Annotated in this window: 35 protein-coding genes and 1 pseudogene; 14 read left to right on the top strand and 22 right to left on the bottom strand. The window is 44.9% G+C overall.

Going from position 1 to position 42,727, the window contains the following annotated elements:
* Positions 1 to 227 (bottom strand): biliverdin-producing heme oxygenase (locus AAFP11_RS20995; RefSeq protein WP_341738818.1); only part of this gene is annotated, 227 nt, incomplete at its 3' end.
* A 291-nt stretch (positions 228 to 518) separates the two neighbouring features.
* On the bottom strand, positions 519 to 5,339 hold the full coding sequence (locus AAFP11_RS20990) for an ATP-binding protein (protein ID WP_341738817.1): 4,821 nt from the start codon (positions 5,337 to 5,339) through the stop codon (positions 519 to 521).
* 301 nt (positions 5,340 to 5,640) lie between these two features.
* On the opposite strand from AAFP11_RS20990, the gene miaA reads away from it, so the two are divergent.
* Positions 5,641 to 6,552 (top strand): tRNA (adenosine(37)-N6)-dimethylallyltransferase MiaA, encoded by a 912-nt coding sequence (miaA, locus tag AAFP11_RS20985; protein ID WP_341738816.1) that lies wholly within the window; start codon positions 5,641 to 5,643, stop codon positions 6,550 to 6,552.
* 174 nt (positions 6,553 to 6,726) lie between these two features.
* Here the strand turns inward: miaA and AAFP11_RS20980 are convergent, their stop codons facing one another.
* From AAFP11_RS20980 to msrP, 7 genes are all read right to left on the bottom strand, one after another.
* On the bottom strand, positions 6,727 to 8,841 hold the full coding sequence (locus tag AAFP11_RS20980; protein ID WP_341738815.1) for a DEAD/DEAH box helicase: 2,115 nt from the start codon (positions 8,839 to 8,841) through the stop codon (positions 6,727 to 6,729).
* On the bottom strand, positions 8,838 to 10,037 hold the full coding sequence (locus tag AAFP11_RS20975; protein WP_341738814.1) for a BREX system ATP-binding domain-containing protein: 1,200 nt from the start codon (positions 10,035 to 10,037) through the stop codon (positions 8,838 to 8,840). The genes AAFP11_RS20980 and AAFP11_RS20975 overlap by 4 nt, the downstream gene beginning before the upstream one ends.
* Before the next feature lie 3 nt (positions 10,038 to 10,040).
* On the bottom strand, positions 10,041 to 11,294 hold the full coding sequence (locus tag AAFP11_RS20970; protein WP_341738813.1) for a BREX system ATP-binding domain-containing protein: 1,254 nt from the start codon (positions 11,292 to 11,294) through the stop codon (positions 10,041 to 10,043).
* A gap of 2 nt (positions 11,295 to 11,296) precedes the next feature.
* A complete protein-coding gene (locus tag AAFP11_RS20965; RefSeq protein ID WP_341738812.1) occupies positions 11,297 to 12,136 on the bottom strand; it encodes a hypothetical protein in 840 nt (279 codons plus the stop codon).
* Positions 12,137 to 12,188: 52 nt separating this feature from the next.
* Complete coding sequence (locus AAFP11_RS20960; protein WP_341738811.1) at positions 12,189 to 12,851, bottom strand: Uma2 family endonuclease; 663 nt, start codon at positions 12,849 to 12,851, stop codon at positions 12,189 to 12,191.
* 22 nt (positions 12,852 to 12,873) lie between these two features.
* Positions 12,874 to 13,533 (bottom strand): Uma2 family endonuclease, encoded by a 660-nt coding sequence (locus AAFP11_RS20955; protein WP_341738810.1) that lies wholly within the window; start codon positions 13,531 to 13,533, stop codon positions 12,874 to 12,876.
* A 168-nt stretch (positions 13,534 to 13,701) separates the two neighbouring features.
* On the bottom strand, positions 13,702 to 14,685 hold the full coding sequence (gene msrP / locus AAFP11_RS20950) for a protein-methionine-sulfoxide reductase catalytic subunit MsrP (RefSeq protein WP_341738809.1): 984 nt from the start codon (positions 14,683 to 14,685) through the stop codon (positions 13,702 to 13,704).
* Positions 14,686 to 15,133: 448 nt separating this feature from the next.
* Between msrP and AAFP11_RS20945 the strand changes: the two genes are divergently transcribed.
* Positions 15,134 to 17,260, top strand: coding sequence for a serine/threonine-protein kinase (locus AAFP11_RS20945; protein WP_341738808.1), 2,127 nt, complete (start codon positions 15,134 to 15,136; stop codon positions 17,258 to 17,260).
* On the opposite strand, the gene AAFP11_RS20940 is transcribed toward AAFP11_RS20945, so the two are convergent.
* Positions 17,235 to 17,360, bottom strand: coding sequence for a hypothetical protein (locus AAFP11_RS20940; RefSeq protein ID WP_341738807.1), 126 nt, complete (start codon positions 17,358 to 17,360; stop codon positions 17,235 to 17,237). The two genes, AAFP11_RS20945 and AAFP11_RS20940, sit on opposite strands and share 26 nt — an antisense overlap.
* A gap of 22 nt (positions 17,361 to 17,382) precedes the next feature.
* On the opposite strand from AAFP11_RS20940, the gene AAFP11_RS20935 reads away from it, so the two are divergent.
* From AAFP11_RS20935 to AAFP11_RS20925, 3 genes are all read left to right on the top strand, one after another.
* Positions 17,383 to 18,291: a hypothetical protein gene (locus tag AAFP11_RS20935; protein WP_341738806.1), complete on the top strand. Its 909-nt coding sequence runs from the start codon at positions 17,383 to 17,385 to the stop codon at positions 18,289 to 18,291.
* 93 nt (positions 18,292 to 18,384) lie between these two features.
* Positions 18,385 to 18,678, top strand: a complete 294-nt coding sequence (locus AAFP11_RS20930; RefSeq protein ID WP_341738805.1) for a DUF3288 family protein — start codon at positions 18,385 to 18,387, stop codon at positions 18,676 to 18,678.
* A gap of 360 nt (positions 18,679 to 19,038) precedes the next feature.
* On the top strand, positions 19,039 to 19,680 hold the full coding sequence (locus AAFP11_RS20925; protein ID WP_341738804.1) for an LON peptidase substrate-binding domain-containing protein: 642 nt from the start codon (positions 19,039 to 19,041) through the stop codon (positions 19,678 to 19,680).
* A gap of 164 nt (positions 19,681 to 19,844) precedes the next feature.
* Here AAFP11_RS20925 and AAFP11_RS20920 read toward each other — a convergent pair whose 3' ends face one another.
* Both AAFP11_RS20920 and pheA read right to left on the bottom strand, forming a co-directional pair.
* Positions 19,845 to 20,486, bottom strand: coding sequence for a pentapeptide repeat-containing protein (locus tag AAFP11_RS20920; RefSeq protein ID WP_341738803.1), 642 nt, complete (start codon positions 20,484 to 20,486; stop codon positions 19,845 to 19,847).
* Positions 20,487 to 20,539: 53 nt separating this feature from the next.
* Entirely contained in the window at positions 20,540 to 21,460 is a 921-nt protein-coding gene (pheA, locus tag AAFP11_RS20915) for a prephenate dehydratase (protein WP_341738802.1), read from the bottom strand.
* Between the two features lie 219 nt (positions 21,461 to 21,679).
* On the opposite strand from pheA, the gene AAFP11_RS20910 reads away from it, so the two are divergent.
* Positions 21,680 to 22,258 carry a DUF1997 domain-containing protein gene (locus AAFP11_RS20910; protein WP_341738801.1) on the top strand — a complete coding sequence of 193 codons (579 nt, stop codon included), beginning with the start codon at positions 21,680 to 21,682 and terminating at the stop codon, positions 22,256 to 22,258.
* Positions 22,259 to 22,320: 62 nt separating this feature from the next.
* Here AAFP11_RS20910 and AAFP11_RS20905 read toward each other — a convergent pair whose 3' ends face one another.
* From AAFP11_RS20905 to AAFP11_RS20885, 5 genes are all read right to left on the bottom strand, one after another.
* Entirely contained in the window at positions 22,321 to 22,758 is a 438-nt protein-coding gene (locus AAFP11_RS20905) for an FHA domain-containing protein (RefSeq protein ID WP_341738800.1), read from the bottom strand.
* 230 nt (positions 22,759 to 22,988) lie between these two features.
* Positions 22,989 to 23,474, bottom strand: a complete 486-nt coding sequence (locus tag AAFP11_RS20900; protein WP_341738799.1) for an FHA domain-containing protein — start codon at positions 23,472 to 23,474, stop codon at positions 22,989 to 22,991.
* 82 nt (positions 23,475 to 23,556) lie between these two features.
* Positions 23,557 to 24,348 carry an FHA domain-containing protein gene (locus AAFP11_RS20895; protein WP_341738798.1) on the bottom strand — a complete coding sequence of 264 codons (792 nt, stop codon included), beginning with the start codon at positions 24,346 to 24,348 and terminating at the stop codon, positions 23,557 to 23,559.
* Positions 24,349 to 24,644: 296 nt separating this feature from the next.
* The gene (pgl, locus tag AAFP11_RS20890) at positions 24,645 to 25,373 is read right to left on the bottom strand and encodes a 6-phosphogluconolactonase (RefSeq protein ID WP_341738797.1); all 729 of its coding nucleotides are present in this window, start codon (positions 25,371 to 25,373) and stop codon (positions 24,645 to 24,647) included.
* A 20-nt stretch (positions 25,374 to 25,393) separates the two neighbouring features.
* Positions 25,394 to 25,531, bottom strand: coding sequence for a hypothetical protein (locus AAFP11_RS20885; protein ID WP_341738796.1), 138 nt, complete (start codon positions 25,529 to 25,531; stop codon positions 25,394 to 25,396).
* A gap of 196 nt (positions 25,532 to 25,727) precedes the next feature.
* Between AAFP11_RS20885 and AAFP11_RS20880 the strand changes: the two genes are divergently transcribed.
* Entirely contained in the window at positions 25,728 to 27,083 is a 1,356-nt protein-coding gene (locus AAFP11_RS20880) for a hypothetical protein (RefSeq protein WP_341738795.1), read from the top strand.
* A gap of 575 nt (positions 27,084 to 27,658) precedes the next feature.
* Here AAFP11_RS20880 and AAFP11_RS20875 read toward each other — a convergent pair.
* From AAFP11_RS20875 to AAFP11_RS20860, 4 genes and pseudogenes are all read right to left on the bottom strand, one after another.
* A pseudogene (locus tag AAFP11_RS20875) lies at positions 27,659 to 29,024 on the bottom strand (IS5 family transposase); the annotation flags it as partial.
* Positions 29,025 to 29,145: 121 nt separating this feature from the next.
* Positions 29,146 to 30,312, bottom strand: coding sequence for an LptF/LptG family permease (locus AAFP11_RS20870; protein WP_341738794.1), 1,167 nt, complete (start codon positions 30,310 to 30,312; stop codon positions 29,146 to 29,148).
* 81 nt (positions 30,313 to 30,393) lie between these two features.
* A complete protein-coding gene (lptB, locus tag AAFP11_RS20865; protein WP_341738793.1) occupies positions 30,394 to 31,122 on the bottom strand; it encodes an LPS export ABC transporter ATP-binding protein in 729 nt (242 codons plus the stop codon).
* 182 nt (positions 31,123 to 31,304) lie between these two features.
* Complete coding sequence (locus AAFP11_RS20860) at positions 31,305 to 31,775, bottom strand: LptA/OstA family protein (protein ID WP_341738792.1); 471 nt, start codon at positions 31,773 to 31,775, stop codon at positions 31,305 to 31,307.
* A gap of 674 nt (positions 31,776 to 32,449) precedes the next feature.
* Here AAFP11_RS20860 and msrB point away from each other — a divergent pair.
* The 6 genes from msrB to AAFP11_RS20830 all read left to right on the top strand — a co-directional run bounded on the left by msrB (position 32,450) and on the right by AAFP11_RS20830 (position 39,626).
* Positions 32,450 to 32,848 (top strand): peptide-methionine (R)-S-oxide reductase MsrB, encoded by a 399-nt coding sequence (msrB, locus tag AAFP11_RS20855; protein ID WP_341738791.1) that lies wholly within the window; start codon positions 32,450 to 32,452, stop codon positions 32,846 to 32,848.
* A gap of 135 nt (positions 32,849 to 32,983) precedes the next feature.
* The gene (gene pyrH / locus AAFP11_RS20850; RefSeq protein WP_340520084.1) at positions 32,984 to 33,712 is read left to right on the top strand and encodes a UMP kinase; all 729 of its coding nucleotides are present in this window, start codon (positions 32,984 to 32,986) and stop codon (positions 33,710 to 33,712) included.
* Positions 33,699 to 34,247: a ribosome recycling factor gene (gene frr, locus AAFP11_RS20845; protein ID WP_340520040.1), complete on the top strand. Its 549-nt coding sequence runs from the start codon at positions 33,699 to 33,701 to the stop codon at positions 34,245 to 34,247. The genes pyrH and frr overlap by 14 nt, the downstream gene beginning before the upstream one ends.
* An 86-nt stretch (positions 34,248 to 34,333) precedes the next feature.
* Positions 34,334 to 35,428, top strand: coding sequence for a geranylgeranyl reductase family protein (locus AAFP11_RS20840; protein WP_341738819.1), 1,095 nt, complete (start codon positions 34,334 to 34,336; stop codon positions 35,426 to 35,428).
* 382 nt (positions 35,429 to 35,810) lie between these two features.
* Positions 35,811 to 36,278 carry an NADAR family protein gene (locus AAFP11_RS20835; protein WP_341738790.1) on the top strand — a complete coding sequence of 156 codons (468 nt, stop codon included), beginning with the start codon at positions 35,811 to 35,813 and terminating at the stop codon, positions 36,276 to 36,278.
* Between the two features lie 279 nt (positions 36,279 to 36,557).
* Entirely contained in the window at positions 36,558 to 39,626 is a 3,069-nt protein-coding gene (locus tag AAFP11_RS20830) for a GAF domain-containing protein (protein WP_341738789.1), read from the top strand.
* 79 nt (positions 39,627 to 39,705) lie between these two features.
* Here the strand turns inward: AAFP11_RS20830 and AAFP11_RS20825 are convergent, their stop codons facing one another.
* Positions 39,706 to 40,482 carry a pentapeptide repeat-containing protein gene (locus AAFP11_RS20825; RefSeq protein WP_341738788.1) on the bottom strand — a complete coding sequence of 259 codons (777 nt, stop codon included), beginning with the start codon at positions 40,480 to 40,482 and terminating at the stop codon, positions 39,706 to 39,708.
* A 1,088-nt stretch (positions 40,483 to 41,570) separates the two neighbouring features.
* Here AAFP11_RS20825 and AAFP11_RS20820 point away from each other — a divergent pair.
* A complete protein-coding gene (locus AAFP11_RS20820; protein WP_341731233.1) occupies positions 41,571 to 42,008 on the top strand; it encodes a helix-turn-helix domain-containing protein in 438 nt (145 codons plus the stop codon).
* Positions 42,009 to 42,727 lie beyond the last annotated feature (719 nt).

The raw sequence follows: 42,727 nt of genomic DNA, 5'->3' as shown, positions 1-42,727 counted from the left end.
CGATTCAACTCAGAAAAGTAAATTTTTGAAATCACCGGATGCTGTTTTTGGCGTTCCATTTCCTCTTCTATGGCGGAGTATACAAAGTAGAGGTTGCCTACTAATTTCCGGTAAGATGTCTTTTCTACAACGCCTTTTAAAAAGCACTTGACAAAACCGACATTTTCTGCCATTGTGTGAGATTTTTTCGTTCCTTCACGCAATTTGGTCGCTAAATTGATGCTCATAATATATTGTCCAACTTTCTATTTTCGTGGTTGTCGATGGATGCGCCAACAATCTAAAAAATACCTAAGTTATTACCTTAGACTGATTTAATGAGAGATTGTATTAATTTTTATAACAAAACCTATACTGGGCAGAAGGCACAAGGCATAACGCAGAAAATCAAGGGTTTGGGCCAATGAAAACGTCCTCAGCATCTTGGCGGTTGCTATAAAATACACAAACAGTTTAGTCAGTAGTCGTCAGTCATTGGTTGTTAGCTACTGACTACTGACTACTGACTACTGAGCAACTTAGATGTCTAAGTCCAGCAGGTTGAGTTTGGGACCGTAGGTTTCGATGAATTCGCGCCGGGGTGCGACTCGATCGCCCATTAAGATGGTAAAGATGCGATCGGCCTCGGCAGCGTCATCGATTTCCACTCGTTTCAGTGTCCGAGTTTCCGGGTTCATCGTGGTATCCCACAACTGTGTCGGCATCATTTCGCCCAAACCTTTGAACCGCTGAATCGTGTAGTTCGCATTCGCCGGGAATTCATTCCGAATCAAATTGTTCATTTCGCGATCGCTATAACAGTAGTAATGATTCCGTCCCCGTTCCACTTTATACAGAGGAGGACAAGCAATGTAGATGTAACCTTGTTCTACAAGTGCTCGCTGATAGCGATAGAAGAAAGTAAGCAACAGCGTGCGGATGTGGGCTCCATCAACGTCAGCGTCAGTGTTATGGGCGCACAAACCACCAGTACCGCAGACAAAGTTTTCATCATCTTCGACGGAGAAATCATAAACATAGTCGCCTACTAATTCAATCTCCTCAGCCGAAATCACTTTCAGTCCCATCAAATCATCGCTAATTGGCACGTAGTCCGATGATTTGCGACTAGGGCGTGCTAGATGTGCTTCAATCAGATCGGCATTGGCGTGTCGCTGCCAAATTTGGCGGCACAGTTCGAGCTGATTTTTGCTACAAATTGCGATCGAATAATAGGGATGTCGCGTTTGAATTTCCGCATCTACAGCAGTAGAGGGTTCGTGACGAGTTGGACTGGCAATCATCCCCAACTGTCCTAACAAATAAAGCAACCCATCTTTCAGCTTGGGAGAATTAGTTGTCAGGGATAAATGACTGCCTCCTGTTGTACCATCGCCGAGGAAATAGCCTTCGAGAAAAGCCATTTGCAGTTCTTCTGTCAAGCTAAACACAATATCTGGCAGTTGCTTCAAATGTGCCTGTTTCCCTAAACCCCAAGCTTGGATTAATCGCGCCGCTGCAACGCTGTGGAAGTAGAGCTTAATTCCGTCACTGTCTGGGTCGTTATATTGGCGAGGTGTTTCGTTAAATACCGACTCAATGACAGCAATTATTTCCGGAATAAACCGCAGATCTTTCTTGCCTAAGTTAAGGCTAACTTGATGTTTGCTGAGAGTTCCCTCCGCTACATACCAGCCCATAAACCACATCAATTCCCGACTAATAGGTAGGTAGCGGGCAAACGCTTTGTCGCCGTGTGCTTGTGGCACAATTTGCACATCTTCGCCCAGTTGTGCTATTTCGCTGGCTGTGAAGTCATCGAGCGGTTTGTAACAGCTAACTTCGCGCCAACGGGCATTTTTGCTGGTATCATCTTGAGCGAGGCGATCGTCAATTTTCGACGGCAGCATTTCGTAGACAACATTGTCACTGTTACCAATTGCTTCAAGATAAGTCAAGAAGTGAGATAAAATTGGGCGACTGATTCCACGTTCCCACTGGCTAACTGTGACTGGCTGTTTTACTCCCACGGAAGCCGCAACTTGCTTTTGGGTAATGCCGATTGCTTCGCGCTGTGCGATTAATTTTTGCCACGCTTCCGCATCTATTTGTACTCGCGGTTCACTCCATTGATCGGGGACAGAAACTTTTGCCAAGACACGCTGACTTGCAACTTTTCGCACGTCCTCACCTTTGAGATAAAGTGATTTGGTTAACTCAGCACTATAGAAAGTTTCCAACAAATCTATCTGCGTTGGGCTTGCTGCTGGACGAGGTAAACGCCGACTGGCAACTAGGAGGTCTCCTGGCTTAACTTCGTTACCTTTTTTGAGAATAACTTCGTTATTTTCAAAGACAAAAACGCTGTGAGATGATGTCACTTTGATCGATCGATTGTAGCGCGTTGTTAGTTTATACATCCCTTCCTCATGTCCGTGACGAATCACGGCTTTCAGAGGGCGAAAACGAGTAGCATGAGTAGTTTGATCGAAAGACATCACTTGATATCGATCGGCAGCGCGGCGGCCTTCTACGCAGTCATCGATAAACCCACCAATGGTGACGAATTCAGTGCGTCCTGTATCGTCCATCACCAGTGTTGGTTCGTCCCCTGCTACGCTCATAATCACTATATGGTGATACCGCAATTGTGCCGGATCGAATTCTTCGCCTTTAATCCCTAAACCAAGGGCTGTAATTAACGATTGAATTTCGTTATTTTTGTAGATTTTGGCATCGTCTGTTTTCTCAATGTTGAGGATTTTACCCCGCAATGGGAGAATGGCTTGGAATTGGCGATCGCGCCCTTGTTTAGCACTGTTATGAACAAAGACTCCCGCAGCTAATGCAAAGTTGTGGCTGTTGGGAACTTCGATGTCATAAACATCATAGCGTTCTGCTACGGCTTCGATCTTGACCACGCGGTGATTGTAGTTCCGAACTGCTTGACGAGCATAGAGTGCGTCTCCACCAAAATAGCGATCGCAAAAAGTCTCATACTTCAACAAACACTTATCTTTTTTGGTTCGGCGATAGAGATTGTAATAATCAACATCAACCCAGCCCATTTTCATCTCAACAGCCTTCAAAGCTTCCAGAGTTTTGCGGTAATAAGTTTCATCCAAAGCAGCTTTGCGTTTGCGGCGAAACTCTGGTGTCCACTGTTCCTTCGTTTTTTCACGCCTCCACTCTAATAAATTCTCATCTTGCCATTGTTCTTTAGCAAGTTGTGAATGAGCAGCCCGCGCTTGAGGATTGTTAGCAAAATGATTCCGAACCCGTTCCGACTGAGCTAAACGGTTTTCTTCGCAACTCCAATATTCTTGTTGCGCTCGATCCAACAGTTCATTATTGCGGTGGCGATAAGTTTCATTAGTTTCGTAAAACTCCCGCCACTTGCTAACCATGTAGGCCTTATAATCTTCATCTTCCCACTGAGCTATAGCCTGCTGGCGGGTCTTCTCCATTACATCAGGTCGGTGCAACGTTTTCTCAAGATGCGCGCGATGAAGAGCCAAATGTTCTTCAGCAGGAAGGCGGAGAATATTTGTCGGGTTGTTGTTGAGTTTGTTGAAATCAACATGATGTCGGTGATTGCCATCAGCTTCCTGATAAACACCATGTTTGAGGTTGTGAAAATCCGCTAAAAGATGAGTGTAAATCCACTTATCATTCTCAGGATTCCAAACCATTTCATAACCGTCTAATCCCCACCCATGTTTGTTTTTTTGAGAAAACTTGCGGTAAAGCGGCATTAATGAATCTTCTGGACGCAGTAACTCTGCTGCTTTATAAGAGCCATCTCGCAACATAAATCGGTGGTCTGGAGTGCAAACAATTATTTCTCCGTTATCCAAGGTAAGTTTGATTACTTCAGCGTTTTCCTTGGTCATTCGAGCGTTAACAATCTGCTCGACACAGATGTTTCCACTGTCTTTAATAGTGTAGCAAAAGTGTTCTTTACCTTCTGCTTGTTCATCAACTATCTCTTTGATAGTTTTTGTGGTGCCATCAGCCAATACTATTTCCTGCGACGAGAGAAAACACCCGCCGGCTGAATCCCCCTCGACCAGGTATATCTCAGACAGGGCGGGGTCTCTGGAGCTACAGTCCGCTAATTTTCCGGGCAATGGAGACGATTCTAAGACCGATTTACGGCGGACTAAATCGCGGGCACGACGGGCTGCTTCCGCCGCTTTAAATGCCTGAATTGCTTTTTCCAAAATAGCATCCGCTACCTGGGGGCGAAACTCTAAATATTCGGTCAATACTTCGCCAACCAAGGAATCGACAATTCCCCGAACTTCAGTATTGCCTAGCTTAGTTTTAGTTTGTCCTTCAAATTCTGGATCGGGAACTTTGACGGAAATAACGGCTGTTAAACCTTCCCGCACGTTTTCACCGGCGAGGTTGGGTTCGTTTTCTTTGATTTTGTTGCGCTTACGGGCGATCGAATTCATCGTCCGCGTCAACACGGCCTTCAAACCTTCTAAGTGTGTGCCACCGTCGATCGTCCGAATGTTGTTAGCAAAACCGAGAACATTATCGCTAAAAGCATCAACACACCACTGCAAAGCCACTTCTATTTGCACGTTATTGCGTTCGCCTTGCACGTAAATCACTTCTTCATGCAAAGGCTGCTTTTCCCGGTTCATGTAGGCGATGTATTCCTTGATGCCGCCCTCGTAACAGTAAGTTTCGATGCGAGGTTCGCCACTTTTGAGTAGTTCCAAACGGTGGTCGCCAAAAGTAATTTTAACGCCCGCATTCAAGTAGGCTAGTTCTCGCAAACGCGCGGAAAGTATAGTGTAATCAAATTCAATGCCTGTGCTAAAAATTTGAGTGTCTGGCAAGAAAGAAACTGAAGTGCCGGTGCGATCGCCTTTGTTGGGCTTGGCATTAAGTTCGGTGACAGGATTGCCTCTTTCGTAGCGCTGTAAATGTTCTTTTTGGTCGCGCCAAACTGTGACTTCTACCCACTCCGACAGCGCGTTCACCACCGAAATACCTACACCGTGCAATCCTCCCGAAACCTTGTAGCCACCACCCCCAAACTTACCACCGGCGTGGAGTACAGTCATTACTGTTTCTATTCCCGATTTGCCAGTCTTGGCAACAATGCCGGTCGGAATCCCCCGCCCGTCGTCTGTAACGGTAACGGAACCGTCGGCGTTGATCTCAACTTCGATGTGAGTGCAGTGGCCAGCCAGCGCCTCATCGATCGAGTTGTCAACTACCTCGTAAACTAGATGGTGGAGTCCTCGCGGGCCGGTGGTACCGATGTACATCCCCGGTCGTTTGCGGACTGCTTCGAGACCTTCGAGAACTTGAATTTGGTCGGCGCTGTAGCTGCTGGTCATACAAAAATAGCTCCAATAATGAGGCTAAAGCCCCAAAAGCTTCTAAAATGGGAAAACTTCTAAAATTATAGCACAAAACCCTTAATGGCGATGCTAGGGCATTCTGAAGGGAAATTTATTGAGGGGATGGATAGCTGGGAGCGGGGCGGACTTTTTGTGGTCAGCTAGGAGAGTTGAGTGCGATCGCCCGCCAGCAAGTAAGCTATGGAAGAAGCAACAAGCAACAAGGAATCAGGGAAATTAAATCAAATCAATGGTTTCAGCAATTGAACAAGTCGGAGTGCACCCAGAAGGTTGCTCTATGTCTAAATTAATTACGATTTGTGGTGCGACGGCGACGGGGAAGTCGGGAGTGGCTGTGGCTGTGGCTTCGCGGTTGCGATCGCCCATTTTGAGTGCAGACTCTCGTCAAGTGTACCGCGAATTTGACATCGGCACTGCCAAACCCACAAAGGTCGATCGCACTTCGGTACCGCATCACTTAATTGACATCTGCGATCCGAGGGAAACGCTAACACTGGCAGAGTACCAGGAACAAGCTCAAAAGTTAATAATGGCTTACGATGTTCCGCTGTTGTTGGTGGGAGGGACAGGTTTATATATTAAGTCGATCGTGCGCGGTTTGAAAATTCCCAGAGTTGCACCCATGCCAGAATTGCGATCGCAACTGATCGAACTCGGTCAACCCCAATGTTACCAGATGCTCAAGCAAGTCGATCCATCTGCTGCTGAGAAAATTCACCTCAACGATCCAGTCAGAACGTTAAGAGCACTAGAAGTATTTTATGTGACTGGGCGATCTATTTCCGAACAGCAGGGAGAAAATCCTCCAAGTTATCCTATCTTGCAAATTGGCTTGGATTGCGACATGGAAATTTTGACCAAACGAATAGAACAGCGTACTAATCAAATGTTAGAATCCGGTTGGATTGGGGAAGTTGAATATTTGTGTCAAAAATATGGGTGCGATTTGCCCTTACTAAATACTCTGGGATATCAAGAAATCAAACAATATTTGGCTGGTGATATTAAACTGGAAGAAGCTAAAAAATTAACAATTTTGCACACACGACAATTTGCGAAGCGTCAGCGGACATGGTTTCGAGCTTATCCTGAAATTGAATGGTTTGATGTTAGTAAGCCGGATTTGTTGGAGCGAGTTTGGCGGAGAGTACAGGAATTTGTGAAAGATGATTTTGGCGATCGCAAATAATCATGTTAATAAGTTCGTAGTCACGACGACAGTCCTCTCAGAAGGCTGTGATCTCAAATCCGGCTGCACCGGAATGATTAAACCACAGAGGGCGCAGAGGACACAGAGTCAGAGAATAGAGAGATGAATAATTCCGATGAAGAGAGGATTTGATCTGAGATCATATTGAACCTTTCAACGATAAGTAGCAGGAAATAAAACTTCTATTTGAGGAAAGGCGAGCACCGGATCAGAATGAGCCAATCTCACCAATACTCTGCGGAATGTCTCATTTCTTAACCAATCTTGCAGGAATTCGCGCAATTGAAGCTCAGCAGGTAGCAATGTTTGATAAATAGATCGTTCCGAAGATGTCTCTAAAAGCCGATAAAAAACTGATTCGTAGGCTTGTGCTTCTGTGGGAATAGATGCCCAGTTAATGGGTGATATTACCAGCAGCGAAACATCATCAGCTTTGTAATCTAGTTGCTTATGAATCAGAGCTACAGCCTTATTTACCAAGTAGCCTCCAAATGTAAAATAGCGGATACCTTTGGATGAACGAATATAGGGAATCTGGTCAATCCTACAAATCCTTCGCAGGTTGTCTCTCGCTTTTTCCAAACTTTCGTGTAGGCTCCGGGTTAAAACCTCACTCGGCAATTCCTGATTGTGGATGATTTGCCAGACGCGATCGCAAACAAAAGCATCTGTGCTAATTCCTCTACCCCCATAGGTAAAATCAATGGCACTACCTTTTTCAGATGATGGTTCAACAAGGATACCAGCCATCGAAGCCTTGCGTACCCGCCAAATTTTACCTGCAAAACGTACCAGAATTCCTAGTCTAACTCTGAGCAAGTTCTCAGCAGGAACCTCACCTAAAACTTTAGATGTGTAACGTAATTCTATGGTTTGGGAACTCCGGCCAAAGTTACCGTAGATCATTCGATAATCGACAAGTTTGTGTAGGTTTGCATCAGCACCATATTGATTTTTAAAACCGTGACGCTGAAGATAACTATTATTAGCTAATTCACCAAGTATTGTTTCGATAGATGAGCGTTCTAGATAGTCTTGGTGATCGAATAGCTTGCACAATTCTGCAATTCTAGTGAAACGACCACCATCCGATGCAATGATACTGAGACATTGTTGCCCAACCGCTCCAAATAATTCCTGGGGAGAGCGAATGGGTAACTCACCTTTTTTTGCTGCATCGACAAGAGCAATAAAACGCAACGAGTCAAAGATTACATTATCAGAATTATCCGGTACTAGGCAGATAACATTTGTTTTATTGGCGCGTCGATTACTGCGACCAATTCGCTGTAGGAATGATTCAACCCCACTGGGTAATCCCCAAAGAATCACAGCATCAATGTCACCGATGTCAATACCAAGTTCTAATGTACTGGTAGCAATACAGATCGCAGTTCTTGCAGCAGTAAATTTTTGCTCAGTTTCAACTCTAACTTCTGGGGAGAGAGATGAGTAATGAGTAAAAATGAGGGAATTCAAGCTTTTTTCATGCTGCAAAATTCCTGCTAATCGTTCACATTCTCGCCGCGAATTAGTAAATATCAATAGTTTAGTCGGTCTCCCTTCTGTCAACTTGCAAATGAGCTTCAGAAAGCTGGCTTCATCAGCAATATGCCGCACATGGGCATCAATAGAACGATGAGCAGGAAATTGAAGGAATTCAGCACTAGCTGCTGATCCAAACAAGAAATCGCGCACGTCTGAAAGTCTCCCCACTGTTGCAGATAAGGCAGCCCATTGCAACTCTTGTCCTAAGCTTTTTTGGAGTCTTTGAAATAGGATAGATAGTTGCAATCCTCTCTGCGTGTTGTAGAGAAGATGCACCTCGTCAATAACTACAGCGCAAACTGTTTGTAAAGTTGCATCTTTGCGGAAAAGTAGCACTTCCAGGGATTCTGGCGTTGTTACTAGAACGTGAGGTGTTTGCCCAGATACTAAATCATCGCGATCGCCATGACGTATGCCAACACGAAGTCCCAATTTATCCAATGGGGGATACAGCCGCTTTTCTAAATCGTTCACCAGTGCCTTCGTAGGGGCAATATAAATCAGAATCAAGGCTTCAGTTGTGACAGCTTTTCGCCAATAACGACTTAGCAAGGGAGCCAAAACAGCCTCAGTTTTCCCAGAACCAGTACCAGAAGATAGGACAATATTTTGACCCTTTACTAGCGGTTCTATAGCAGCTTCTTGTACCGGACGCAAACTTGTAAAACTTCCATAAAATGCTGAAGCAACACGGCGCTCTAACAATTCAATGCTACTCATTCTATTTCCTCAAGCTGTCGGTCTAAAAACTTCACAACTTCCTTAATCGTTTGACGAGTACGGTCTTGAACTGCAATAGTGCCAGTTTTTTTGACAATTGCAGTCAGACCTAGTTCAATAGCCGATGAATTAGTATCCCATCCATAAGCAATTCCATGAAAGTCCTTAATTTTTATGGTTAACTCTTGTAACTGACTGAGTTCTAGGGGACTCATTTCAAAGGTAGAAAGCGCATCCAATTGAGCATAGTCATAATCCCACCGACCCTTACTAATCAGACGATTCCTGCACTTGCTGACAAATTCTGGTGTCACAGCAAAAAAACTCATGCCCTGAAATTGCTGACCTGCAAAAAACTGGAATAGATTTTGAAATGCCATTTCTTGATGGGCTATATTTGTAATGTTAGATAAAACATCCTCAAATTCATCGAAAAGTATGATAATTCCCCTCATTCCCGAAGCACAGGCAAGGGTATGAATATCTCTAATTGCTGCCCAAGACTGAGCGTAACCTTGAGCTTTAAAATCAAACAGAAGTGCTTTTGTTGTATAGTTTTGCCACTTTATTGTGCGAGTTAATTCTAGTTCTTCTCGGTAGCACATCCGGCTTTTATGTATCAACTCCTGATAAAGCTCCTGTGTCTTATAATTACTTTTATGAAATAGCAAATCCTCTACTAAATCTTTATTAACTCTTCCGCTCATCCAAGCGCGCAAGGCAATAAAAATAGCTGGAGATTCAAGGGATTGAGAAAAATCCCATTGCCCGTTATTCGTTATTTTTTGCCATTGCTTACCTGCTGTTCCTTTACTCTCACGTGCTTGTTCGCAAACCCAGTCAAAGAAAGGGCGGACACCTCTATATTCAGAGTTGTTTGGAATCTCTAAACCACGCCAGATTGCACCCAACATCTGATCCATGCGATTGAAACGGACAGCAGATTTAGCATCCAGGGTTACGGAACTAACAGCAAAATTTGCTTTTAAAGCTGTTTCACGGATAAATCGCAACAAGTGACTTTTGCCAGAACCGTAGTTAGCTTTTAGCAATAGCGCATCCGTTTTTCCTTGTTGAAGCCTAGCGGTCAGCTCCGTAATCTCTGACAGTCTACCTACTGTGAAGTAGCGTACTTGACCATCAGGGGGAATTCCAAGGCGAAGAGATTCAATAACTCGCTGCACTTCTACATTCACCGATTATTCCTCCCTCGCACGAGCCATTGCGTCATCGTATATGATCTCCGCTGGCCTGATTTCTCCTTCAAGATGGTCATCAAAATGTATAATCAAAGCTATTACTAGGACGCGCCAAAAGCGAACAGGACCAAATTGCGAATACTCTTTATAAAGTTCTTTTACAAAAAATTCAACTTGTACTTCAGAAGGTAATTCTCGTGCCGCTTCTGGATAAGCAGTTGCATAAATACTCAGGATTTTCTTAGCCGCAGTCTGATAGTCTGATAGCTCTGTTACTACCTGATCAAAATTCCAGATAGTATCTAATGCTCTCGGTTGACCTTCTTTTTTTGGCTCGCCGATTCGTCCTGACAAAGCTCCATAAGTTAGGATTCCGTGTTTGGGGTGGCTGAAAAAGTCAGGCGTGGTTGCATAGATGAGAAACAGACCCTTCAGGGCTTCAATATTATTGATCAGAGATAACAAATTGTTGTGAGCATCCCGTAGAGAGGATTTACGCATAATAGAGTAAGACTGTTCAGCCTCATCAAACAGAATGAGTAATCCTTTGTAGCCGGAAAGACGCACAAATCCGGCCAGGGATTGTAGCATTAGTTTTGCATTATCTTTGTTGACAATTTTATTAACTTCAAATCGCCTGCGATACATCACCACGCTACCTTCTCCACTAAACCATTGGAGAATTTCAGCTCTATTTTGTTCTTGAAGAGCTAGATCGGGAGAGTCAGGCAGAAAAGTTTCCCAGTATTTTTGAATCATCTTTTTAAAATCAATATCAATGCTCCTATCGAGAATCAGAGCTTCTCTAGCTTTAACGTAATCCTCGTAGGAAACTTCGTTACTAACTTCACAATTGCCTGTAGATAAATAAGCTAAAGATTCTTTTAAAACTTGCCCAAAGGGTGCTGCTTCAGTTTCAGTTAAGTAAGATGCCGTTGAAATATTCCGCAAAATAGAATAAAAAACGCTCTCAAACTTATTTAAAGCTGCTGCTTGATCCAACTGTACATTAGAGACTAGGCAGTTATTTTGAAAGGCGACTTCCCGAAGCCTCCTAAAGAAGTGGGTTTTTCCGGCTCCCCACGAACCGTTGAGAAAACGGATGATTCCCTTTTCTTCTATGCCGCTTAAATGAAATTTTTTAATCCCTGCGATTAATTTTTCATTTCCTACTGAATATAAATCAACACCACGCTGGGGTGGAGTACCTTTGCGAAGTGACTCAACAACCTGACTAGCAATGCGCTGATCCATAATTACACCTTTTTAAAGAACATGAAACCGATATAGCGTTTTTGCTCTATGTGAAGAAGCATTCCTTGATTAGTTTCTTTCGTCTGTTGTAATTCCAGACGGCAGCCATCAATCTCTATTGGCCCTTGCTCAACCAGCCGTGAAAGGTCGATGAGGAATTCATCTGTACGAAATCCACTTTCGTTCTTTCCGAGACGTTGCGTGATATTGCGAATAGGAATCGTTGCTCCATCTGATAGTTTATCTTTCTTGAGTATTGCCAAATATTGGGATAGGAGCTTTTTAAGAAATTTTTTCCCATCAAAAGTTCGCCCAAAAATCCTCTTGTGTTCTCGTTGTACAACCTCAACTATAGCTCCTATGTCAGCAGGGAATTCAACCATTTTTGATGATTCATAGTTAGACAAGCTTGCTGTTTTTTTCTGGTCATCTATATCAAGCTGAAAGAATCCCTGATCAAACTTGTAGCGGGGATGACGACTGTCTTGATCTAACTGTAAGCTAGTCGCCTGACAAGCTTTTTCTAAATAGGCTGGAAACCGATGTGGCTTAAGCTCTTGGGCCCGCTCTTTGGCTACCCGATAAATATCATCCATTAGGGAAACTTCCGAGGACTGATCAACCCTCATCTTCTCTATAAGGTGCTTGTGCTTATCCAATAAATCCAGGCAGTGCAGCGGCCACTGTTTGTGGAGGAACCGGTTAAGGTTGTCCCAGAGCTTGCAAAGGCGTTCTACTTCCTCAGCCTGCGCTTTGATGTCTTTTTCTCTCTGGGTGGTGGAGGCTGCTTGTTCTCTGGCTTGCTCTAAAATTTTTTCAGGGAAAGGATTTATTTCAACCATAGGTAAATTTTACAAAATAGACGTGCAATATGCTGTATTATATAACTTGAGGCTAACTTTGACTCTGCAAAATCTCTCTAATTCTTTGCCGAAACAAACGCACAGCCGAACGCTGTCCGATTGTTCTGCTTTGTTCGATGAAACCGGGAATTTCGGCAACGGGTAGAAAGGGGAAAGCTAAACTGCGATCGCACTTTTGATATTTCCCCTCCACAAGTTGATAAACTTGCAGAGATTGCCGCCGATATCTCCAAAGTTCGGGAACGCCAAGAGCAGCATATATGGCATCTTTATTAACAGAAGAATTCGTGTAATCTGATTCTATTACTAAATCAGGTGGCAAATCCTCTGGCAATTTGATATCTCTTTTACCTCTGACGCTGGCTTCATTTTGAATGTAGAAACAACTATCTGGTTCGACAGCGCGAGTTAAATCTTCCCGTTCAAGAGTCAGAGAACCAGCTTTCATCACTTCGATTTCTAGCTCGTCTGCTGTCGCTTCAATCAAACTTTCTATCAGTCCTTTCGGAACTTCATGTTCTAGATACGGCATTCTGATTTCTAATACTCCTCTATCGTAAGCAATTCTCCAAGCTCTATCGTCCCCAACATCTGCCAGCAATGCTTTAAAAGTTGACCAACTGACACCTTTTAAAACAACTCGGTTTTCTGGGGTAATTTCCTGCTCGACGGGAGTTGATGTTGTTGTTACCATTAAAGTAGGTCTGATTTGAAGGTTAACTTTGACTTAGTAAAATCTCTTTAATTCTTTGCCGAAACAAACGCACAGCCGCACGCTGTCCGATTGTTCTGCTTTGTTCGATGAAAACCGGAATTTCGGCAACAGGTAAAAACGGAAAAGCTAAACTGCGATCGCACTTTTGATATTTCCCCTCCACAAGTTGATAAACTTGCAGAGATTGCCGCCGATACCTCCAAAGTTCTGGAACCCCAAGAGCAGCATATATGGCATCTTTATTAACAGAAGAATTCGTGTAATCCGACTCTATTGCTAAATCAGGTGGCGGGTCATTTGGTAAATTGATATTTCGGCCTCTAACTAAATATTCATTTTGAATATAGAAACAGGAATCTGGTTCCACAGCGCGAGTTAAATCTTCTCGTTCGATAGTCAAAGAACCGAGACTTCTAAGTTCAATTTCCAGCTCATCTACAATAGCTTCCACAAAGCTTTCTATCAGTCGTTTGGGTTCTTCGTGTTCTTCCAGTGGCATCCTGATTTCTAAGACTCCTCTATCGTAAGCAATTCTCCAAGCTCTATCGTCCCCAACATCTGCCAGCAATGCTTTAAAAGTTGACCAACTGACACCTTTTAAAACAACTCGGTTTTCTGGGGTAATTTCCTGCTCGACGGGAGTTGATGTTGTTGTTACCATTTAACAATTCCTTGGTAGCTTCATCAGTGTTTATTATAGTCTATTTATCGTTCCCAAGCTCTGCCTGGGAATGCCTGAATTCGATGCTCTGCCTCGCGGGAATAGGGAGGCAGAGCCTCCGGATCTGCGTTCCCAGGCAGAGCCTAGGAACGAGGGATTTTCCGTCAGTTAACTGTACAAACTGGCGACATATTCCCCGTAGCCATTATAGGGCAAAGTCGGGCGAGTTTCCCAGGACCAACTGTTACCTGGACCGACTACTCTTTCGCTAGCTTGTGACCATCGTGGGTGTGGTCGATCGGGATTGACATTGGCTTCAAAACCGTATTCATTCGGACCAATTGTATTCCAAAAAGTAGGTGGCTGTTTCTCGACAAATTCAATTTTAACAATCGATTTTGCACCTTTAAAACCGTACTTCCAAGGAATTACTTGCCGCAGTGGCGCGCCATTTTGTTTGGGTAGTTTTCTGCCGTACAAACCTGTGGCAAAAAAGGCTAAATCGTTAGCCATTTCTTCAATCCGCATTCCCTCGGTATAAGGCCAAGGATAAAATTGCGACATCAAACCGGGGCCGGGAGTAATTTTGGGGTCGTAAAAAGATGTGAAGCGAACAAATTTTGCCTTTGAAGTTGGTTCGACATCAGCCATCAGCAATTTCATCGGAAATCCCACCCAGGGAACTACCATCGCCCAGGCTTCTACGCAGCGAAATCGATAGACTCTTTCTTCGATGGGGAATTTTTTGGAGAGTTCGTCAATGTCATAAATTCGAGGATTTTTTACTAAACCTGTAACTTCTACTTTCCAGTTTTCGGTGGGTAAGGCTTGGGCTGCTTCCCAAATAGATTTTGTGCCGCCGTATTCATAAAAGTTATTGTATTTTGTCGCTAGGGCTTCGTCTGTAATTGCCCGATCGACTTTAGCGAAAGCTGGATTGCGGGTTAAGCCGGAATATGCTTGAGTTGCTGTTTGTTCCAAAGCTGTATTCGCTCCCGAATTGCTCTTGCAGCCCGCAAGTGGCAGGAGTGAAGCAGTGACACCGACTCCAATTAAATTGGTCATAAACCGGCGACGGTTGAGAAAGACGCTTTCTGGAGTAATTTCTCGATCGAGAATTTCCCAGGATTTTGGAATACGAATCAACGGCATAAGTAATAGTTAAAATTTAGTAGTTACTGGTTCCAGAATATTCAACAAGTTATCCAGCAGTCTTCAGCGAACACAGCGCCAAGAAGCGACTATTTCGCGGCCAAATCACAAATAAATTATAACGTAATGTTACTAAAACCCAACAATTTCACAACCAGGGCGCGATCGACATATTAAACAGCCCTCATAGGAAACTCCATGGATTTGAGATGGGAGATTGACGATTTGAGCCTAGGGAGGAATCTGGGGGCTCTAGCCCAGCAGCTTGCCGTCAGTAATAATATTTTACGCGCGATCGACGCGAGGCAAGAGTGGCTAAAATCTGGGAAACAATTATCATAGAACAAATATTGCAATCATTTAATTTGCCCACAGGAAGCGGCACCCACCGCCCCGCTTTCCTCCCCCACTAACCAGAGTCGGATGGGGGTCTCCAGCGGAAAGACAAATGAGTTACTGCATCAATTCCCATTGTCCTCACCCCCAAAATCTCGATCGCGCTACAGTATGCCAAAGTTGCGGCTCGAATTTGCTACTAAAAGGGCGCTACCGAGTCTTTCACACCCTAGGTGAAAGTCTCACAACCCGCACTTTTTTAGCAGTAGATGAAGACCAACCTTCCCAACCCCGTTGCGTAATTCAACAATTTTTCGAGGCCGAAACAGTCGCTGACGGTCAAAAACTACGAAATCCAACATTTTGCGCCCCAGACTGGGCCCTCGATGAGTTGGGAAAACATCCCCAAATACCACAACTACTGGCATCTTTTGAACTCGACTCCCGCCAGTATTTGGTACAAGAATACATCGAAGGTCGCAATTTGACCACCCAACTCTCAGAAAAAGGTGTTTTTAAAGAAATTCACATTTGGTATATCCTGAGCGAATTGTTGCCCGTACTGCAATTTGTTCACGACCATCAACTGATTCACCGAGATATCAAACCCTCCAATATTATTCACCGGAAATCCCCTCAAGCAGTGACAGCTTTGGGAGAAAAGGAAAGTCTCGGAGGTCTAGCTTTAGTCGATTTCGGCTCAGCAATTCCCGCTAACAGCGGCCCGCTGAAAACAGCCACAGCCACCGGTGCTGCTGAATACGCAGCCCCAGAACAAATTCAAGGTCAAGCTATTCCCAGCAGCGATATCTATAGTTTAGGCATCACCTGCATTCATTTGCTAACAGGAATGTCACCCTTTGATTTGTTTGATATCAAAGCAGATACCTGGGCCTGGCGGCATTATTTGAAAGTGCCGGTTTCGGCAAGACTAGGCCGCATTCTCGATCGCATGGTACAGCGCGAAACCTCGAAACGCTATCCCACAGCCTCGGCAATTCTCCAAGACATCAAACATGGCCCGGCATCGATGGATCTGATTCTGGGCCAGCCACAGTGGACTTTAGGCGCTTGGGCTGGGGCGGTTGTCGGCTTGCTATCCCTGGTTCTGGGTTCTCGTTTCCAGTCTCCCCAGCCCCAGGCTTTCACTTATCAAGAACCTGCTACTATTCCTGAAATTCGGTTCAATCCCCCGCCCATGTCCGATTTCCAGCCTCAGACATCACCAGAACCTGTGGCGGTGCGAACTCTGACGACTCTTGACCAAAACCCCGTTTGGGCAGTGGCTGTCACCCCCAACGGCCGCGCCATAGTCAGTGGTAATAACGACGGGACAATTCGCCTCCTGCACAAGCGTCACGGCAAAGTGCTCAAGGTTTTAGCCGGACATTCCGGCCCGGTGTGGTCCGTGGCTGTTAGTCCTGATGGCCGGACGATCGCCAGTGGCGGTGCTGATAATACAATTAAATTGTGGAATCTCTACACCGGCAAGTTGATTCGGAGTTGGGAAGGACACAAAGATGGCGTGTTCTCCGTGGCTTTCAGTCCCGATGGTACAGTAATTGCCAGTGTCGGTAAGGACAAAACTTTGAAATTGTGGCAAGTAGACGACGCTGTTGAGTTAGAAGCTTTTAAAGGGCTTTCCGATCAGGTACAGTCGGTGGCTTTCAGTCCCGATCGACAAACTCTAGCTACTGGCAACAGCGATGGTACTATCAAGCTTTGGAACTGCCAGACTGGCGAATTGAAACAGACTCTCATTGGTCATTCTGACGCCGTTTGGTCTCTTGCTATCAGCCCCGATGGTCAAACTCTCGCCAGTGGTAGTTGGGACAAGACTGTGAAGTTGTGGGACATTAGTCCTAATCATGAGTCTCCTTTACCTGGGGATTCTCAGTTACCCAATTTTACAGACAATTCCGATCGCCTTGAGTCTCATGATTTTAGTTGGAACATCAAAGTAAGTCATGATTCTCTACAGCCCAAGGGTTCTTTATTGCGGACTTTGATTGGCCATGCCGATCGAATTCAGTCTCTAGCTTTTAGCCCCAATGGTGACAAGTTGGCCAGCAGCGACTTGAGTGGCACTATCAAGCTGTGGCAGACGAATACTGGCGAAATGACTGGTACGCTTAAAGGTCATACTACTTGGGTAGAATTGGCTTTTAATCCTCAAGATCAAACTCTCGTCAGTGGTAGTTTTGATGACACGATTAAGGTGTGGCGGCTTTCTCCTTGATTGTGCGATCGCTCGGAGTTAGAATCCCTTCAGTAAAACGCTGTTTTTTGAGAGTCCCGACTTCTTCTACGAAGTCGGGACTCTGGTTATAATTATTCATTAACGATGCAGCCAGGAGAAACATGGAAACAAACCAGAATCCACTCGAAGTGCTAACTGCTAAATTCCAAGAAACTGTTGCCGAAACCCAAAACTTAGCTAACCAAATCACTACTAAAGTTGAGGAAACTGCAACTGTAGTAACCGCGTGGGTACAATCAGCACCAAGTTCCATTGTGAGTGCTGGCGCGATCGCCACTCAAGAAGCTTTTAAAATAGCACACAACATCCGTTTTGAGAACCTGCCCACAAATCTGCAATTCAAATTTGCTAGGGCTGGTGTGCGTGACGGAATGCGAAATGTTCAAGAAGCAGCAAAAGTATTTGAATCCATACCCGCCCAAATTCGCGCCCAAGGCCCAGAAGCAATTCGCAACTTCTGTCAAGATAAAGATTGGAGTCATATCAAAGCACACGTCAATGGAGGCGGTAGCGAAGCTGCTAACGGGGTGTTTGAACATTTTTGGGTAAATCGGGCTCGCGGTGGTGCAGACATGACTGCGGCCGAATTAGCCGTTGCTAAGCAGGTTTTAGCGGATGCTGCGTTTAAGGCAGCAGTTGCCGAAATCGTTGGGGTTGCAATCAAAGGGGCGATCGCAGCAGCAGTAATTGAGTTAGTATTTTCCATCTTAGAAAACTCCCTATTGTGCGTTGAAGGCAAAATTACCCAATCAGAATTAGTGACACAAGTCGCCACCGCTACAGCTAAAGCTGGCATTGCAGGTGGTATAATTACCGCCATTCTCTTAACACTCTGCATGATATTTCCCCCTATAGCGGCGCTTTTAGGTGCTGCTGCGATACCTTTGTCGGTGGCAGGGATTGGTTTTATGGGAATTCGCGCCTGGGAAATCTTTTGTCAGGGCGATCGCATATTTGGTATTACTGAACAAACACAAAAATTTCTGCGGATGGAAGAACGTGAATTGTAGGGGCGGGTTTTACCAACCATAATAGCCTAAAACTAATAATCTCCTAAACCCGCCCGCTCCTATGTAATGTTTATTTGTACCCACTTACTTAGTATGGATTCCATAGAAAAGACTCAAGATCAACAGCATCCGCAATATCGACGCGATCGCGCTACAGTCGATACTTTATTAGCCTCAGAAGCAACCGACTACAATTTATCAGAATTAGCCAGACTAAAAATTCGTTACCGTGGCTTTCCCGGCGCTAGAGATATCCAAAAAGACTTAGAAAAAGTCCTAGAAAAATGGCATCTTACACCAGAAACTCTTTACGAACAAACTCGTAAAATTCACGCTAAAGGTGAAGTTTACAGGAAGCAAAAAAGCGACCAAGAAGATTGGGCTTAATCTCAAATTTACTTGAGACTTTTAACCAACTGCATTAAAACACACAAAAAACCCGGCACCACCAGATCGCACCATGGCATAACCTTTCGCTACGTCAAGTGCGATCGATATATTCAGCAAGCCCTAAATAAGTTTTGCAAGACTTACACATCAGCCCAAAGAAACCCGGTTTTTTACCTAATTTGTCGGTAACAAACCAGAATTTTCCTCAAAAACCCGGTTTCTGACCCCCGCCCTCAGCTTCCAGCCCCGATCGCCCTCCGCGCATTTTCCGGCGATCGCCCCTCACCCCACCCGGAATTACCTCAAATCAGTTAAAGTAAGAAAAAGAACCGCAAGTAACCTCACATTCGAGCGACAATGGCATCCTCTTCCTCTGTAGCAGTTCGCGAACTCCCCCTATTTCCGTTGCCGGAAGTGGTTCTATTTCCCGGTAGGCCGCTCCCGCTGCAAATCTTCGAGTTTCGCTATCGAATCATGATGAATACGATTCTGGAGAGCGATCGCCGTTTCGGTGTACTCATGTGGGACCCTGAGCAAAATAAAGTCTCTGCTGTCGGCTGTTGCGCCGAAGTAATTCACTGTCAGAGACTCCCGGACGATCGCCTGAAAATAATGACTTTGGGCCAGCAACGGTTCCGAGTGCTCGACGCAGTTCGAGAAAAACCCTATTTAGTCGGTCTAGTAGAATGGATTGAAGACGAACCGCCGCAAAAAGACCTTAGATCTTTAAGCCGAGATGTCGAACAACTGCTTCGTGATGTAGTTCGCCTCTCTAGCAAATTGATGGATCAGCCGATCGACCTACCAGAAGACATTCCCAGCTTGCCCACAGAGTTGTCCTATTGGGTAGCTAGCTACCTTTACGGCGCAGCCACGGAACAGCAAACTCTTTTAGAATTGCAAGATACTGCTGCTAGATTGGAACGCGAAACAGAAATTTTAACTTCTACTCGCAATCACTTAGCTGCTAGGACTGTACTGAAAGATACACTCAAGTAGTCCCATTATTGTAGGTGCTAGGGCCTAGCTAATCGAAAATTAGTATCTGAAAGGATTTCTTCATTCTTCCTGAAGCCACCCTCGCCCTTCGACCCTTCGACTACCCTGGCCCAACCGCTGAGTGTCAGGGTCGAAACACCTTCTTCCATCTTCCTTGGGCCCTATTAAACTTGTCGCACACAAAACTGTATAGCACCGCTGAAAATTGCCCCCTTTAAGTTGGCTCCTTCCAAATTTGCACCGCACAAAAAAGCCCCACTAAGATTAGCGCCCTCCAAGTCAGCTTCTCTCAAATCGGCACGATGAAGATTCGCTTCATATAACAGAGATCCTCTCAAGTTAGCCTTTTGCAAATTTGCTCCCCTTAACTTCACCTCAGTTAAATTCGCTGAACTCAAATCAGCTAGCTCTAAGCAAGAATCTATTAAGTTTGCTTCCATGAGATTTGCACCTTGCAAGGATGCACCAGTCAAGTTGACACCGATCATTTTAGTGTCGCTCAAGTTGGCTTTTTTCAGGTTGGCTTCAACCAAATCAGCCCCTGTTAATCTCGCAAATGTTAGATCTGCTCCTCTGAGGTTTGCCCAATTTAATTGAGTCATCAGTAGGCAAGCGTTCTTGAGGTTGGCTCCTATTAAGTTGGCCCAACTTAAGTCTGCTAAAGATAAATTAATCTCTTTCAAATTAGCACACGCCAAATTAATATGACTTAGGAAAGCTTCGGCCAAAGCAGCCTCTTTTAAGTTTATTTCATGAAAATTTCTTTCCCCGGCCGCATATCGCTTCAGAAGTTCATCGGCATTCATTTTGCTAGCCTCTTAACTTTAATACTTGAAAAAAGTGTACTACTTACAGTATACTACATTACACTGTAACACCCAAATATTTTTAAAGTTTCAGTGTAGGTCTTTAGCTCTTCCAATGCCGATCGCACCACTGCGTGGCAGGCATTAGCTTCAACATCCATAAAGAAAATATATTCTCCGAGCGATCGCTTAGTCGGTCGAGATTCAATCCGACTCAGATTAATCCCGCGACTGGCAAATACTTGTAAAGGCTTTACCAGCGCTCCCGGCATATTGGCAGGCACGCTAAAAGCTAGGGACGTATGGGTGCAATTAGACGGTGAACCATCCAGGATCAACTTAGCAGCGGATTTGGTGATGGATTTAGTTGATGGGGGACGCACGCCTATTTCTACATGGTCCAGTTCTTCAACTCCTTTACCGAGTATCCAAAATCGAGTGTAATTGTCGGGATAATCATTAATCGGATGAGCTAACACTGGCAAATTATAAAGTTGAGCGGCTCTGGGCGCAGAAATCACCGCCACACTTGTATCCTCCAGGTAATCCAAGTATTCCGTGGTTGAATTCGCCGGAATTAACTGAGCCGATGGGATAAACTTCCCCAGCCACAACTGACACTGAGCTAGGGCTTGCGGGTGAGAGTAAACTTTTTGAATCTGATTAAAGCTTTCAGCTTTTGAAATTAGGGCGTGGGAAATTGGCAAAACTAAGGCGTGTTGAATGCGAAGTCGATCGAGTCGCCACAGCGTGTCTAAGGTGACAGTAACACTTCCTTCGATCGAATTTTCCACGGGCACAACTGATAAATCAACCAGCCCTGTGGCCGATGCCTCTAGAGCCTGGGATATGGTTGCATAAGGATACAGGGTGCATTCCCAGTTAGTTTCTTGGCTCAACCACTGAACATAAGCCAGAGCGGCTGTTTCTGCATTGGTTCCGACTGGGCCCAGATGTGCGATCGAAATTTTCATAGTAGGGAATTTTACCTAATTGTGGCTACATAGCAGACAGGGACAAATCTGTGTTTCTCCCAGATAGCAGCAAGTAAAATCCGAAAATTAGCGCAGTATCTGGGAAACTTTTCTCCGTTATTTCTCGGATGACATTACTCGTTGCGTGACTTATGTCACTGGAAAAGGGTTATAGTTTATTAACATATGGTTACGACTCCTCTAATTTGATATCGTCTCATGTATATCCGGTTTAATGCTTGCCAATCAGTTGAGATCGCCGTACCAGAGGAACGGGTTCCCATTCAACATTATCTGCGTCAGCCCAAGCGACTTGTAAATGCTCTAGTCGATCGCAGTCGCACTGAGCAGCTAAGTGATGAATGTTTTCGGCTCAAAATGCGGCCGTTACAATTTATGATGCTGAGCATTCAACCCACGGTAGACATGAGGGTGTGGGCGCTCTCCGACGGCACAATCAATTTGGAGTCTGTCGCCTGTGAGATTCTAGGTGTCGATTATATCAACGATCGCTTTGCTCTCAATCTCAAAGGACAGTTGTCACCGCATCAAAGTGGCGGGGGGACATATCTGAAGGGAAAAGCGGATTTGGAAGTACGAGTAGAGCTGCCACCACCTTTGTGGCTTACTCCCAAACCAATTCTAGAAGCAACGGGTAACGGTTTGCTCAAGAGCGTACTGCTTAGTGTCAAACAACGATTGATGTACCAGTTACTTTTGGATTATCGCCGATGGGCTGGTAACGCAACGGAAGTCCTGTTAACCGATAGCCCGACAATCTTATCTTTAGAAGGATAAACCTTATTCTTCTGGAACAGGCAAAACAGCCTGTTCCACACCAGCCTGTTTTTTGCAGATGTCTAATCAAGATCGATTTGAGTCAAGGCACCATCTTCATCGTCCTCAATGATTCCGTGACGGAAAGGAGAATCTGTTTGCTTCTGTGGAGAAGTTTGGTCTTTTTGGTCAGGGCGCGATGGCTGTGGTGGCAGATTCGTCGCACCTACCCGAATGCGGATAGAAGGTCCAGAATTGCCCAAACGAATCGTCATCCCGTCCACCACCAAGGCTTGAGTGATGGATTGGTCATTGATGTAAGTGCCATTAGCGCCAAAATTAATAATTTCCCAGCCAAAGGGATGGTTCCACAACTCGACGTGGTGGCGAGAAACAACCGCACTGTAAATAATTACATCATTGTCGTTCGATCGACCGATCCGAACCACTGATTCGGAGTCAAAAGACCAACTTTGAACTGGGACTGATTGGATAGGATGAAGTAGGGTTAAGGTAATCACTGATCTTACAGAAATTTAGGCATAAATCCAAAGCCTTGTACTTGACCTGGGCTAGTACAGAGCGACGCGGAGCATAAACAGGAAACCTCAGCGCCAGCCAGTTTAGTGGTACATTGACGCGATCTATTAGACATCTCCCATCTCCAGAAAAGCCAGCTTTAAACAGGCTGTTTGGCCTGTTCCACCATAATTTCTGGAAATATCGACCATCATACACTGACTTCATATTATTATTCAGCAGTATAATCGCGATTATTCTCCGCCTCCGTTAAATCATCCTCCTCCCTAGAAATACCAATTTCTGTTTCTTCGGGAATCGGAATCGTGACGACTTGCGCCACTTCTAAAGGAGCATAAATTGCCTTAGCATCCCTCGGACTGACGCTAATTTTTTCGACCTGGACTGAGGGCTGATTGGGGACAAAGTTGATTTGAATTTTCGGCCCCGATCGAGCCAAGTGAACGATCAGACCGTCCACAATGGGAATGCTCGCGATCGGTTGACCATCGAGGTAAGTGCCATTGGTGCCTAAATTAATCAATTCCCAGTTTTTCCCCGATCGCCGCAATTCTATGTGGCGACGAGAAACCACCGCACTGAAAAGAACTACGTGGCTTTCTGTCGATCGCCCTATGCAGACGACCTCTTCGTCTTCAAAGGTCCAACTGCGGACTGGTATAGACTGGAGTGGATGTAGCAAGGTCAGCTTAATCACATTGGCAGCAGTGAGTTTTGGTAGAGCGATTCTTGATGCGATTTTAGATTTTAGACTTTCTTTCGCCCAATCCAAACTCGATCTAAGAAACTTGAAATAGAAACGTAACCAGGTCTCCTTTACCCAAAGAGATGCGATCTCCCGGTCGCAACCGGTGTCGATTTCCCTTGGGCAGGGGAGTATTGTTGACATAAGTACCGTTGGAACTACCCACATCCTCTAGGTAGCAAGCATCTCCCTCAACCCGGAGGTTAGCGTGTACCCTGGAGACGATCTCAGAATTAGCAAATCCGGCAACATCAATATCCGGGGGTACCAAGTCATTGGGCTTGCCTATATGAATCACAGAAAGATTGTGAGGCAATTCCATCAGCGTATTGGTCTGGACGTGTATCAGCCTTGCTGACTGCTGTTGCAGTTGAGTTTTCGCTACACCAGGTGTCGGTTGGCCAGCAACCGGAGGAGTAGTATTAACGGAGATTGCCACAGGTTCAGTGGTAACAGCAACCGAGGGTAATGGTGGCGCGTCGGGAACAGCAGGCGGAATGCTAAGGGGAGTTTTTTCCAAGTTAGGTCCTGGATTTGCCGTCACGACAGTTTCCGGTACTATCAGGGGTTCCGGCGACACTAAATCTGGCATCAATGGCGATACCACTGTCGGGCCCACAGAGGATGGCACTACAGTTGCCTCTCTTTCTGGAACAGAGGAACCTGGACGTAAATTAAAGCCACACTGACCACAAAAAGCTGCATCTGTCTGAACCGCAGCACCGCAGTTCGAGCAACTGGCGGTAACGGGTAAAGGCGTGTAGCAAGCCTCACACTGGTTAGCTCCGTCGGGGTTTTGGTGATTGCAATTGGGACAGACAATCATCGATTTCTCCTTGCTATCGGCCAGATTTTCAAATCAGCCTCATAAAAATAGTTTAGTGTACGGTCAAATTTTAACTTTAACCGCCACCATTCTCCTATTGCTTTGCCAATGCTAGCAACTGGCCTTGGGCGGTTCTGGGAGGGATGACGGGCTTTTTGAAGTTAATCAAGTAATCCACGGCTTGATGGCTGTGGCTTTCTGTTACCCTCAATAGCACCAGCGTCGATCGATGATTATAATCTTAATGAAGTTTTATAATACTATATTTGCACACTCCCACACCTATCACCCCACACCTAACCGAGGGATTGTAACTCTTCCCCCGCTGCCGCATCTAGCAACCACAAGAGTTCGCCACTCGGTTGAATCAGTCTGGATGGATAAGTCAAGTCATCGGCTACGGGGGCAAAAATTTGAGCGAGGGCTGGTTTTTTGCTGCCTCCTGCCACAATGAAGATGACACAACGAGCATGGTTAATTAAGGGAACTGTAAACGTGATGCGGGGTTGACCGTCCTTGTTACCCACCGTCACTAGGGCATCGCGCACTTGTAAAGCCGCTGTGTGCGGAAATAAAGAGGCTGTGTGGGCGTCGTCTCCGATACCTAATAAAATTATGTCGATCGCCGGAAACTCCCCCTCGGATACCTGGAAGAACTGTTGCAATTCAGTTTGGTAGGCCAAGGCATCCGCGGCCGGGTCCCCACTACCTGTCGGCATCGGGTGAATGTTACTGGGGGGGATGTTTACTTTGTCCAGCCATGCCAGACGTGCCATTTTTTGATTGCTATCCTGGTGGTCTGAAGGTACGTAGCGTTCATCCCCCCAGAAAACGTGAATTTTATCCCACGGCAAGTCTTGAGCGCTCAGCAATTTGTAAAGTGGTTCTGGTGTGCTTCCGCCTGCTGCGGCGATCGTACATATTCCTCGTTCTGCTATGGCTGCTTGGATTTGGGAGCACACAACCGAGAGCGATCGAGCTATTAATTCTTCCCGATTGGCTAATACTTCTACTACTTTTGTCATCTTTTTAATTTCAAATTGTCTTAGATCGTCGTCGGTAATTGCCAACGCCGGCTGTAACTTTTTTCCTTGTCAGTCGATCGCCAAACCCCCTCCAGCAGGATTGACACCGTGCTAACTCGAATTTTATCATCCTCATGAGCGTTGATTTTAATGGGCAATCAATTATTTTCTCAACCTGCTTTAGATAAATTCATATTTTGTAGATATTTGAAGCTATTTTTCCTCAAAAGTGCGCCCGTGCGAAGCTATTCCCTACGGGAATCCTCGCAGTCTTTGACAGCCAACAGCATAAACAGGATATAATATAATTACCAAAACTTGTTTTAAGTCTGTGCTAAATACCAAAGCAAAACTATGTCAAGTTTTAAACGATTCCCTACATCTGTCCGCTATCTCATAGCGCGGTTACGCCACTGGATGCAGCCTATGGTTTGGGCACCGCTAGCAGTTCTCTGTGCCGGGAGTTTGTTTATCTGGGAGGTATCGGTAAATCCAGAACGCTTGAGCATAGATGGCGAAGATGTAGCAACTTCCAATAATCCCACTCCCATCGCGGGGCTATCTGCTGAAGATAGTGCAATTGCTGCTGAAATCGATAGCGTACCCCTGCTAGTCAATCAATTCAATCGCTCTAATCCAGAACTCGGTTTTTTTAATTCACCCATAGTCAAAACCCAAGGTTTATTCGATGAAATTAGCGCTAGGCGAGCCGAAAAATTTCCGCCATCTCTAGTTTCCAAACAGCCAGCAATCAACACATCTTTATCCCTCCCCAATATCGCAAATTCTGTGGCTTCCGCCACCCAAAATAACCAGACAAACTCAAGCTTGGCCACTGCAAACGCCACATCAGCTTTGAGTCCTTCTCTCGACGGCGGGCAGACTGTCGCGACTTCCAACCTTGGCCTGGGAGACTCCTTGGAGACAGCAACTTTATCCCAGGCTAACGGTAGTGCTAGTTCAGGCAAAAAAAACCCAAATTCTCTTCCTTTAAGTCCCTTACAAGCAGCTATGAAAAAATACATCGCTGCCGACACTTTAGTAGTGGCGAATTCTACTGAAAAAACTGCCAAGGAAAGTAAATTGCCCGATCGACTAAACGGCACTTTGTCTCCTACAAATCCCGACAATTTGCTCCCAACCACCACTACAGCTCAAGCAAAACCAAATCCTGTGAATTTTCCCACTCCACTTACGCAGGTTCCGGCTTCCACAAATATTATTAACGACTCTCAGCCAGTTTCCAACCCATCCACCACATTACCTGAATCCTGGGGCCGATTAAATTCCACAGTACCAGTTATGCCCGAAATTACCATACAGCCTGTAAATGTGGTGGCACCCAAAAATCCCTACCAAACTAATTTATCCGGTTCCGATTTCATACCTAAAACTCAACCTTCTGTAATTCCCGTCGCCACACCTTCCCCCATACAGCTACTTCCCAATGTCGAAAAATCTGCTGTTCCTAATGCGATGGTCGAAAGCAAAATCCTTAACCCTCAATTCTATCCCAATTCAGCCAATTCTCAATTTAAATCAGCTCAGCCTAGTCAGTCCAACTCGCCAACCCAGTCTAATTTTGGAGTTGTTCCTCAAAACACAAATCAGGGCCTGCCACCAATTCCACCACAGCCTTCTCCTCCACAGCGACAGATTCCAGGACGCTATCTTGGTGGAGGCGAAATCAATACTTTTTCTAACCCATAGATTTTTTATTTTATTGAATATAAAAAAATCGCCCTTTTTTTTAGGGTTAAACGCTTGACTCTTGCCCTTTAATAAGGTACAATCTAATAATGGGAATAGCGACAAAAATAATTATTTTTGTCGCTATTCCCATTATCTAATAATATCATGCCAAATCAACGAAAGTCAATAGGTAATCCTTCTTTTTTATGGCCGAGGACTTAGGGAAGATGGGGAGAGCGGGAAGTCATATAAAATCATCTCTTCATCGTCCTGTATTAAACTCTCTCTTGTCTTCCTTCGCGTACTTCGCGCCTTCGCGGTTAAATCATTCCGATACAACCGGAATTGATATCAGATTTTAATTCAAAAAAAATTCAAATCTCACATCTCAAATGCCTCGATGTCCTTACCTAGGGCTTGCTGAATAATCGATCGCAAATCAAGAATAAGAGCGATCGATATATTCAAGCTGGGTTAAATATAAGTTTTTTCTGTATCGATTCCACCCAAATATAATTGTAGATTATCTTCCACCCAAAAACAGGTGTTCTTTTTCCAAATAGACATAAAAACACACACAAAACCCGGCGCTACCAGGTAGCAAGGTTCATTACCAAAAAACTAATTGCAATAACTGTACCAGATGTATTATCAAGTTTAGCCATCACTCGATTTAGCCCGAATCTTCGTTTCCCTTGTCCAAATTTGCCCTCGATCGCATTTCTAATTCTTTCATCTTCTTTAGCTTGCTTCTTTTTTGCTTTACTCACATTTGCTGGGGGTCTTCCTAGGGGCGGTCCACTGATTCTAATTCCTTTTTCTTTGCACCATGCTCGGTTTTCTCTTGTACGGTAAATGCGATCTGCATGAACGGACTCTGGATAATATCCTGTGAACTTATAATATGCTTCTACTTGGGCTTTCAAGTAAAGAGATTCATTAAAGTTATCCCAGCTCATCCGGTCTAAAAATACATATCCTTCAAAACAACTGGCTGATAGTTTAGCTCCAAACTCTACGTTTTTACCTGCTTTACCTCTGACTATAGGACGAATATGGGGTTGACTTAAACTTACTATTCTATCCTCAATACTCTGTTTATTATTGTCAAATAACCATTGCTGTTGGCGAGCGACTTCTGTGAGGACTAGCAAAGTTTTATATTGCTTTTTATTCAGACCTTCTAGGCTCGCACCTGAATCGATTAACTGTTCAATATGAGCTAGGTTTCTTTTGATGTATTGAAGTTGTTTTTTAATTGCCTGGATTCTTTTGTTACGGGTTGGTCGTCTTTGTTTTGCTACTGCTAAGTAGTTTTTTCTTGCTAAATTACGGTAGGTTCTTGGTTTTTTGTGGATTTTTTCTTTGATTTGTTTATACAGGATGTCTAGGATTTTTTCGGTATGAACTCTGGCTCTGTTTAATAGTCCTAGGTCGGTCGGATAACTAATGTCGGCTGGGGCGCAGGTTGCATCTATGATTAGTTTGCCGCGATTGGGTGACTCATTTTTGGCGTCCGAATCCTTTTTTTTTTCGGGTGGGATTGGGGTAATTTCTCGCATTTTTTCGACCATGCGTTCGTTCACTTTATTAATTAGGTTGGGACTAATTCTTTGGCGAAAGTGCACTAATAAAGATGGGTCAAATGGTAGTTCGTTGCTGTAGCTTGATTGACCGATGAAGTATTGTAGATAGGGGTTTTCCCGGATCTGTTCTACTGTTTCCCGATCGCTAATTCCTAATTTTTCTTTAATAATTAATGCCCCCAATGCCATCCGAAAGGATTTGGCGGGTGCCCCATGAGTCTGTGGGGAAGTTGGCCGCATATTCTGATTCAAATTCAGACCACGGGATTATTTGGGCCATTTTTACCCAACGGTTGTCCGCAGACAATTTAGAGCCGTTGACTAGTTCAAAGTCTAAGGCTGGGAGGAGAGCAAGCTCAGCTTTCTTGTACACGCTCGCAAGTGGTGATGCACGGGTTTTGATCTATTTTACCTGTTTATTTTGCATCTAACTCTCGATCGCACCAGTTCTTAACCCATCCCACGTCAAGTGCGATCGATATATTCAGCAAGCCCTACCTAGAGGCGGCTCGTACTAACAAGAGTCCGCCGATGCCAAAGCCAAAGGCGATCGGCAGCCAAGCTGATAGGATGGGACTCAAGACAGCTTTCACACCCATAGAACTGGTGATAAAAGAAAATACATAGTAAGTGAAAATCACCACTACGCTAATACCAAAACTCGTGCCTTTACCAGAGCGACGCGGTTGAGTGCCCAAAGCGGCTCCGACAATCGCAAATACCATAGACACAAAGGGAAAAGCATATTTCTCTTGAATTCTCACCCTAAGTTTGCGAATTTGTGGTTCGTCACCACTGTTTTTAATTAACTCCAATCGCTCTAAAGCTTGGGCAATATTCATTTCCTTAAAATCCCGCGCTCTAGCTGCTAAATCTAAGGGTGTGCGGGGTAGTTTCAATTGTTGGTGTTCAAATCTAACGATATTGCGGTAAGAACCATCAGGAGCTACTATATAAGCGGTGCCGTTGAAAAAATCCCAGGTGTTTTCGGAGGGATTCCAGGTTGCTGATTCAGAAGAAACTATTTGATTGAGGCCGGGGGTGGAGCGATCGATAATTGTTAAACCTTTCATGCGTTTCCCGTCAAATTCTTCTGCATAAAAAAAGCGGGCTAGGGTTTCATTGGCGCTTTTGTCAGTTGTCCGAAATTCTGTGTAAATAATATTGCCTTTTTGAAATTGCGGTGTTTCTCGCTTCAGGGCTTTGTCTAAAGTCAATGTAGCCCGGTAGTTGGCCGCCGGTACTACTAATTCTTGTAAGGGGAAGGTGAGGGCTGTGACAACTAACCCTAAAATTACTGCTGGGATTACCAGTCGGTAGACGCTAACTCCACAACTGCGTAGGGCTACGAGTTCGCTATCGCTCGACATTCGGCTGTAAGCCATTAAGGTAGCTAACAGCATTGACATCGGAAAAGCTAATACTACGAAATAGGGAATTTGTAGCATGAAAATTTCCAGGGCTGCGCCGTAGGGGAGGCCTGATTCTGCTACTCTGCGTACTAATTCAAATAATGCACCGACGGTGATGGCGACGGATGTAAAGAGTCCGACACCAAACAGAAATGGACCCATTAGTTCTTTGACAATGTACCAGTCCATTACCGAAATTCTCGGCAGCCAGTTGAGGGGATTGAAAGATTTGGACATTGCTATTTTCATAGTTGCACGCGATCGCAGATTCTTCTTTTATTCAAAATCAAAATTATTAAATTTTGCCCGCTCTTCCATTCCTTCAGGAGATTATCGCACGAAGTTGTCGCCTAAGTAATATTGCCGCACTAAAGGGTTGCCATAGAGTTCTTCTTCTGCGCCGGATGCTAAAATTTGGCCGTCTCGCATGATGTAGGCTCGATCGGTAATTTCTAGGGTTTCTCGCACGTTGTGATCCGTGATCAAAATCCCGATTTGCCGATCGCGCAATTTAGCAATAATACTTTGAATTTCGTTGACGGCGATCGGATCTACTCCGGCAAAGGGTTCGTCTAAAAATAGGAATATCGGTCCGTCTCGCCCCGCAGCCAAAGCTCTCGCCAGCTCAGTCCGCCGTCTTTCGCCGCCGGAAATTTGAATTCCTAAACTGGATGCAATTTTTTCTAAGCGAAATTCTTGCAACAGGAAATCTATGCGATCGCGCCATTCCCATCGTGGCACTTGAGTTTGTTCTAGGACTAACAAAATGTTATCCCGCACGGTCATGTTGCGAAAGATGCTGGCTTCTTGGGCGAGATATCCTATTCCCAAATGTGCTCGTTTGTGCATTGGCAATTGAGTGATGTCTAAATCGTTGAGCCAAACCCGGCCTTGATTGGGTTTTTCTAATCCCGTAGCGATGTAAAAGGTGGTAGTTTTGCCAGCACCGTTGGGACCGAGCAATCCGACAATTTCTCCTTGTGCTACAGAAAGATTGACGCGACTGACTATATTGCGTTTGCCGTAGGATTTGTGAATATTTTCGAGTACAATTTTCATTCTCGTCGAGCAATCTCTACCAGTTAAATTCCCGTAGGCGGGCAAAGGCGATCGAATTTCAAGTTAATCTGAGATTTTGGATGATTCTGCTGAACAGGCCCGATGGCCTGGCCTGTTCGAGAAACAGTCAATTTAATGGTGGGTAGGAGAACTCCCACGCAAAATTTTGCTGCCAGCAGTTTTTAGCGCGGGGCAGTGGTGGGACGTGGGGAGCCGACTGCATTTTGAGCGGCTGCATCTTGCTCTGGGGCAACCAGATAGACGGATTCTACCTGCCCTGGTTTGTCTGGTAGGGCAATAAACCGCCCTTCGTCGATTAGATATGTCACGGTTTCGCCCCGCAGGCTGTTTCCCTGCTGCAAGACGTAAACGTCTCCGCTGAGAATGATCCGGCGCTCGCGGCTGAAGTATTGGGCTTGAGCTGCGGTGGCCTGCATTTGGCGGGCTGGGTAGTTGATTTGGACGTTGCCACGGGCTGTCACGATGCCGGTTTTGGAGTCTGCTTCTTGGATGTCCGATCGCACGCTGAGGGTGCGGGGCGGCGTTGCTTGGGGATAGGTGGGAGAAGCCATCGCGCCTGCCAGAGTGAGGGGCAACAGCAGCGATAATCCTTTGAATATTCGGGAATTAAGTAATTTAGCGGAGGACATCATAGATTGTCTGCCTCAAAATTTGTAAAATTGCTCAACGGCATAACTTTTAGCTTTGACAGTTAAGTGTTTTATCTTAACGACCGGGAAGACTCCGGTTATGTCGATCGGTTCACGACCTACTATCAACCAATTATCCTAGCAACAGAAATGCCAATTTTACTGCCTATGTTGCTGAGTCTGCTGTCCCGGCTAATTTTCTCTAGGAAGATTTAGGGACAGTTTACCGGGCTTTGGCCTACGGTGGCTATCGGCTCTGTGTCGATCGCCCCGATCTTACTTCAATCCATCCCAAGTGTTTCCTTGAGGTCAGTCTTATCCGCTTGATTCTTATATAGCAGAATCTGGTGATTATTTGCCGATCGCACAATCGCCATCTACTCGACTTCTTCAACAAGTAGCTGTTCTCAATTAATACCCAAATCAAAAAATCAAAACAGCAGAGCTATTCAGCTACTACTTTTTCCCGCTATGTTCATTTCGAGCAAATTAGGTTAATATTAATGGAGACATGAGTTGACTCACTATACTATAAGGAAGACGGCAGACGGCAGAGGTAAAATTCACTAATATCGATGATTTTAGCAATTTTGAATGTCCCGATCGCCGAATTTATTCCTCCTATATATACAGTCAACCATTAACAGTCAAAAGCTAACAATTAACAACCTCCAATCATGACTAATAAAGTTCAAAAAACTGAAGCCGAGTGGAAAGAGCAGCTCACAGCCGAACAATTCAAAGTTACTAGAAAAAAGGGAACTGAAAGAGCATTTAGTGGTGAATATCACGACAACAAAAAGTCAGGAACTTATAATTGTATTTGCTGTGGCACCCCACTATTTGAATCAGAAACAAAGTACGATTCCGGTACTGGTTGGCCGAGTTTCTACGCTCCAGTTAGCGAAGAAAATGTTAAGTGTGAATCCGATAATACTTTGTTTATGCGCCGCACAGAGGTGTTGTGTGCTGTCTGTGATGCTCATCTGGGTCATGTATTCAATGACGGCCCCAGACCAACAGGTCAGCGCTACTGCATGAATTCTGCTTCTCTTAATTTCGTACCCAAGGATTGAATCAAGAGTTGACCCCTCAACATTGCAAGCTCTTCTGGAATGGGCCCAAAATCCTGTTCCAGTTAATTTATGTTCAAAATGCTCCCATACTGCTATCTTATGGTGGAAGCAAACAGAATAAAAAATAGTGGCGGCATGGGGATGGTTTATCAGCGGGTTTTGCTGAAGCTCAGCGGTGAAGCGCTGATGGGCGATTTGGGCTACGGGATCGATCCGGTAGTTGTTAGTTCGATCGCTCAGGAAGTAGCCAAAGTCGTTTCTGAAGGTATTCAGCTAGCGATCGTTGTCGGTGGCGGCAACATTTTTCGCGGCGTGAAGGCAGCTTCGGCGGGTATGGATCGGGCAACGGCAGACTATGTGGGTATGATTGCTACAGTCATGAATGCCATCACATTGCAGGATGCCCTAGAACAAGCAGGAGTTCCAACCAGGGTGCAAACGGCGATCGCCATGCAAGAAGTAGCTGAAACCTACATTCGACGGCGCGCGATTCGTCACTTGGAAAAAAAACGGGTAGTGATTTTTGGTGCCGGTTCTGGTAATCCTTTTTTTACTACTGATACCACAGCCGCTTTGCGGGCGGCTGAAATTGATGCAGAGGTGATTTTTAAAGCTACTAAGGTAGATGGGGTGTACGATTCTGACCCCCACATCAACCCCAATGCTCGCAGATACCAAACCCTCACCTACGGACACGTCTTGAACCAAGACTTGCGGGTGATGGATAGTACGGCGATCGCTCTTTGTAAAGAGAATAATATTCCTATTATGGTATTTGACCTGACGGTATCGGGCAACATCTACCGAGCAGTAATGGGAGAATCTATTGGAACCCTTGTGGGAGGTTTTTGTGAAGTTAGCTGACGTGGAAGATCATATGCAAAAGGCAGTTGAGGCTACTCAACGGTCTTTTAATACTATTAGGACGGGACGGGCAAACGCATCTCTCCTCGATCGGATTATGGTAGATTACTACGGTGCTCCAACTCCGATCAAATCTCTTGCCAATATCGGTACGCCGGATGCTTCTACCATCAGCATCCAACCTTTCGATCGCCAAGCACTCAATTTAATTGAAAAAGCGATTTCGCTGTCTGATGTGGGACTCGTACCCAACAATGACGGTTCCATAATTCGTTTGAACATTCCGCCGCTGACCAGCGAGAGACGCCAAGAATTTGTCAAAATGGCAGGAAAATTTGCTGAAGAAGGCAAAGTTGCTATTCGGAATGTCCGCCGCGATGCCGTAGACTCAGTTCGCAAGCAAGAAAAAAGCAGCGAGATTTCTAAAGATGAATCCCGCGACTTGCAAGATAAAGTTCAAAAGCTGACCGATAAGTACATTGCCAAAATCGAAGAAGTTCTGGCTGCGAAAGAGAAAGATATCGTGAAAGTATAACAACAGTCAAAAGTCATTGGTCAGTTAACTAACAATTAGCAACTGACTGATGACTTTTGACTAATGACTAATTGCTAATGACTAAAATCTTTGATTGTATTATTGTCGGTTCTGGACCAGGAGGTAGCACAGCAGCTTATCACTTGTCCAAGCTGGGTCGTTCTGTTTTGGTACTAGAAAAGATGTCTTTACCCCGCCATAAACCCTGTGGCGGAGGTGTTTCTCCGGCGATCGCCCAATGGCTAGATTTTGACCTGACACCAGCTATTTCTGTGAAAGCTACTAAAATTAGCTACACCTGGAAAATGGCAGACGCGGTGGAAGTGGATCTAGAGTCGCCCATGTGGATGGTGCAGCGGGATGTATTTGATGAATTTTTACTCAAACAAGCTCAAAAGATTGGTGCGGAAGTTAGAGATGCTACTGAAGTCATAGGAATTGAGTTTACCAACTCTGTTTGGTTAGTTAAAACTACCACTGAACCTGTTTATGCTCGCTATTTAATTGGTGCTGACGGTGCTGGTGGTCCCATGGCTAAGTGGTTGGGTTTGAAAGAACCAAAACTCTATGTGAGTGCAAGTTTGGAAACTTCTGCAATCACAGGTGATGTTCTCAATTTTGATTTTGGCACGATTAAAAAAGGTTTTATCTGGAGTTTACCCAAGGCTGATGGCTACTCTTTGAGTATTGCTGCTATGCGGGGCGATCGACCAAAAAATATCAAAAATATGTTGGCTGATTACGCAACTCACTGCGGTGCGGATGTGATTGTCAGCGATATCCACGAATATCCGATGAGTCTGTGGGATGGCGATCGCCAATTACACTCCCAAAATGCACTGTTGGTAGGAGAAGCAGCCAGTCTCACCGATCCCCTGTCCGGCGAGGGGATTAGACCTGCTATTTTGAGCGGATTTAAGGCCGCTGAGGCGATCGATCGAGCTCTTGGAGGTGTGGGCGACGCTCTGGAAAAGTATACTCAAATTATTAGCGAAGAATGGGGAAGCGATATGCTTTGGGCTAGTCGTTTGGCTGCGGCATTCTATCAGTTTACTGGTGCTGCTTACAGAGCTGGGGTTAAATCCCCTAGAGCTAGTCAGGTAATGAGCAAAATTTTGTGCGGCGAAGTGTGTTATGCCGATATCGCTCACCGCGCTATTAAAAAGCTGATGCCATTTTAATTAGAAGGAAGAAGGCCCTTCGACTCCGCTGGCTGAACCGCTTCAGGAAGAAGGCCCTTCGACTCCGCTGGCTGAACCGCTTCAGGAAGAAGGCCCTTCGACTCCGCTGGCTGAACCGCTTCAGGAAGAAGGCCCTTCGACTCCGCTGGCTGAACCGCTTCAGGAAGAAGAACCCCCCCCTACCCCCCCCAAGGGGGGAGGGAAGAAGGGGGAGAGAAGAGGGAAGAGGGAAGAGGGAAGAGGGAAGAGGGAAGAAGGGGGAGGGAAGAGGGAAGAGGGAAGAGGGAAGAGGGAAGAGGGAAGAGGGAAGAGGGAAATATTCTGAAGTTCTCACTCTTGATTTTTCATGCTGAATTGTCTAAAATCTAAAATCTAAAATCGAATGACAATTTATTTTTATAAAGTAGATGAGCCTTACGGCTGCTTTTCTAACTTTTCACTCCATGACATTTGGATCGATGGTCAAAAATGGTTGACTGTGGAACACTACTATCAAGCTCAAAAATTTGTCACCAGTTCTGATGAAAGGTTGGTGGCTGCGATTCGAGCCGTACCTACTCCTCAAGAAGCTGCTAACTTGGGTCGCGATCCCAACCATCGCCTTCGTGCTGATTGGGAAGCGGTAAAAATTTCAGTTATGTGCGAAGCGGTTAAAACTAAGTTTCTCACCCATACAGATATTCAACAGATTCTCCTCCACACGGGCGATCGCCTGATTGTCGAAAATTCACCAACAGATTACTATTGGGGTTGCGGTTGCGACCAAACTGGGCAAAATCATTTGGGTAAAATTTTGATGAGGGTGCGGCGCGATATCTCTGAAAGCCTTGCTAACTGCGAAAAACTCTAATTTTTAAGTGAATTGTCGATACATGAATTTATCTATTAAAATAATAATAGTATATTATAAAAATTGTTAATTAATGTAACAAAATTTTAAGATTGCGAGAAATTGATCGGATCGTTAAAATAATAATCAGGAGTCCAAGGGATCGTTTAGTTAGAGCTGCGATCGCTCCAAAAATCTACAAAATATTAAGTCTGAATCCGACTTTTGATATCGGGACATCCCCGTCTACAGTAAAAAATTCTGATAAATATTACATTACATTGCCGAAAAAGGAGATTTATGAAATTGACAGAAGAACCCGAAAAAATCAATCATCAACTAGACCGAGAAGTCTTGGTACGTCGCATAACTGAACGTATCCGCCAATCTTTAGAATTAGAAGATATTTTAAGTTGTACTGTAGAAGAAGTGCGGTCTTTTCTGAAAACAGACCGGATTATGATTTATCGGTTTAGTCCAGATGGTAGCGGAGAAGTTGTTGCCGAATCAATCGATCCCAACCATCTCCCTTCTTTAAAAGGATTAAACTTTCCAGCCGACGACATTCCCCCCCAAGCCCGCCAGATGTATGTCCGTCAACGCCAGCGGACAATAGTAGATGTCAAGTCAGCCACGATCGCCTTAAGTCCCCTGGATGCGCCCCAAACAGGTGAACCTTTAGCTAGTGAGGAGATATATTACAGATCGCTCGATCCTTGTCACGGAGCTTATCTGATGGCAATGGGAGTCCTATCTTCCCTAGTCGTGCCCATTTTGCACCGCCGCACCGGGCCAGCAAACAACAAAACAGACATCTGCGATTCGCCGGAGTGCTTGACGAGATACGATCCAGACAAAAGTAGCCAAACTCACATCGAATTGTGGGGACTTTTGGTATCTCACCACTCCGCTTCCCGCAATATTTACCAAACTGATTTGGAAGTAGTTCAGTTAGTCGTAGATCAATTGTCGATCGCGATCGCTCATGCCATCGTGATCGAGCAAACTCGCTCTCAAACAGCCCTGGAAGCCACAGTCAGCCGCATCGCCACTCTATTGTACGGTCAAGCCAACATTCAATTGCAGCAGGCTTTAGAAGCTACTGTCACCGCCATGGAGGGCTGTGGTGGCAGACTCTACATCAGCGCCCCGAAAATCCTCCCAGAAAAGTTATCAACTCCCAAAATCTATGGGGAATTTCGAGTTCCCACCAATCATCAAGTTTCGACAGTTGCTTCTACTACTGATTCGGCCGATTCGGCCTTTGAAGTGTTCGCCGTAGGAGAACAACCCATACTTCCAGAGTGGGAAAATGCCACAAGTGCGATCGAAACCCATCCTCTGTGGCCAAAATGGCTAACCACAGGATTGAACAATCATCAACAGACTCCCAAGGTTTCCCCATTGGCAATTGCCAATATTTCAAATATGGTGGGTACTGACTCCCAATTCCCAATTTGGATAATTACAGACTTATATAAAGAACCTCTCTTTAGAGTTTTATCTCCGGCTTTCCAAACTACTCAAATTCGAGGTTTGCTGGTAATTCCCCTCCACTACCAACAGCAATTAATCGGGTGTTTGACAATTTTTCGTAAGGAAATTGATACCGAAAAATTGTGGGCTGGACGCTTTGATACCAGCGCTAAACAAGAGCTTCCCAGACAATCCTTTGAACTGTGGCGAGAAATAAAAAAAGGTCAGTCACCTCAGTGGAAATTGCCCGAAATTGAACAATGTTTAGCGATTGCGAACCAATTTAGTTCAGCAGTTAAGCATTATATTTTGCATCAAGAAGTGCAGCAGATGAATGCCAACCTAGAGCGTCAAGTTCAAGAACGTACCGCTCAATTGCAAAAATCCTTGGACTTTGCCAAAGTATTGACGCGAGTCAGAGACCAAATCCGCAGCACCTTGGACTTAAAAACTATACTGCAAACTATTGTCCGAGAAGTAAGAGTTTTGTTAGATACCGATCGCACAGTAATTTACCAATTTACCGACGGCGAACAGGGGGAGGTAGTTGTTGAAGATGTTCGCGGTGAGTGGCAGTCAATTTTGGGTTTGAAATCTCCAGAAGAATGCTTTCCCGAAGGTTCATCCTGTTTTTACAGGAAAGGAAAGGTGCGGGTGATTAATGACATTGATAATTCGGATTTAACTCCCTGTCACCGCGATTTTTTGGCAAGTTTGCAGGTGAGGGCAAATTTAATAGTGCCGATCGGTCAAGATAGCCAATTTTGGGGATTGCTAATTGTCCATGAGTGTTCCGCGCCCAGAGTTTGGCAAACAGCAGAACAGGAATTGCTGCAACATTTGGCAGATCAAGCTGCGATCGCCCTTCACCAAGCAGAACTTTATCAAGAAAGTCTGAATGCAGCCTCCGCCGATCAAGCAAAAGCCGAACAGCTAGCTCATGCTCTGGCCCAACTCCAAAATACCCAAGCTCAATTAATTCAAACTGAGAAAATGTCCAGCCTCGGACAACTGGTGGCTGGCGTCGCCCACGAAATCAATAACCCCGTTAACTTTATCTACGGTAATCTCTCCCACGCCAACGAATACAGCAAAGATTTGCTCTGCTTGGTGGAACTTTATCGCCAGCACACTCCCAATCCTAACCCAGAAATTACAGAGTGCGAAGAAGCGATCGAGGTAGATTTTCTTACCGAAGATTTGCCGAAAATTTTGGACTCTATGAAAGTGGGAGTCGAACGCATCCGTCAATTAGTTGTATCTTTACGGAATTTTTCTAGACTCGATCGCGCCGAGAAAGATTGCGTTGACATTCACGAGGGCATCGAGAGTACGCTGTTGATTTTGCAGCACCGCATCAAAGCCACCTCCGATCGAGCAGCCATAGAAGTCATTAAAGAGTACGATACTTTGCCACGAGTGGATTGCTATGTTAGCTCCTTGAATCAAGTGTTTATGAATCTCCTCGGCAATGCGGTTGACGCAATAGAAAGCCGAAAGATAGAACGAATTAGGAGTTTACCTGGATTAGAACCCAGTGCAGGAGCTATCAACTTAAGCTCCCAAAAATCCTCGGTGGATTCGGAAAATTTCAATGTAACCAATCAAACTTTAATTCCCGATGTTCCCAATCCTTGCATTCGGATTCGCACTCAATTAATAGATGAAAAAACCATAGGAATTTGCATTGCCGACAACGGTCACGGCATCCCGAAAGAGTTAATTTCTCACATCTTTAATCCGTTTTTTACTACTAAACCAGTTGGTCGCGGCACAGGTTTAGGACTTTCTATCAGTTACCAAATTGTAGTTGAGAAGCATCAAGGGGTACTTAAGTGCGTTTCTATTCCTGGTAAAGGTACAGAATTCTGGATTGAGATTCCTATCCATTAGTTAAAGGTTAACAGTTAACTGTTAACTGTTAACTTTTAACTCGAAGTCACGATTCCGATACTAACGGATTTGATATCAATTAAAACAGCACTTGTAGTAGGAAAGAACTGACGGAACCCAGTAGACTCATAAAGTCGCCACCGCCGGCTGTGCGGGGTTCTGTTGGCTTTTGGCGGGCTACAATTGCTTCGGCTAACTGCTTGGACAATTCCTGACCTTGGGAATTCCCTTGCGTGGCAAAAAGTTTGTTAGCTATTGCAGCGTCTTGAGTGGCACCGGCGAAGTCTCCTAAATCGGCACGAGACATACTGCGAGCAAAATAAACGGAGGCTAAGTCGGGTTTGAGATTGAGGGCTTGGTTGTAATAATCTACGGCGTTTCTGTAGTTTCCAGCTTGGGCCTCGATTACTCCGAGTTTGTAGAAGTCTTCCGCAGTACCAATATTAGTTGGCATTCCTCGAACTCCTAGCAGTTGGGTGCTGGTTAAATTAGTGTTGAGCAAATTGGCGTTGCTGAGGTAGGCGCTTCTCAAGTCGGCACCGTTGAGGTTGGCTCCGCTGAGGTTGGCGCCAGTTAGGTTAACGCCAAACAGACTGGTGCCGCTGAGGTTGGCTCCGCTGAGGTCGGCCCCAGCCAGGTTGGCTCTGCTGAGGTTGGCTCCTCTGAGGTCTGCACCTTGGAGATTGGCTCCTGCTAAGTTGGCTAAGACTAAGCCTGCACCGTTGAGGTCGCAGTTGGGGCACTGTCGGGTGGCTAGTAGTTGTTGGGTGTGTTGTATGTTTTCGGCCGATGCAGGGGCTAGAGGGGCTAGAGCGCTTAGCACTGTTGCAGCAATGACTATTCTGCTGAGTTTCATTGTTAACCGTCCAAAATCCGAAATATTAAATCTAAAATAACTTGTATTGAGGCAAGTGGAAATCTATAGTTACTAGGGTCTTTCCTAAAATAATAATTATTAGAGCTTATTTACAGCTTTTCAAAAATCTATATTCTGATTAAGCTGGCTGCACTATAATCCCACAAAAATCATCACATAAAATTTACTTATTCAGGGATATTTTTTTATATTTAATTATAATAAACTCTATTTTTTAGTCACGATTATTGCAGACTATAACAGTTACACTCTCTCTAAAAAAACCTTAACTCCGATTACTTTGCAGCCTTCGTGATGATGAAAATAGTGTGTTTATGGAGCGAAAAATCCACCGATTAGTGGGATTTTTTTCTAGGTTGTTGATTTTACTGATTTTGAATGTGACAACGATCACCAATAACTCTGGGTAATATCACATAAAGACAGCTTTTTCGATCACAAGATGTTGCGGGAAATAGTACATAGTAGTATTGTACCTCTAACAAATTGACAACCCGACCTTCTACGTGTTTTACTCAAGTAACGATCGACCAAGTAGTTTCATCGATATTTGCCGATCGCAGTTTGTCGGTATCACTTTGACTAGGCGCTACCTTAGTCAAATCATGAGACTGCTGAAATCTAAGCATTTCTCGAAGAGAGAAGAACAGAATGCACTTGTCAGAGTCTTGTCAATTCTCTACAATAGTGCGATCGCCATTGCAGGTTAATCAAGAAGCGCGATCGACAGCATCTGTACTGATAAATCTTATTTATCTGCTGGTTGCTAATGACACACGGCCACAGATAAATTAGTAAAAAGAAATTAATAGTAAGAAAAAACAGGGATTGTGTATAGTACAAAAAACTTAATGAGGGTGCTTTAATAAACAAAAAGAATCGCTATTTTTTTAGAAAAAAATCAAACGTTAGTCAGATTGATGGGATTTTTACCCATCAAAAGTTCAAGTAAATCGGTTGTATATTGCTAAGCTGCAAGTCCAAGGTTATCAGTAGCCTCGGAACAGATTCTGTTCCCTTGTCAAGCAAAGCTATTACAGATCGCGAATCCCCATGAGGTAATTAGTATGGCTGGAGTATGTAGACTTAGCATCACAGAGACAATTGAACAATTGAAAAGCTTATTAACCGAACAAAAAACGGCAAGTGGATTTCAAAAAATCCAAGCATTGTACTTGTTTAAAATTTGTCAAGTTAAAACAGTGAAAGAATTGGCACTCACCATCGGCGTCAACCGAATTACCGTGCAGCGGTGGCTCAGAAAATACCGTTCTGATGGACTCGAAGGACTCCTAGAAACAAAGCACAGCGGAGGCCGCAAGCCAGCAATTCCTCCTTTGGCCCGCGCTAGCTTAGCAGTGCGCCTCAGCGATCCCCATAAAGGCTTCAAAAGTTATGGAGAAATTCAAGATTGGTTGCAGCAGGAATATAACATTCAGGCTTCTTATAAAGCCGTTTACGCGACGGTAAGATACCAATTAAAAACGAAACTGACCAAAGTCTAAATTCTGCACTAATAGACATCTCCCAAAAAGGCTGTCAAGCAGGGCTGTTTCATTCTCTTGTAGGGGCAGCCCCCCGTGCATTGGTGTCAACTTAAGGCCAAACCCTGTCACAGACTACTGTTTGACGATTAAGGCCAGATCCCCCCTAACCCCCCTTAAGAAGGGGGGGACAGGAGTCCGATCAAAGTCCCCCTTCCCCCCTTGGGGGGGGCTAGGGGGGGGTGGGGATTTAGGGGGATCTAGACTCAGGTAAAAACCAGATTTCTCAAGGCTTTCAGGCTTAAGTTGACACCTATGCCCCCCGTGGCTGCCCCCATCTCACCAAACACATACAAAATCGTGGAAGAAGAGGGTAGGCACGGGGGCACTACCCCTACAAAATGATGATTTGTCAGCAGAATGAAACAGCCCTGGGCTGTCAAGGGCTGGCTGTTTCATTGTCAAGAAAACGATGATTGTGTAGGGGTAGTGCCTTTCTTTGCCTACCCCCTCCCTTGAATATCAATCTAAAAAGTCAAAATAGGGCTGATATTTGGTAGCAAGTTGTACGCGCAATTCATTAATTGCGCGTACAACTTGCTGCTTTTGCTGTTTTTTAGCTAGACAGACGGGAATCCCCACACTATACCGCCTCGGTTAGTGTGGGATGAAAGGCGTGTGAGGTGAGGATTCCATCTGTTCACAATCTCAAAGCATAGCTTTGAGGAGTGGGCGGATGG

Source organism: Microcoleus sp. CAWBG640, assembly GCF_020883015.1.
GTDB lineage: Bacteria > Cyanobacteriota > Cyanobacteriia > Cyanobacteriales > Microcoleaceae > Microcoleus > Microcoleus anatoxicus.
The sequence above is the reverse complement of the archived record's forward strand: the minus strand, read 5'-3'. Positions and strand labels throughout refer to the sequence as shown.

Bases quoted from the DNA above. Each gene is read 5' to 3' on its own strand.
- AAFP11_RS20990 (WP_341738817.1), bottom strand. From the start codon at position 5,339: ATGACCAGCAGCTACAGCGCCGACCAAATTCAAGTTCTCGAAGGTCTC.
- miaA (WP_341738816.1), top strand. From the start codon at position 5,641: ATGTCTAAATTAATTACGATTTGTGGTGCGACGGCGACGGGGAAGTCG.
- AAFP11_RS20980 (WP_341738815.1), bottom strand. From the start codon at position 8,841: ATGAGTAGCATTGAATTGTTAGAGCGCCGTGTTGCTTCAGCATTTTAT.
- AAFP11_RS20970 (WP_341738813.1), bottom strand. From the start codon at position 11,294: ATGGATCAGCGCATTGCTAGTCAGGTTGTTGAGTCACTTCGCAAAGGT.
- AAFP11_RS20965 (WP_341738812.1), bottom strand. From the start codon at position 12,136: ATGGTTGAAATAAATCCTTTCCCTGAAAAAATTTTAGAGCAAGCCAGA.
- AAFP11_RS20960 (WP_341738811.1), bottom strand. From the start codon at position 12,851: ATGGTAACAACAACATCAACTCCCGTCGAGCAGGAAATTACCCCAGAA.
- AAFP11_RS20955 (WP_341738810.1), bottom strand. From the start codon at position 13,533: ATGGTAACAACAACATCAACTCCCGTCGAGCAGGAAATTACCCCAGAA.
- msrP (WP_341738809.1), bottom strand. From the start codon at position 14,685: ATGCCGTTGATTCGTATTCCAAAATCCTGGGAAATTCTCGATCGAGAA.
- AAFP11_RS20945 (WP_341738808.1), top strand. From the start codon at position 15,134: ATGAGTTACTGCATCAATTCCCATTGTCCTCACCCCCAAAATCTCGAT.
- AAFP11_RS20940 (WP_341738807.1), bottom strand. From the start codon at position 17,360: ATGAATAATTATAACCAGAGTCCCGACTTCGTAGAAGAAGTCGGGACT.
- AAFP11_RS20935 (WP_341738806.1), top strand. From the start codon at position 17,383: ATGGAAACAAACCAGAATCCACTCGAAGTGCTAACTGCTAAATTCCAA.
- AAFP11_RS20930 (WP_341738805.1), top strand. From the start codon at position 18,385: ATGGATTCCATAGAAAAGACTCAAGATCAACAGCATCCGCAATATCGA.
- AAFP11_RS20925 (WP_341738804.1), top strand. From the start codon at position 19,039: ATGGCATCCTCTTCCTCTGTAGCAGTTCGCGAACTCCCCCTATTTCCG.
- AAFP11_RS20920 (WP_341738803.1), bottom strand. From the start codon at position 20,486: ATGAATGCCGATGAACTTCTGAAGCGATATGCGGCCGGGGAAAGAAAT.
- pheA (WP_341738802.1), bottom strand. From the start codon at position 21,460: ATGAAAATTTCGATCGCACATCTGGGCCCAGTCGGAACCAATGCAGAA.
- AAFP11_RS20910 (WP_341738801.1), top strand. From the start codon at position 21,680: ATGTATATCCGGTTTAATGCTTGCCAATCAGTTGAGATCGCCGTACCA.
- AAFP11_RS20895 (WP_341738798.1), bottom strand. From the start codon at position 24,348: ATGATTGTCTGTCCCAATTGCAATCACCAAAACCCCGACGGAGCTAAC.
- pgl (WP_341738797.1), bottom strand. From the start codon at position 25,373: ATGACAAAAGTAGTAGAAGTATTAGCCAATCGGGAAGAATTAATAGCT.
- AAFP11_RS20880 (WP_341738795.1), top strand. From the start codon at position 25,728: ATGTCAAGTTTTAAACGATTCCCTACATCTGTCCGCTATCTCATAGCG.
- AAFP11_RS20870 (WP_341738794.1), bottom strand. From the start codon at position 30,312: ATGAAAATAGCAATGTCCAAATCTTTCAATCCCCTCAACTGGCTGCCG.
- lptB (WP_341738793.1), bottom strand. From the start codon at position 31,122: ATGAAAATTGTACTCGAAAATATTCACAAATCCTACGGCAAACGCAAT.
- AAFP11_RS20860 (WP_341738792.1), bottom strand. From the start codon at position 31,775: ATGATGTCCTCCGCTAAATTACTTAATTCCCGAATATTCAAAGGATTA.
- msrB (WP_341738791.1), top strand. From the start codon at position 32,450: ATGACTAATAAAGTTCAAAAAACTGAAGCCGAGTGGAAAGAGCAGCTC.
- pyrH (WP_340520084.1), top strand. From the start codon at position 32,984: ATGGGGATGGTTTATCAGCGGGTTTTGCTGAAGCTCAGCGGTGAAGCG.
- AAFP11_RS20835 (WP_341738790.1), top strand. From the start codon at position 35,811: ATGACAATTTATTTTTATAAAGTAGATGAGCCTTACGGCTGCTTTTCT.
- AAFP11_RS20830 (WP_341738789.1), top strand. From the start codon at position 36,558: ATGAAATTGACAGAAGAACCCGAAAAAATCAATCATCAACTAGACCGA.
- AAFP11_RS20825 (WP_341738788.1), bottom strand. From the start codon at position 40,482: ATGAAACTCAGCAGAATAGTCATTGCTGCAACAGTGCTAAGCGCTCTA.
- AAFP11_RS20820 (WP_341731233.1), top strand. From the start codon at position 41,571: ATGGCTGGAGTATGTAGACTTAGCATCACAGAGACAATTGAACAATTG.